Here is a 57,671-nt window from a genome sequence, read left to right on the forward strand (position 1 = left end):
AACGCCGACGACATCACCAGCCGCACGACCTCGGGAATCGCCTGGATGTTGATGACCAGGATGACCAGGGCCATCAGCACGTAGCAGGCGGCCATGGCCGGCACGACCTTCTCGGCAACCCTGGCGATGCGCTGGGTACCGCCGAAGACCACCAGTCCGAGCAGGGTGACCACGACGATTCCGGAAATCCACTGCGGCACGCCGAACGCCGAGTCGAACGCGCTCGCGATCGTCGACGACTGCACTCCGGGGATGAGCAGGGCGTAGCACGAGGCCGCCACGCCAGCGGCGATCATGGCGAACCACTTCAACCCCAGACCCTTCTCCAGGTACCAAGGAATGCCGCCGCGGTACTCGCCTTCGGTCTTGGTCTTGTAGACCTGACCGAGCGTGGCCTCGATGAAGGCGCTGGATCCGGCAAGCACAGCCGTGGCGATCATCCAGAACAAGGCGCCCGGGCCACCGTAGGCGATCGCCGTGGCGACACCGGCGATGTTGCCCACGCCAACGCGTCCGCCCAGAGCCATGGCGAACGCTTGGAAGGATGATGTTCCGGCATCGGATTCACGGCCAGTGAAGAGGCATTTGAGCATGCCGGGAAGATGTCGTACTTGCACGGCCCGTGTGGCAATGGTGTAGACGATCCCCGCGATCAGCGTGATGTGCACCAGCGGATTCCACACGGAATCGTAGATGCTGGTCAGAGTTGCTTCCATGTGATGCTCCCTCTGCGTGATGAGACGTCGTTGTCCTTGAGAGGCGGGTGTTGCATCCCTGGCGGATTGGGCCGCGAACCAGCGCGGGCGGAAGAGCAGGCTAGACCTCGCCGTTTTCCAAAGCGTGCGAAGAATGCGATCAAGCATCCGACGTGCTCGCGCGCCAAGAACGGCGGAATCCCCTCTCAGCGGACGTAATCGGCGCCCGTGATGTCGATCGTGGCTCCGGTCGTATGCCGTGAGCGTCCAGAGGCCAGGAAAACGATCATCTCGGCCACGTCCTGCGGTGGTGTGACTTCCCCGAGCGGGAGATCCGCACCGCTGGTCGACCCGGCAGCCAGCTCCGTCGCCACCCACCCGGGTGCGATCGAATAGGCGAGAACCCCGGACCGTGCGAACCCACGGGCTATGCCTTTGGTGAGCGATTGCAGCCCAGCTTTCGCCGCCCCGTACGCCAGGTGTTCGGCATCGTCCCCGCGGTGCGCGGATCGGCTGGTCACAGAGACGATCACACCTCCGCCTCGCTCCTCGAAGTGCAGCAAGGCGTTGCGACTGAGGTCCGCAGGCCCGGTCAGGTTCAGCGCCAGGTTCTCGGACCAGCCTCGGCGCCAGTCCCCGGCGTCTCGCGGGGAGGAACTCAGCCATGCACCGGCGTTGTTCACCAGGACATCGATACGACCGCGCCAAGCCAGGGCTTCGTGCCACATGTTCTCGGTGGCATCCGGGTCCAGGAGATCTGCTCGGACCAGTCGCCCGCGACCTCCCAGCAACTTCTCGAGATCGGCTGCGGCCCTTTCGTTGTGGGCCCAGTGGGCGATCACGTGCGCGCCTTCTCGGTGAGCTGCGAGGGCGGTCTCACGGCCGATTCCGCCTGACGCACCTGTCACCAGGACTGTCGTTCCGGTGAGCAGCCCGTCGCTCGTTGTTCCGGGTTTCATCCGACGGCCTGCCCTCCCGTGATCTCGACGATGGAGCCGCACATGTACGGCACCTCGTCCGAGGCGAGGAAGGCGACCAGGGAGGCGACTTCTTCCGGCGTCCCGATGCGACCGAACGGGACCTCGGCGTCGAGATCGGCGACAGTGCGCCCCGTGCGCGCGAGTCCTGATTCCAGCATCGGCGTGCGAATTTCGCCGGGACACACGGCGTTGACCCGAACACCATCCATCGCGTGGTCTCGGGCCAGGCTGCGCGTGAACGCGACGACCGCGGCCTTGGTGACGTTGTAGGCGATGTGCGCCCCTGCCGGATTCAGTCCCCACTGGGAGGCCGTGTTCACGATCGCCCCACCGCCGCGGGCAGCCATGCGAGGCAGCACCGCGCGGCACAAGTGGAACAACGGGTGGACGTTGACCGCGAAACTCGCCTCCCAGTCGTCCTCCGAGAGGGACAAGAGGTCGCCTCGACGGTTGACCCCGGCGTTGTTGACCAGCACGTCGATCTGGCCGTAGCGAGCGACGATGTCGCCGACGGCCTTGCGGCAAGCATCACCGTCGGCGAGGTCGAATGGGACGAAGTCGGCCTTCCCGCCCGCTCTTCCAATCGAAGAAGCGACTTCGTTCGCCGCCGTCTCGTCGATGTCGCAGACGACCGTGACGGCCTCTTCGTCGGCCAGACGCCGTGCGATCGCGGACCCGATCCCGCCGGCAGCGCCCGTCACGACTGCGACTTGCCCTGTGAAGCGGCGTTTCAACGCTGCGTCGATCATGGTCTCCGCATCTCCGAGTTCACGCTCCTCCGCAGATCTGGACCGCGCTCCAGCGAACGATGAGCGGAAGGACTGATCACGCACCTCACGGTGCGGAGCGGCGTCAGACACGACATGTCCGGCCCGCTTCCCGGCACCACCGGGCTGCCCGGACGTGCCCGTGCCGAGTTCCCGGACTTCGCAAGCCTGGGAGGAACTTTCGGAACTGATCCACATTGATCGATGTACCTCCTGACAGTGCCGAGCAACACCGCGAACCGGGAGGGCAACCCGACACGAAGTGCAGATTGTCAGACAATCTGCTTGATGTGCTGTGGGACACTAAGGCCGAACAGGTGAGCCAGTCAAGACCAGCCGTGAACATTGCGACAACGGCGGCTTCGCCCAGCACATCGCCGTGTGAGCGGAGAGATCTCGACCGGAAGAGGCGGGAGAGGGGGGCCGTCGTGGTGGGTCGCCAGGGTGACCGCCGCAGCGCCAAGAAATGCCGGTAAGGCAATCGTTGCTCGAGCTACACGTGGCTCCACGTGTTCGTCGTGCCCCTGAGGCTCGTGCGACCCGCGCCTGGTAAGTGACCCGCCGACGCGCCGCAGTCAGCTCGAGCGGTTCGCCTGACGGTGCGCGATGAGGGCGACGTGGGTCGCGGTGCGCTCCTCTGGATCGGTGAGGTCGAGCTGGAGCAGTTGCTCGATCGATCGGATCCGCCCGTACGCGGCTGCGCGGCTGAGGTGGATGTCGCGAGCGAATTCGGCCATGACGCCGTTGTGCCGCAGGTAGGCGTCGAGCACCCGCAGGACCTCCTCGCGCTTGTCCTCGCGGAGCGCGAGCACCGGCCCCAACTTGCTCTCGACGAAGGACAGCAGGCGCGAGTCCTCTCGCAGCTGCCACAGCAGGCTTCGCAGACCGAGGTCCCGGCTGCGGTTGACGGTTGGCCTCGCGCCGGGTGGCACCCCGGGTGCCACGGTGGCGACGTGTTCGGCCTCGGTCAGGACGGCGGCGAGATCGGCCCACCCCGCCGGTTCTGATCCCGCACCGATGGCGGCCGCTGCGTCGTCGCTCAGCGCGTCCGCCAGCTCCTCTGGCAGCTCGAAGGCATCCGACGACGAAGTGCAGTCGAACAGCACCGCGACCATCTGTTCGCGGATGCGCCCCACCAAGGCTGCGCGTTGGACCGACCGAGCTGCCCGCGTCACGGCGGTGACCAGTGCGGCGTCCGCTGTCTGGCCGCGGCCATTACCGCGCACGACGGTGACAGACATGGAGCCCTCGGTGGCGAATCCCAGCGCCAGCGCACGCGCTCGGATGGTGGCGGCGTCGGCGGCGTGTCCGCTGAGCACGTCGCGGATCAGCTTCGTCGCGGCCAGTCCCTCGGTGTCGGTGTCGGCGACCAGACCCGCGACCGTCACGGCCTCGGCGGTCAGCTCGAGGACCAGCTGCACGTCCTCGGCCTCGTCGGCGTCCACCCGGGTCGGGACGACGAGGCGGCCCCAGTGGCGCTTGCGCGGCCCGACCGGCGTGCTCAACCACCGCTCCGGGCCGCTGACGGTGCTGGCTGGCCCCGTCGGGACCTGGCGGGATCGCGATGACCAGTCGCGGAGCACGTCCTGCACCGGAAGTTCACCCGCGGAGGCCATCGCCCGGTGCGCCAAGTCCTCCAGCACGACCGGTCTGCCTGTCAGCTGCGCGCAGCGGTGGAGGATCTCGTCGGTGGGGGCTCCCTCGATCCCGAGCGAACCCAGCAACCGGTGCGCCTCGTAGGAGGCCCGCAGCCGTTCGTACTGGTCGTTGACCACTTGGGCGTGCACGGTCTGCGTGATTTCCACGAAGCGCACCGATTCCTGCAGCTCCACCAGCGGCAGCTCCTGCGCTCGCGCCGCCTGCACGAGCGTGTCGGGCAAACGCTGCACGTGGCGGCCGAGCTCGACCACGAGGCCGGCCGCTCCGCTGGAGCGCAGCGACTCGACGTAGGCACGCAGGTCGGTGTCCGGCTCGGCGAGCACCACGCCGATCGACAACACCAGATCACCGCCGCTGAGGGTGCCCGCGACGTTGGGCAGTTCGCTGACGTGCACCCAGCGCACCGGAGTCTCCAGGCGCCCGGAACCAGCTCTGACCCGCGGCCGCCCGCGGCTGACCGCGGGCAGGTCCAGCACCTCGCGCAACGTCAGAGCCATGGCCCAACCCTAACGCCGCTGACCGACACATCGTTCACCTTCCCAGCCCATTTACGACACATCGTCGGTCGATCAGGCTGCGCCGCTGCCGCAGCATCATCACCACACCCCTCGCCCGAAGGAGCCGTAGATGCTGGTTGGAGTCCCCAGAGAGATCAAGAACCGCGAGTTCCGCGTCGCGCTCACCCCGAGCGGTGTTGCCGAGCTGACCAACGCGGGTCACGACGTGGTCGTCGAGGAATCCGCGGGCGTCGGATCGCACATGCCTGATGCGGACTACATCGCCGCAGGCGCCAAGATCGCAACGACCGCGCAAGAGGTCTGGGACTCCGCCGATCTCGTCCTCAAGGTGAAAGAACCGGTCGCAGCCGAGTACGACCGGATGCGGGAGGGCCAGACGCTGTTCACCTACCTGCACCTGGCCGCCTCGCGGGAGTGCACCGAGGCGCTGCTGCGCCGCAAGATCACTTCGATCGCCTACGAGACCGTGACCGCCCCCGACGGCACCCTGCCGCTGCTGGCGCCGATGAGCGAGGTCGCGGGCCGACTCGCGGCGCAGGTCGGGGCCGAGGCCATGCGCGCGGGCAACGGCGGACGCGGCATGCTGCTGGGTGGCGTGCCCGGGGTGCCTCCGGCACACGTCGTCGTGATCGGTGGCGGAGTTTCCGGAGCGGCCGCAGCCGAGATCGCCCTCGGCATGCGCGCGCAGGTCACCGTCCTCGACCGGAGCCTGCCGCGCCTGCGCGAACTGGACCGGGCGTTCGGCGGCCGAGTGCGCACCGTGGCCTCCAACGCGCTGGAGGTCGAGCGCGCGGTGCTCGACGCCGATGTCGTGATCGGCGCCGTCCTGGTCGCCGGTGCGAAGGCCCCGACGCTGGTCAGCAACGACCTGGTCAGCCGGATGAAGCCGGGCAGCGTCCTGGTCGACATCGCCATCGACCAGGGCGGGTGCTTCGCCGACTCGCGCCCCACCACGCACGACTCGCCGACCTACCCGGTGCACGACTCGGTGTTCTACTGCGTGGCCAACATGCCCGGCGCCGTGCCCAACACCTCGACGCTCGCGCTGACCAACGCGACCCTGCCGCACGTTCTCGCCCTGGCCAAAACCGGCTGGCGCGACGCGCTGCGCCAGGACGCCCACCTCGCGAACGGCCTCAACACCTGGGCCGGGCACATCACCCACGACCCGGTCGCCCAGGCGCACGGCCTGCCCTCCGTGAGCCTCGACGAAGCCCTCAGCTGACGACCCGCCCGACCCGTTCACGGAGGAACGCATGACCACCGCCGACAAAACGCGCACGGCCACCCGCACCGCCGAAACCGCAGCGCGGCACCTGTGGACGCACTTCGACCGCCTCGGGAACGAGAGCCCGGTTCCGGTGATCACCCGAGGCGAAGGCTGCTACATCTACGACGACCGGGACCGCCGCATCCTCGACGGGCTCTCCGGGCTTTTCGTCGTGCAGACCGGGCACGGCCGACGCGAGCTCGCGGAAGTCTCCGCCCGCCAAGCCGAAACACTCGGTTTCTTCCCGGTGTGGGGTTACGCCACTCCCCCGGCCGCAGAACTGGCCGAACGACTCGCCCACCTGGCCCCGGGGGATCTCAACCGGGTCTTCTTCACCACCGGCGGCGGCGAGGCCGTGGAATCGGCGTGGAAGCTGGCCAAGCAGTACTACAAGCTCACCGGCAAACCCGCCAAGCACAAGGTCATCAGCCGCGCCGTCGCCTACCACGGCACACCGCAGGGCGCCCTGGCCATCACCGGCGTGCCGAAGATGAAGAAGGACTTCGAACCGCTGACACCAGGCGGTTTTCGCGCCGCCAACACCAACGCCTACCGCAACCCGCAGTTCGACGGCGACCCCGAGGCCTTCGGGCGCTGGGCCGCGGACCGCATCGAAGAGGCGATCCTGTTCGAGGGCCCGGAGACCGTCGCAGCGGTCTTCCTCGAGCCCGTGCAGAACTCCGGCGGCTGCCTCACCCCGCCACCCGGGTACTTCGAGCGGGTGCGCGAGATCTGCGACCGCCACGACGTGCTGCTGGTCTCCGACGAGGTCATCTGCGCGTTCGGCCGGCACGGAACCACCTTCGCCTGCGACAAGTTCGGTTACGTCCCGGACATCATCACCTGCGCCAAGGGCATGACCTCCGGCTACAGCCCCATCGGAGCCATGATCGCCAGCGACCGGGTCGTCGAACCGTTCCTCGCACCGAAGGTCAGCTTCCCGCACGGCTACACCTTCGGTGGGCACCCCGTGTCGGCTGCGGTCGCGCTGGCCAACCTCGACCTCATGGAACGCGAGCGGCTCAACGAACGAGTCCTGCAGCACGAACGAGCCTTCGGCGACACGCTCCGCAAGCTGCTGGACCTGCCGATCGTCGGCGACGTGCGCGGCGACGGCTACTTCTGGGCGGTGGAGCTGGTCAAGGACAAGCAGACCCGCGGAACGTTCACCGCCGATGAGCGCGAACGCCTGGTGCGCGGCTTCCTGCCCGGCGCGCTGCTGGACAACGGCCTGTACTGCCGCCCGGACGACCGCGGCGACGTCGTCGTGCAGCTCGCTCCTCCGCTGACCTGCGGTCAGGCCGAGTTCGACGAGATCGAGCAAATCCTGCGGCAGACCTTCGTCGAAGCCACCGCCCACATCTGATCAAGACCGCGCGCACCTGAGAAGGACGACATGACCACCACTGAGACGAAGGAACTGACCCACTGGGTCGCCGGCAAGCCGATCGAAGGCACCTCCGGCCGCTTCGCCGACGTCACCGACCCGGCCACCGGCGCGGTCTCCGCCCACCTGCCGCTGGCCTCGGCGGGCGAGGCAGCGGCGGCGATCGACGCCGCCGCGGCCGCGTTCCCGGCCTGGCGCGACACCTCACTCGCCCGCCGCACCCAGATCCTGTTCCGCTTCCGCGAACTGCTCAACGCCCGCTCCGGCGAGCTCGCCGAGCTCATCACCGCCGAGCACGGCAAGGTGCTCTCCGACGCCGCCGGTGAAGTCGCCCGCGGCCAAGAGGTCGTCGAATTCGCTTGCGGGATGCCGCACCTGCTCAAGGGCTCGGCGACCGAGAACGCCTCCACCTCGGTCGACGTGCGATCGATCCGCCAACCGCTCGGCGTCGTCGGCATCATCAGTCCGTTCAACTTCCCCGCCATGGTGCCGATGTGGTTCTTCCCCATCGCCATCGCCGCCGGTAACACCGTCGTGCTCAAGCCCTCGGAGAAGGTCCCCTCCGCCGCGTTGTGGATGGCCGAGCTGTGGAAGGAAGCCGGACTGCCCGACGGGGTGTTCAACGTCCTCAACGGCGACAAGGAGTCCGTGGACGCGCTTTTGAGCAGTCCCGAGGTGAAGTCCATCAGCTTCGTCGGCTCCACCCCGATCGCCCGCCACGTCTACGAGACCGGCACCGCGCACGGCAAGCGCGTGCAGGCCCTCGGCGGAGCCAAGAACCACATGGTGGTGCTGCCCGACGCGGACCTGGACCTCGCCGCCGACCAAGCGATCAACGCCGGCTTCGGCTCCGCCGGCGAACGCTGCATGGCGATCTCCGCACTCGTCGCGGTCGGCGACATCGCCGACACCCTCGTCGACAAGATCGCCCAGCGGTCGAAGAACCTGCGCACCGGCGACGGCCGCCGCTCCTGCGACATGGGCCCGCTGGTGACCCGGGCCGCCCGAGACCGGGTCACCGGCTACATCGACGCCGGCGAAGCCGCCGGCGCCACCGTCGCCGTCGACGGCCGCACCGCGCAGTTCGACGCCGACGGCGACGGGTTCTTCGCCGGCCCCACACTGCTCGACCACGTGACCACCAACATGTCGGTCTACACCGACGAAATCTTCGGCCCAGTGCTGTCCGTGCTGCGGGTGGACACCTACGAAGAAGCCATCGACCTCATCAACTCCAACCCCTACGGCAACGGCACCGCCCTCTTCACCAACGACGGCGGCGCAGCACGCCGCTTCCAGAACGAAGTCGAAGTCGGCATGGTCGGCATCAACGTCCCGGTCCCCGTCCCGATGGCCTACTACAGCTTCGGCGGCTGGAAGAACTCCCTCTTCGGCGACACCCACGCCCACGGCACCGAAGGCGTGCACTTCTTCACCCGAGGCAAGGTCGTCACCACCCGCTGGCTCGACCCCAGCCACGCCGGCCTCAACCTCGGCTTCCCGCAGAACACCTGAGGCCAGACCACGGCCGATCGCGTCGATCCCTGATGCCCCTGCGGTCCTCTCCCTGGTGGACCGCAGGGGCATCAGCGCACGTCCCTCGGCTCTCTCGTAGAGCTCTTGCAGCTCGTGCGGCGCGGCCCTGTTCACGATCCTGCTTTGATCGCATCCTGCAGCCGCCGCAACTTCCGCTCGGCGTCATTCAGCCGACGCTCGACGACCTCCCGTTCGTTCGGCGAAGCACCCTTCCGCTGAGATTGCAGGAATGTGGCCACGGTGCGTTCGCGGTGAGCCGGATCGAACAGACCACCGAGCCAGGTGTTGAGCTGTTCGACCACCGGTGTCTCTTGCCAGTGGACGTTGTTCGGGTGGCGTTCCAGCATCGGCGAACCCGCCACGAGCGTACGAGCCGAGCAGCGGTAGTACGTTCGCGACTGGGTGACCGGATCCGGCATGTGGAAGTTGCTCTGGGGTCCAACGGCCCTGTCGTGGAGTGTCGTGGGAATGCCACTTTGGTCCTGCAGCGAGCTTCTAGACATGCGGGAAATCGCAGGCATGCGGTGGGGGGTTGTGATGACTGGGGCTATGCCTTCGTTCGCCAACGGCGATCCGGAGTTCGGCCGCCGAGTACCCGATGAGCTGGGCGCTCCGACGGGGCGTTACATGGTGGTGCTCGCCGACGAGGTGCAAGGCGACGAAACCGCGACAGCCGAGGCGTTGCGGTCGGTAGCCGGGGTCACCAACGTCGCGCGATCGAGCGACTTCGCGGCCGGCGCGCTGGATGTCGACCAAGCCGAATCCGCCGATGCCATGGTGTTCAGCGAGTTGGGCGTGGCCGTGGTGTCCGCTGACCCGGGCCGGGCGAGTTCGATCATCGCCACGGCAGAGGAGGATTCCCGCGTGATCGCGGTTGAATCCGAGCAGATCCTGCACACGTTGACCCAGCCGCAGGGGCTGACGGCCGGTTACCTGCACGGCTTCCGCGACGCGGCCAGCCTGCTCTGCGATCAGTTGGCCGACACCGATGGTGCCGCGACGCTGGCGGAGCCTGCGGCGACGCAGTTCGTCGACACGCCCGTGATGACCTGGGGTCTGCAGGCCACCGGGGTTGCCACGGCGCAGCCGGCCGGTCAGGGAACCAAGGTGGCGGTACTCGACACCGGGTTCGACCGCGGACACCCGGATTTCGCGGGCCGGAACGTCACCGCCCAATCGTTCGTGTCGGGTCAGACGGTGCAGGACGGGCAGGGCCACGGGACGCATTGCATCGGGACCGCCTGCGGACCGCAACGCCCGCCGACCCCGCCGGGCAGCCGCCGCTACGGTGTGGACCACGGCGCTCACATCCTGGTCGGCAAGGTGCTCAGCAATCAGGGGTCCGGAACCGACACCAACATCCTCGCCGGGATCAACTGGGCCATCGCCAACGGCGCGAAGATCATCTCGATGTCGTTGGGCGCCGACATCCCCGCTGTGTCGCAGCGTTACGAGGCGGTGGGTCGCCGGGCGTTGGATCGCGGTGTGCTGATCGTGGCAGCGGCGGGCAACAACGCAGACCGGTCCAGCGGCAACGTCGGCTTCGTCGGCATCCCGGCCAACAGCCCGTCGATCATGGCCGTGGGAGCCGTGGACTCACAGCTGCACATCGCGGAGTTCTCCGCCCGCAGCAACCCGGTCAGCGGTGGCCAGGTCGACATCGTCGGCCCAGGTGTGCAGGTGTACTCGTCCTGGCCGATGACCAAGCGCTACCACACCATCAACGGCACCAGCATGGCCACGCCGCACGTGGCCGGCATCGCTTCGCTGTGGGCGCAGCAGACCGGAGCCACCGGCGGGGCGCTGTGGTCGGTGCTCACCCGCACCGCGCGACGACTGCCGCTGCCCTCGATCGACGCGGGCGCGGGACTGGCCCAGGCATCGCAGTGACGACGGAGCCCGAGCAGGTCGTGGTGACCGTCCGTGACGATCAGCTGGCGGAGATCGATGAGCTCGCCAAGGAACTGCGCCTGGCCGGCATGCGGGTCGATCAGGTGCTCGGCGAAATCGGCGTGATAACCGGGTCTCTTCCGGCGGATCGTCTGACCAGCGCCCAGCGGCTTCCCGGCGTCACCGCCATCGAACGGGAGACGTCGTTCCAGGTGCCGCCGCCGGATGAAGACGTCCAGTGACCCGGTCGGAATAACGCCCACCCTGATCGTCCGGAGGGATCGCAGATGACCCACGTGCGTATCTCGACGTTCAACGTCGAAAACCTCTTCGCCAGGTGGCGGTTCAGAGAGGGAGTCGACCCATCGCTCGCGAACAAGCGCGGCTGGATCGTCGACGACACGCTGTTCGGCGAGCTCGGCGTCGACGACAAGGCGATCACAGGTGCGGCGGTGCGCAACGAGAAGGCGGACGTCATCGGCTTCCAGGAGGTCGAGAACGTCGACACGCTGAAGAACTTCCGCGCCCGGTCGCTCGGGGGACGCGCCGAATATCCCCACGTCGCCGGCGTGGACGGCAACGATCCGAGGCGGATCGACGTCGCGGTGCTGTCGCGCTCACCGATCACCCGGATCCGCTCGTACCAGCACCTCGCGGACCCGGACACCCCTTCCAGCGCGCTGTTCTCACGAGACTGCCTGGAAGTCGACGTCCAGGTGACGGAACGGACGATGCTGACCCTCTTCGTCAACCACTTCAAGTCGATGATGGGTGGGCGTGCCGAGACGCGGTCGCGCCGCATGCGGCAGGCAGCGGCGGTGCAGCGCATCGTCACCGCCCGGTTCGGCGCGAACCCGGGTGCTCATCCCTTCATCATCATGGGCGATCTCAACGACTACTTGGAGTCGGATGACCAGGGTGACTCCGGGATCACCGAGCTCGTCGAGTGGGACCAGGTCGACAACGTCCTCAACCGGCTGCCCGAGGAGGAGCGCTGGACGCACTTCTGGGCCAAGGGCAAGAAGTACCGCCAACTCGATTACCTGCTGCTATCGCGCTCGCTCGCCGATGCCAACGCCGCGAAGCCCGAGATCCTGCGCAAAGGTCTGCCGTTGCGGGCGACGCGCTACACCGATGAGCGCTTCCCGGGCGTCGGACAGGACCACCCGAAGGCGTCGGACCACTGCCCGGTCACCATGACGCTCGACGTTGCCTGAGCTTGGTCGAGAGACCTCGAAGGGTACCCGCTTCCGGCGCTGTTCAGCGGGATCGGCGAGGTCGATGATCGGTGCCGTGACACCGAAGCAGTTGAGGCGTCCGGCGCCGTGGTCCGCTTGGGCTCGGTACGGCGGACCGCTGCCGAACTGCAGGTTTCCACCCAGAGCCATCCCGTGCGTAGAGCGCACACCCCAACCGGTAGTGCACGCACGCGTCGTCGGGAGGAAGTGTCGCCCAACCCGAGCCGAAAGTCCCTGGCGGAACCCACTCGCCCACGCCTTGGTACCCAACGTTTCAGCATGACGATCAGCTCGCGACCCCCGGTGATCGCCCAACGCCCTGTTTCGTCGTCTTCGGTGCGCAGAAGCACGCTCTGGTCGTGATACCCGACGTCGAAGTGCTCGGCGCCGAGACCGATCAGTGGTAGGGCGCTATCGTGGAAGTGGGGCCGACCGGCTTGCCCAATCGTCTGTTCCGGCGCGACGACGTCACGTCCGGAACGCCAGGTCCGGTGCGAGCATGCACGAACGACACCCCAGGTACCGAGCAGCGGTCAGCATGACCGTCGTCAACCTCGCCACGGTTGCAGTCGTCAGTGCTGCTGCCGTTGCACTGGTGCTCTCGGGCGCGCTGGGGACTGCGGTCAACCAGCTCGTTGCCGACGTGACCGGCGTGTCGGCCGCCGTCGCCGCAGCGGCGACCTTCTGGTGGACCGGGTGGCGCCGGGCAGGTGACGAGCGGCGCTGGCGATGGCTGATGGTCTTGGCACTCGCCTGCTTCGCCACCGCGCATGCGTTGTGGACTTGGTACCGCAGCATCGATCCGATGACCTTCCCGAACACTGCGAACGCGCTCTACCTCGGCCTTCCGCTGTTCTCGTTCTTGGCCCTGCTCGTCCTGACGAAGGAGGACCAGAGGGCCGTTGACGGGCACGAGGTGGCCCCGTCGCGCGTGGTGGTCGTGCTCGACGGGTTGATCATCGCGGGAAGTGTGTTGGCACTGAGCTGGAAGGTCGCTTTCAGCGTCATCCGGCAAGCCGACGCGGTGCGTGCGGGCAGACTTCTCGTGGTGGCTTCCTACACCTTGGCCGACTTGGTCCTGATCACCATCGTGGTCCTGTTCGCGATCGCGTTGTACGGAGCCTTGCGCTTCCCCCTGGTGTGGCTGGTGGCCGGCCTCGTCGCCATCGATGCGTCGGATTCGGCGTACCTCTACGCCATCGCCGAGCATTCGACACCTCCCATCGTGGCGGATGTCGGTTACATGGTGGGCCCGATCCTGCTCCTGTTCGCTGCGCCGGCGCGCAATCAGCCACCTCCACGAGCAGTTCCGCGAACACCCCTCCTGCTCGTTCCGTACGTGCCGTTCGCCGTCGTGTGCGGATGGACGCTCTTCACGACGATCTCCACCGGTGACCCGCACGTCGGCGAGGTGTACGCGCTCATCGGCGTCGTAGCGCTGGTGGTCGTGCGACAGCTCATCACACTCCGCCAGCTCTACTCGGCCCGGTGGCAGTTGAGCTACCAGGCCAATCACGACCCTCTCACCGGGGCGTCAACGCGGAACGTTCTGCTGGCCCGGCTCGACAGAGCTCTGTCCCAGGATCAACAGCCTCGGCGCCTCGGTCTTCTGTACGCCGACGTGGACCACTTCAAAGAAGTCAACGATGTCCTGGGGCACGAGGCAGGGGACACCGTGTTGCGCACGGTCGTAGCTCGCGTTCGCGCCTGCATTCGGCGAACGGACACGCTAGCGCGCATGGGCGGCGATGAATTCGTGATCCTCCTCGACCCCGCCCCTGAGAATCCTCAAGAGTTCAGCACGCGAATTCAGCAGGCCTTCGACGAGCCCGTCCACCTCAAGGACTCCTCCTGCGCGGTCAGCGCGAGTCTGGGATATGTGGAATTGGACGGGGATGACAGTCCGGACGGGGCTCTCGCTCGTGCTGACGAGGCCATGTACCAGGCGAAGGCCACTGGGCGCAATGGAATGAGAATCGATCCCTGAACGCGGTGGCGCTGACTTCGGGCACCTAGCGATGCAACCGAGGCCGACGCGGGTGTTGGCTGTACCGATGGCAATTGCTGGTGGTTCTCGACGAGCGCAGGACTGGTGGAATGCTTGCTACCGAACGGAAGGATGCTGCTTCGGGCCGCTTCCTCAGAAATCGCGCTCATCCCTGTGGCGAAGCCCGCGAGCCGCATCCGTCGCCACGCATCGTCCGGATTCGCGGAGCCGACGTCAAGCCCGCAGCACTTCCCCCAGCCCTCTGATCGACGATTGATATATCAATCTTCGACCCCAAATGATCTACATCTATGCAGGTCACAGCGCTACCTCCCGGTCATCACAGGGCGCCTCTGGCCGCTGGCGCCCTTGACAAGGCCATCGAGCGCGGCAAAGCTGTTGCACTCAACGAGCCATGTTCCCCATTGCGCAACATAAGGAAGTTCGGCGTGAGCCAGCAGCACAACCAGTGCTGACGAGGCGGATGCGTCCGCGGCCGGAAACGAGCTGAGGGCCAACGCGCGAGATCAGCCCCTCAAGGGGCTTTTCTCGGAGTTTTCCACGCCGATTTCGCCTGACCGGCCCCAATGGCCTTTCAGGAACCCATCGTTGAAAGGAGGCGGCACCGCGCCAGGTGCCGAACACCATGTCAGCGGAAGTTCCAACGGAAAATCGCACAACGCATCCAACTTCCACAGTTGTCGCTCCATCGCTGGTCAAGCGCGCGGTCACCGCGGCAGCGGTCGGCAACGTCACCGAGTGGTTCGACTTCGGAGTCTTCGCCTACATGGCGATCACCATCGGCAAGGTCTTCTACCCCGAATCGAGCCCGACCGCGCAGCTGCTGGCGACCTTCGGCACCTTCGCGGCGGCCTTCCTCGTACGGCCGCTGGGCGGGGTGTTCTTCGGGCTGCTGGGCGATCGGATCGGACGAACCCGTGTGCTCTCCACGACGATGATCCTGATGGCGGTCGGCACCTTCTGCATCGGGATCATCCCCAGCTACAGCACGATCGGGATCGCCGCTCCGATGCTGTTGCTGATCGCGCGGCTGGTGCAGGGCTTCTCCACCGGTGGCGAGTACGGCGGAGCGATGACCTTCATCGCCGAGTACGCACCGGACAGACGTCGTGGTTTCCTGGGAAGTTGGCTGGAGTTCGGCACTCTGGTCGGCTACATCCTGGGCGCCGTCGTCGTCATGGTACTCAACGCGACGCTGTCAGAAGCAGATCTGCTGTCGTGGGGATGGCGAATCCCGTTCCTGATCTCCGGACCGCTGGGGATCGTGGGTCTGTACCTGCGCATGAAGTTGGAGGAGACGCCCGCGTTCGCGAGACTCGTCGAAGAAGCCGACCAGAAGGAGCAGCACGCCAAGAAGGCGCTCCGGACGATCTTCGCGCAGCACTGGCCGGCAATGCTGCAGTGCGGCGGGCTGGTGCTCGTCTTCAACGTCACCAACTACATGCTGACCTCGTACATGCCCACCTACCTCTCCGACGTGCTGCCACCGAGCATCGGGGAGACCGAGTCCTACCTGCTGCAGATCGCTGTCATGGGCATCATGCTGATCGTCATCACCTTCATCGGGCGATTTTCGGACCGCGTCGGCCGCAAGCCGGTGGCCCTCAGCGGATGCATCGCCCTGGCGGTGCTGTCGGTTCCGTCCGTGCTGCTCATCCAGCACAACACCACCGGCACCGTCTTCACCGGTCTCCTGATCATGGGGCTCATGCTCGTGGTGTTCAGCGCCACCATGCCATCGACCCTGCCAGCCCTGTTCCCGACCGGTGTCCGCCAGGGTGCGCTGTCCATCTCCTTCAACACATCCGTGTCCCTGTTCGGAGGCACCGTCGCCTCGGTCATGACCGCGCTGATCGCCACCACCGGCGACGTCATGTGGCCCGCCTGGTATCTCATGGGGGCGGGCGCCGTCGGCGCGATCTCGGTCTGGTTCACCAAGGAATCCGCCAACCAACCACTTCCGGGATCCCCCGCCGCAGTCGAAGAGCCGGCCGAGCGATCTGAGAGGTACTAGCGGACCCCGTGTCACGCCGCGACGAGGTGCCTTGCTCCGCGCGAGGCACCTCGTCGTTCGCTCACGTCCAGGCCGGCATCCGGCGGTGCGGGACCGGCGCTCACGCCACGCGCGGGGTGCCTCCCGCGCACGCCTCGGGGCGGATCCGGAGCGCCTGAAATCCAGTGGTGATCAGCACTTTCCCCGTGGCCAAATCGTTGGTGCGACCTCCTGGGTCAGGTCGCTGAGGTCTTCCATCCCGGATGAGGACACTCGCGTGCGACCGCGGATCGACGGAGGATCTCAGCTTTGACGAGCAACTCGCGATGCTCCGCAGCCGCATCCGAGCTCCAGGTGATCCCGCTGCCGGTGCCGTACTGGGCTCGGCCGGCTTCCCGGTCGACAACGGCCGTGCGAATGGCCACGTTGAACCGTGCTCTGACCGAGGCCGACGGCGGTGCGAGCCAGCCGACGGCGCCGCAGTACACCCCACGCGGGTCCGCCTCGAGCTCGCGGATGAGGTGCATCGTGCTGACCTTCGGTGCACCGGTGACCGAACCGCACGGGTAGAGCGCCCGGAACAGCTCGCGCAGACCAACACCGGGACGCAGCCGCGCCGTCACGTCCGAGGTCAGCTGGAGCACGGTGGGATACCGCTCCACCGACAACAACGACGGCACCCTGACCGTGCCCGGCACCGCGACCTGGGCGACGTCGTTGCGCATCAAGTCAACGATCATCACGTTCTCAGCCCGTTCCTTCGCGCTCCCGAGCAGCGCACGTTCCAGGGCCAGGTCCTCCACCTGATCGCGACCACGGGGCGCGGTTCCCTTCATGGGCCGCATCGACACCTCGTCGCCTCGCAGCTCGAAGAACAACTCCGGGCTCGCACTGGCGATCGCGAACCGCCCGAGGTCGAGGTACGCGTTGTACGCTCCGCATTGGGCAGTCGCCAGGTCCCGGTACAAACCAGCCGGGTCACCGGCGAAACTGCCGCGCATCCGCACGGTGAGGTTCGTCTGATACGTCTCCCCCGCAGCGATCCTCTCACGAACCCGATCCACCAGGGCCCGGTGCTCCGCCGGCGACCAGTGCGTCCCCCATCGGACATCGAAGTCACCCACCTCGGCGCTGCTGCTCACCGCTGGGACCGGCGTTGGCGGCCCGGTGATCCCAAACCAGGCCAGCGGCAACCCTTCCTGCGGCGGCGGGTGGACCGCGAGCTCGGGATCAAGTCCTGCCGCGGCCTCGTACGCCAGAAAACCGAAGGCCCACCGACCGTGCGACGTCGCCCTGTGCACCAGGTCGAGAACCGGCCCCACCTCGTCCGGTCGGTGCGCGATCAGCACACCGGACGGTGCCGGGAACCGAATCGCGGTGCCCGCGCGGAGATCGTCGAAACGAGCAGCGCCTCCACGCGCCGTCCCAGCCGCCCCGGCAGTCATGCGCCACCGGTGTTCCGGTCGCTGACCGCTGCCGGTCGGCACGAACCTCTCACCGCGGTCGGTACGTCGTGGTCGCTCATCGCCACCGTGAACCGCCTTCGGTCGAACACGGAGATGGTCCTCGTTCGCGTCCACACCACCGAGGTTTAGTATATCAGTTTACAACAAAAGATACATCAAAGAGGTGATGATGTATGGACCACCACTTGCCCGCCCCTACGATGGCTGTCGTGACCACTGCCCCGCACGAGCTCGAAGCAGCACCCACATCGATGGCCGAGCGCGCCTACGCCGCCATCCAGGACCAGCTGATCATGCTCGACATCCCGCCGATGTCCCCCATCGACGACCTGGCCCTGAGCGACGCCCTCGGCATCGGCCGCACGCCCGTCCGCGAGGCGCTCAAGCGCCTCGAGGTGGACCGGTTGGTGGTCTCCTACCCGCGCCGCGGCACTTTCGCCTCCGGTGTCGACATCACCGACCTCGCCTACATCTCCGACATCCGCGTGCACCTCGAGCCGATGGCCGCCCGCCGTGCCTCCGAGAACGCGCCCGAGGCCATGCGCGTCAAGCTGACCGAGCTGGCCGAGGCGATTCAGGACGACGACGTCATGCTCAAGTCGCGCCACGAGCTGATGCAGTGGGACTTGCGGGTGCACCGCTCGATCTACCGCGCTGCCGGTAATCCCCACCTGGAAGACACCCTGGTGCGCTACAACAACCTCGCCACGCGGATCTTCTGCGTGTTCTTGGACCGGATCACCCATTTCGACCGGCACGTCGACGAGCACGTCGGCCTGTTGCGAGCCGTAGCAGACGGCGAGAGCCGCAAAGCCGAGAAGATCGCCGAAGACCACGTCGACGGATTCGAGAAGGCGATCCGGGCGATCATGTGACCGCCCGGCGCCTCCCACTCATCCCTCGACGGCCTCGAGCACCTTGAGCGCGTCGACCGTGGCCGCCACGTCGTGCACCCTGAGCAGCTTCGCCCCGCGCTGCGCTGCCAGAACGGCGGCGGCAACCGAAGCCGCCTCCCGGTCCCCGACCGGCCGACCGGTGATCTGGCCGAGCATCGACTTGCGGGACAAACCAGCCATCACAGGTGCGTCGAGCTCGGTGAACCAGCTCAGCGACCCCAGCAAGGTCAGGTTGTGCTCGAAGGTCTTGCCGAACCCGAACCCCGGGTCGATCACGATGTGCTCACGCGGGATCCCCGCGCTCACGCACGCATCGATGCGCCCCCGGAGGAACGCGACCACGTCGACGAGCACGTCCTCGTAGCTCGGGTCGTCTTGCATGACGCTCGGGGCGCCGAGCAGGTGCGACAGGCACACGGGCACGCCCAGGTCCGATGCCACCTCGACCGCGCCGGGATTCCGGAGCGCACGCACGTCGTTGATCAACGACGCGCCCGCGGCCACGGCCTCCCGCATCACCTCGGGTCGCGAGGTGTCGATCGACAGCGGAACGTCCGTCTGCGCTGACAGCTGCTCGATGACCCCCACCACGCGGTCGAGCTCCTCAGCGACGCTGGGCGGGCACGCACCCGGCCGAGTGGATTCACCACCGATGTCGAGGATGTCAGCACCCTCGTCGATCAAGCGGAGTCCACGCCACACGGCGGCGCCGCTGTGCCAGTAAGCGCCGCCGTCGGAGAACGAATCCGGTGTGACGTTGAGGATCCCGCACACCAGCGTGCGCGGACCTCGGAGCAGTCGCAGCAACGTGCCGGCAGCAGCTGCGGGTGCCCTCGGTACCACGGCAGTGGGCAGCGGACTCGTCATGCTCGACTCCGGGAAGCCGACTCGATCGTGTGCCGGAGCAGCAGCGCTGTCGTCACCGGCCCCACTCCGCCGGGAACCGGGGTCAACCCGGCCACCGAACCAGCCACTTCCGCCTCGTCGACGTCGCCGGTCAAACCGCCGTCAGCTGTCGGATTGGTTCCCACATCGATCACGACGCTACCGGGGTTGACGTGCTCAGCGCCGATCAACCCGACCCGGCCGACGGCCACCACCAGGATGTCAGCAGGACGGGTGTGCGCGGCGAGATCACGAGTGTGGCGGTGGCACACGGTCACGGTCGCATCGCGCTGCAGGAGCAGCTGGGCTGCTGGTTTGCCGACCACATTGGACCGTCCGACGACCACGGCCCGACGGCCCGCGAGCGGGACCTGGTAGTGATCCAGCAGTTCCAGCACCGCTGCGGCGGTGGCCGGCACGAAAGCGGGTAGTCCGGCGCTGAGTCGCCCCAGCGACACCGGATTGGCACCGTCGACGTCCTTCTCCGGGGCGATCGACGCCGCCAGGTCCTCGACGGACGCTCCGCCGGGCAGCGGGGTCTGCAACATGATCCCGTGCACCGACGTGTCCTCGCTCAGCTCGGTGAGCCGGCTGCGGATCTGCTCGGCCGTCGCGTCTGGGCCGAGATCGACGATGTCGCACTGCATTCCCGTCTTGGACGCGGCCTTCGCGATCGAGCGGACGTACCAGGCGGTGGATTCGTCATCCGTGGCCACGACGACCGCCAAGCGCGGTGGTGCGCCGGCTGCCGCGAGCGCCTCCGCTGCCGCTGTCACCCCCGCACGGATCTCCTTGGCGAGGGCCGCTCCGCTGAGCACTGCCGTGGTCGGCTCATCGGAAACGAGCTGTCCTGTCATCGTCCGATCACCTCCCGCACCGCGGCGGTGACCTCGTCCGCGCGCGCGGTGAGGTCGTCGACTTCGGCGATGGAGGTGAGCAGCTCGCTCCGCTCCTCCGCATCGCTGATCCCGTTGAGGTTGACCTCCACGTTCACGCGCGCGGTGGTCGCTGCGGCGCGGGCGGCTTCCGCAGCAGCGGCGATATCGCTGATGACGTTGCGATTCCCGATCGGGAGCAGCTGTTCGGCCGAGCCGATGACCTGCTCGGCAACGGCGACCACCCTCGCGGGCACCCGGCCGGCCTCGACCAGGGCAGCCGCGATCGCACGCGACCGGACCTCCTTCTGCTCGTCGGTGGAGCGCGGGAGCGCGTAGGCCGCCCCGACCGCACCGAAGGCGGAGGCATCTTCTTCGGCCAAGGTCAGTGCGAGCTCTCGGAGCTGATCGGTGTCGTTGCGCACCGCCGTGATCGTCGCGGCGTGTTCGGAGTACTTCTCGCCGTCGCTGTAGCGGGCGACCATCCCGACCAGCGCGGCGGCCTGAGCAGCGTGCAACCCAGCGCTCGCCCCGCCTCCCGGTGCGGCCACCCGGTCTGAGAGCGAGCCCAGAAAACGTTCGAGGGTTTCCATGCGCATGGCATCGGTCCTTCTTCTCTGCGGACTGGGAATGTGATGGCAGGAATCGGGCGTCGGTCCCGCAGCACTTCGGGACCGACGAGGACTTGGGGTGGGGTGCGCGGCCACCGACCGTTTCAGACCGCGCACCCCGGCTTGGGGGTCAACGCCGGATGCGGGTCATCTCCGGGTCGACGAGCGGCTCGACGGCGACGGTGGCGCGCACCTTCCGGTCGAAGTACTGGATCTCCACCGAAGTCCCCGGCGTGGCCGATGCGGGGAGCCAGGCGTAGGCGATCGGCTTGCCGATCGTGTGGCCGAAGGCCGCCGACGTCACGTAGCCGGCAGGCTCGCCGTCGACGAAGACGGGTTCGCTGCCCAGCACGACGCTGCGGCCATCGTCGATGGTCAGGCACGAGAGGCGACGGGTGATGGTGTCAGCGCTGAGGCCGGCGACCGCGTCGTAGCCCACGTAGTCGGTCTTCTTCTTGCTCAGGGCGAACCCGAGTCCGGCCTCGTAGGGGTTGTGCTCGGTCGTCATGTCACTGCCCCACGACCGGTAGCCCTTCTCGAGGCGGAGGCTGTTGAACGCGGCACGCCCTGCGGCGATGACGCCCAGCGGCTGTCCGGCTCCCCACAGCGCGTCCCAGAGCCGCTGTCCGCACTCGGCGCTGGTGTAGATCTCCCAGCCGAGCTCACCCACGTAGGACAGCCGCATCGCGGTGACCGGGACACCAGCGATGTGCGCGTGCTTGAGGCGGAAGTACTTCAACGCCTCGTGGGAGAAGTCGTCACGGCTCAAGGGCTGCACCAGGTCCCGGGCGAGCGGTCCCCACACACCGATGCAGCACGTACCGCCGGTGATGTCGCGGATCTGGACGCTGCCGTCGTCCGGGGCCTCGCGCAGGAAGTGGTCCACGTCGAGATTGCTGTTGGCACCGACCTGGAACAGCTGCTCATCGAGCCTGGCCACGGTGACGTCGGAGCGAACACCTCCGGCCTCGTCGAGAATCAGGGCATAGGTCACCGAGCCGACCGACTTGTCCATCTTGCCGGTGGTCAGCCGCTGCAGGAACGCCACCGCCCCGGGCCCGCTGACCTCGACGCGCTTGAGCGAGGTCATGTCGTACAGGGCGACCGCCGTGCGGGTCTTCCACGCCTCGGCCGCCGCGATCGGCGAGTGGAACATCGCCGACCACGCATCGCGCGACGGCGGCTGCCACTCGGTCGGCAGCTCCTGCACCAGGCGCGCGTTGGCCTCGTACCAGTGCGGCCGCTCCCAGGCGTGCGACTCCAGGAAGAACGCGCCCAACTCCTTCTGCCGCGCGTGGAACGGACTCACCCGCAGCTCCCGGGGTGAGAACCTCGGCTGCAGCGGGTGCCGGACGTCGTAGATCTCGACGAAGTTCTGCTGCGAGGTCTCGTCGACGTAGGCGTCAGCCGTTTCGATCTCGTCGAAGCGGTTGACGTCGCACCCGTGGAGTTCGGTCTCGCTGCGGCCGTTGACGAGCAGCTGGGCGACGGCGCGGGCGACACCGGCGGAGTGGGTCACCCACACCGCTTCGGCGACCCAGAACCCGGCGACGTCCGGCGACTCGCCGACCAGCGGACCACCGTCGGGCGTGAAGGAGAAGACGCCGTTGAACCCGGACTCGATCTTCGCGTTCCGCAACGACGGCAGCAGCTCCTTGCTGTGCTCCCACGAGGCGGCGAAGTCCTCTTCGGTGAACGGCAGCATCGAGGGCATCGCGGCCTCGCCGACGTCGTCGCCTGCGACCTCGGGCAGCTCCGACAGCTGCGCCGGCATCGGGCGGTGGGCGTAGCTGCCGATGCCGAGGCAGTCGTGGTACTCCCGGAAGTAGAGATCGCGGTCCTGGTGTCGGAGGGCAGGCAGACTCGCCTCGGTCTGCTCGTCGTTGCGCCCGACCAGCTCCGAGATCTGCCCGGTGCGCGCGAACTGGTGGGCCAGCGGGAGCAGCGGCACCTTCATGCCGACCAGCTCACCGACGGCCTTGCCCCAGAAACCGGCGCAGGAGACCACGACGTCCGCAGCGATCTCCTCACCGCCGTCCGTGCGCACTCCGGCGACGCGGCCGTTGTGCTGCAGGACCTCCGTCACGCGGGTCGAACCGCGGAACACCGCTCCGCGCGCCTCAGCCCGGCGGATGAGGGCAGCGACGGCTCGGGGCGACTTGGCCAGCCCGTCCGTGGGCGTGTGGAGACCGCCGAACACGCGCTCGCGGTCGAGCAGCGGGTGCAGTTCCGCGCACCGCTCCGGCCCGACGACCTCGCTGGGGACGCCCCAGGAAGTCGCCCATCCGTGCTTGCGGTGCAGGTCAGCGAGCCGTTCCGGGGTGGTCGCGATTTCGAGTCCGCCGACCTGGTTGAAGCACCGGTCGCCGTCGACCTCGATGCTGTTGAACTTCTCGACCGTGTACGTCGCGAACTCGGTCATGGTCTTGGAGGGGCTGGTCTGGAAGACGACACCGGGCGCGTGCGAGGTCGACCCACCGGTGAGGGGCAGCGGTCCCTGGTCGAGGACGGTGACCTCGGTCCAGCCGCGCTCGGTGAGCTCGTCGGCCAGGTTGGCGCCGACGATCCCGGCGCCGATGATGACGACACGAGGGGTGGTGCTCATGGCGGGGGCGCTCCTTAACTGGACGGTCTGGAGTGACCGCTCGGAGGATGCTTCGGGGTGGGAGGTCGGCCGTGCCCACGGTCACGGCCGACCTCGTGCTACGTGGTGGTGCGCAACTCCTCGGCCGTGTCGAGGAGCCAGTCCGCGAGGTAACCCGCGAACGACGGCCGGACGTAGAGCCGGAAGTCGTCACCGTCACCCAGGGCGAGGATCAGCACCCCGGCCTGCCCGATGCTGGTCTGCGCGCTCGATCCCTTCGGGAACGCAGCGGGTCGCAGGTCGAGCGAGCACCCGAACGACAGCAGTTCGCGCGCCAGCCCGCCGCTCACCCGGATCGAGGTGCGCTGCGCGGACACGTCCACCGCAGCGCCACCATGCGCGGACACGACCTCGACGAGCGAGCGCTCCAGCTCGTGCGGCCGGAAGACCTTGCTCGTCACGAGCCATTCATCCGGCCCCAGCCAGACGATCTGCCCCTCCGGCGTGGAGGTCCAGGTGTTGGGTTTGACCGGGAGCGCCGAGCCCAACGCGCGCTCCACTGCCGCAGCACCTGGACCGTCGGGTTCGATCCGCAGATCCGCAGCGGGCACGAGCTCCTCGGGCTTGACCACCAGACCGTCGATCGACCAGGTCAGCGCCGCCAAGGCGTGCTTCCAGCCTTCCAAGGGGTGCGTAGCGCGAAGCGTTCTAGCCATCTCGGCGTGCTCCTTCCGGGTCCACCAGCACGGTTTCGCCGATCTCCGCCTCGACGAGCGCGCCGTCCACCGGGACGTGCACCAGGTCGCCGACGCGGGCGCGGCCGTTCTTCACCAGCGCCAGCGCGAACGGCCGGCCGAGTTCAGCGCTGTGATAGCTGGAGGTGACGTGACCGAGCATCGGGACCGGTGGCTCGGGAAGAGTCCCGTCTGCCCGCAATTCCACGATCTGCGAGCCCTCGCGCAACCTGGTGCGCCGATCCGTCGGGAGCAGCGAGACGAGTTGCTTCCGCAGCGGGTTCAGGTTCTCGGCACGGGAGAACGAGCGCTTGCCGATGAAGTCTTCCTTCTTCTTCGACACAACCCAGTTCATGCCCAGGTCGTGCGGGGCGACCGTGCCATCGGTGTCCTGCCCGATGATCGGGTAGCCCTTCTCGGCTCGCAGCACGTGCATCGTCTCGGTGCCGTACGGCGTGATGCCGAAGCGCTTCCCCGCCTCCAGCAACCGCTGCCACAGCGAGAGCCCGTACCAGGAATTGACGTTGACCTCGTAAGCCAGCTCGCCGGAGAACGAGATCCGTGCAACTCGGACCGCAACGCCGTCGAGATCGGTGTCCTTCCACGACATGAACGGGAACGCCTCGTTCGACACGTCCAGATCGCGGAACACCTCGCCGACCACCTCGCGCGAACGCGGCCCGACGACCGGGAAGACCGCCCACTGCTCGGTGACCGACGCGAGGTGCACCCGCAGCTCGGGCCATTCCGTCTGGAGCCACTCCTCCATCCAGTCCAGGACCGTCGCCGCGCCGCCGGTCGTCGTGGTGACCAGGAAGCGGTTCTCCTCGATGCGCAGCACCGTGCCGTCGTCGATGATCATGCCGTCGTTGCCGCACATGACGCCGTAGCGCACCCGGCCGACCTTGAGGGTGCTCATCATGTTCGTGTAGATCCGGTCGAGGAAGACCCCGGAATCCGGGCCCTGGACGTCGATCTTGCCCAGCGTGGAGCCGTCGAGGATGCCGACACCGGACCGGGTCGCCGCGCACTCGCGCAGCACAGCGGTGTCCATGTCCTCGCCGGGCTCCGGGTAGTAGCGGGCTCGCTTCCACTGACCCACGTCTTCGAACACCGCACCGGCGTCGAGGTGCCAGGGATGCACCGCGGTGATCCGCTCGGGGTCGAACAGGCTGCCGCGTTCACGCCCGGCCAGAGCTGCGAACGCAACCGGTGTGTACGGCGGGCGGAAGGTCGTGGTGCCCAGGTCCTCGATGGGACGGCCCAGCAGTTCGGCGGTGATGCCGGAGGCGATCACGCCCGAGGTCTTCCCCTGGTCATGAGCAGTGCCGATCGTGGTGTAGCGCTTGACGTGCTCCACCGAGTGCAACCCGGCGCCGACCGCGCGGCGGATGTCGGCCACGGTGGCGTCGCGCTGGATGTCGACGAACTGCTCGGACGGGTCCCCCTCGGTGCACCAGATCACCTCTGTCGGTGTGCGGGACGGCTCCGCATCGACCGCCGGTGCCTCCGCGCCGGCCCCGTCCTGCACGACACCGGCCAGGTCGAGGGTGCCGTTGGCCGAGCCGATCACGGTGATGCCGGGCAGGCTCCCGGACGGCCGGAAGGAACCGAGCGAGGCGTCGTAGGTCAGCGCACCCTTGACGTGGCTGAACAGGTGCACCGCCGGGTTCCAACCACCCGAGACGAGCAGCAGGTCAGCGGGGACTCGGACGTCGCCGCCGCGTTTGCGAGCGACCACCGCGCCGACGTGCTCCTCGCCTTCAGCGCGGAGGACCACTGTGGACGCGGAAACCTCGACGCCTCTCGCCGCAGCACGCTCCGCCCAGTCCGGCGGCAGTTCGTCCCTGGCGTCGAGGACCGTCACGTCCGCGCCGGCGAGGGAGAGGTCGATCGCCGCCGAATAGGCCGTGTCATCGCTGGTGAACACGACGACCTGCTGCCCTGCGAGGACGCCGTAGCGGTGCAGGTAGTCCCGCGCTGCCGAGGCGAGCATGATCCCGGGGAGGTCGTTGTTCTCGAACACGATCGGACGCTCGTGGGCACCGGCTGCGACGACCACCTTCAGCGCGCGGATGCGGTGCACGCGTTGCCGACTGCGGTTCGACGACTCTGTGGCACCGGGGTGGCCGCTGCGGCGCTCCAGGGCGAGCACGAACCCGTCGTCGTACTGGCCGAACGCCGTGGTGCGCTGCAGGTGCAGGACCTCCGGGTTCGCCGCCAGCTCGGCGACGACCTCCGCCACGAACTCCAGCGCCGGGCGTCCCCCGATCCGCTCAGCACCGGTCAGGCTGCCACCTGCGGTGGCACGATCGTCGAGCAGGACGACGCTCTCCCCGGCGCGGGCGGCGCTGCGCGCCGCGAGCAGCCCAGCCGGGCCCGCGCCGATCACGAGGGTGTCGACGTGCGTGTGCTTGCGGTCGTAGCGGGCGGGATCGGGATGCTCGGCGAGACGTCCCTGCCCGTTGACGCCTCGCGCCACGAGTCCGTCGGTCAGCTCGACCGCGGCAGCCTGCAGCATCGGTTCCGGGAACGGCTCCTCGACCTGCACCAGTCCCGTGGCGTCCTCGGTCCACGCTGCGCCGATCCCGCGAGGCCGTCCCAGCTTCACGCTGGTGCCGATGCGGTGAACGTCGTTGGCCAGCAGGGCGGAAGCCAAGGTGTCGCCCGGGTGACCGGTGTAGGTGCGTCCGTCGAAGGTGAAGGTGAGCGTGCGACCGCGGTCGATGCGGCCATACCCGTCGACCCGGCTCATGCCCGCACCTCCGGCTTCGTCGATTCCAAGCCCGGAACGCTGGGCACCGGTTCACCGACTCGGTAGATGGCCAGGAACTCGTAGGTGCGGGTGTCCCGGACTGCGTTGAACCAGCGCCGGCAGCCCGTGCTGTGGCACCACCGCTCCGGGAACGGCCCCTTGTCGTTGTCGCGGTAGAACACGAACTCAGCCCATTCCTGGTCCGACAGCGCAGCAGGGCTCTCCGGGTAGGAGACGTCGGCTTGGCCGCCGTAGTGGAACTCGACCTCCTCGCGGGGGCCGCACCAAGGGCAGTGGATCAATTGCATGGCTAGCAGTCCTCGGTTTCAGTGGGCGACGGCAGCGGCACCGTGCTCGTCGACGAGCGCTCCGGTCGTGAAGCGGTCGAGGCTGAACGGCGCGACGTGCGGATGCGGTTCGCCGTGGGCGATGGTGTGCGCGTAGCACCAGCCGAGCCCCGGCGTGACCTTGAACCCTCCGGTCCCCCAGCCGGAGTTGACGTAGACGTTCTCGAACGGTGTGCGCCCGACGATCGGGCTCGCGTCCGGGGTGACGTCGACGATTCCCGCCCAGCTGCGCAGCAGGTGCGCACGGGCGAAGACCGGGAACAGCTCCACGGCAGCGGCCATCTGCCGCTCGATGATGTGGAACGCGCCGCGCTGCCCGTAACCGTTGTAGGAGTCCACGCCTGCGCCCATCACCAGCTCGCCCTTGTGCGCCTGGGAGACGTACACGTGCACGGCGTTGGACATCACGATGGTCGGGTGCACGGGCTCCAGCAGCTCCGAGACCAGCGCCTGCAACGGGTGAGATTGCAGGGGAGCGCGGACGCCGAGCTCGTCCAGCAGGACGGAGGTGTGCCCGGAGGAGCACAGCGCGACGGTCCCGCAGGCGATGTCACCACGACTGGTGCGCACGCCGGTCACCCGTTCACCGTCCACGGTGAACCCGGTGACCTCGCAGTCCTGGATCAGGTCGATCCCGGCCTCATCCGCACTTCGCGCGAATCCCCAAGCGACGTAATCGTGCTTGGCGATCCCAGCCCGGGGTTGGTAAGTCGCGCCCTGCACCGGGTAGCGGATGTCGTCGGAGACGTTGACGATCGGGCAGACCCCCTTGACCTCTTCGGGGCTCAGCCACTCCGCATCGATGCCGTTGAGCTTGTTGGCCTCGACGCGCCGGATCGAATCTCGGACGTCCTGCTCGGTGTGGGCGAGGTTGAGCACGCCGCGCTGGGAGAACAGGATCGGGTAACCGAGTTCGTCCTCGAGGCCTTCCCACAGCTTCAAGGCGTGCTCGTAGATCGCAGCCGATTCGTCCCACAGGTAGTTGGACCGGATCAGCGTGGTGTTGCGGGCCATGTTCCCGCCCGCGAGCCACCCCTTCTCCAGCACGGCGACGTTGGTGATGCCGTGGTTCTTCGCGAGGTAGTGCGCGGTCGCCAAACCGTGCCCCCCGCCACCGATGATGACCACGTCGTAGGACTTCTTCGGCTCCGGGTTTCGCCAGAGGAAATCCGGGTGATCGGGCAGGTCCGCGCCGGGAGGCGTGGAGTTCGCGTTCATGCCTGCAGCTCCGGGTACAGAGGACGGCTCTGGGCGAGTTTCGCGACGCGCTCGGTGAGGGCGTCGAGGCCGGCTTGCGGCGTCTCGGGGCGCAGCGTCAGCGCGATGATGTCCGCGACCTCGCGGAAGTCCTCGTCGTCGAAGCCGCGCGCAGCAAGCGCGGGAGTGCCGATGCGGACGCCGGAGGAGACCATCGGCGGTCGCGGATCGAACGGGACCGCGTTCCGGTTCACCGTGATGCCGACCTGGTGCAACCGGTCCTCGGCTTGCTTGCCGTCCATCTCGGAATTGCGGAGATCGACCAGCACCAGGTGGACGTCGGTCCCACCGGACACCACGCCGACGTTCTCCTCCAGCAGCAGCCGGTCGGCCAGGATTCTCGCCCCGGCCAGGGTGCGCTCCTGCCGCTCGCGGAAGGCGGCCTCTCCGGCGAGCTTGAACGCCACCGCCTTGCCCGCGATCACGTGCTCGAGCGGACCGCCTTGCAGCCCCGGGAAGACGCTGGAGTTCAGCTTCTTGGCCAAGCTCCCGTCAGCGAGCACGACACCGCCTCGCGGTCCTCCCAACGTCTTGTGGGTGGTCGAGGTGACCACGTGGGCGTGCGGCACGGGCGACGGGTGCAGACCGGCTGCGACAAGTCCTGCGAAGTGGGCCATGTCCACCATCAGGTAGGCACCGACCTCGTCGGCGATCCGGCGGAACTCCGCGAAGTCCAGGTGCCGCGGATAGGCCGACCAACCCGCGATGATCAGCTTGGGCTGCCGTTCCTTCGCCAGCCGCTCCACCTCGTCCATGTCCACGAGGTGGTCGTTCTCGCGCACGTGGTACGCCGCGGCGTCGAAGTACTTCCCCGAGAAGGTCAAGCGCATCCCATGCGTCAGGTGCCCGCCGTGCGCGAGGTCCAGGCCGAGGAAGGTGTCGCCCGGCTCCAGCAGCGCGGCCATGACCGCGGAGTTCGCCTGAGCTCCGGAGTGCGGCTGCACGTTCGCGTAGTCGGCGCCGAAGAGCGCCTTGACCCGGTCGATGGCCAGCTGCTCGATCTCGTCTACGTTCTCGCAACCACCGTAGTAGCGACGCCCCGGATACCCCTCGGCGTACTTGTTGGTCAGCACCGACCCCTGGGCCTGCATCACGCTCAGCGGCGCGAAGTTCTCGCTCGCGATCATCTCCAACGTGTCGCGCTGGCGAGCCAACTCCCGGTTGACGGCCGCATGGACCTCCGGATCCGTCTCCGCCAAGGGAAGACCAAGCGCGTTCTCGGCGCTCTCCGCCCCCTGACGATCAACCGTTGCGGACATGCGGCCACCTCCTGGTGTATCTGTAATCGGTGATTGATATATCAGTTACCTGTCAAAGTAGAGGTCGTCGCGGACTCGGTCAACAGTCCGCCGACGACCTCTCGCGAAGACCCGGCGGTCAGTACCCCCGGGCCCTCCACTCCTCCAGGTGCGGAGCTTCGGCCCCGATGGTGGTGGAGCCTCCGTGCCCTGTGCGGACACTCGTCTCCCCCGGCAGCGCGAGCAGGTCGCGGCTGATCGAGCTGATGATCGTGTCGAAGCTGGAGTAGGACCGCCCGGTGGCCCCGGGCCCGCCCTGGAACAGCGTGTCCCCGGTGAAGATCGTCTCGAGCTCCGGCACGTGGAGGCAGACGGAGCCCGGTGAGTGCCCCGGTGTCGACAGGACGCGCAACTCGATACCGGCCACCGTGATGACCTGGCCGTCCGACAACTCCCGGTCCGGTTGCCGGTCCGGGTGCGCCAGCTTCCACAGCGGAGCTTCGGCCGGGTCGAGCAGGATCGGCGCATCGAAGCTGTCCGACAGGACCGGCGCCTGGTTGACGTGGTCATCGTGGGCGTGGGTGCACACGATCGCCGTCAACCGACGATCGCCGATCCGCTCCGTGACCGCATCGGCGTCGTGCGCGGGGTCGATGACGAGGACCTCGCGCTCGTCACCGATGAGCCAGACGTTGTTGTCGACCTCCCAGGTGCCCCCGTCCAGGGAGAAGGTGCCCGAGGTGACCAGGTGCTCGATCGGGCTCACAAGACCACCACCGAACGCAGCACGTCACCGCGGTGCATCTTCTCGAAGGCGTCCTCGACCGCGTCGAGGGAGATCTCCTCGGTCACGAACTTCTCCAGCGGCAGGCGGCCCTGCAGGTGCAGGTCGACCAGCGCGGGGAAATCACGTGAGGGCAGGCAATCGCCGTACCACGAGGACTTGAGCGCACCACCGCGGCCGAAGTACTCGATCAACGGCAGTTCCGGCGCCATCATGTCCGGCGTCGGCACGCCGACGAGCACGACCGTGCCGGCCAGGTCGCGGGCCTCGAACGCCTGCTTCCAGGTCTCCGGGCGCCCAACGGCGTCGATCACCACGTCGGCGCCGAATCCGCCGGTGTGACTCCGGATGGCCTCGACGACGTCGGCCTCGCGGGCGTCGACGACGTGCGTGGCGCCGAACTCCCTGGCTTGGTCGAGCTTCCGCGGGTCGCGGTCGACCGCCACGATCGTGCTCGCCCCTGCGAGCTCGGCACCCGCGATCGCCGCGTCACCGACGCCTCCGCAGCCGATGACCGCGACCGAATCACCGCGGCCCACGCCTCCGGTGTTGATCGCGGCGCCGATCCCGGCCATCACACCGCATCCGAGCAGCCCCGCCACTTGCGGCTTCACCCGCGGGTTGACCTTGGTGCACTGCCCAGCGGCCACGAGCGTCTTCTCCGCGAAGGCACCGATCCCCAGTGCCGGGCTCAGCTCCTGACCCGAGGCCAGCGTCATCTTCTGCGTCGCGTTGTGCGTGTCGAAGCAGTACTGCGGTTTGCCCTTGCTGCAGGCACGGCACTGCCCGCAGACCGCGCGCCAGTTCAAGATCACGTAATCGCCCGGGGCGACGTTGACGACGCCCTCACCGACCGATTCCACGATGCCTGCGGCCTCGTGCCCGAGCAGGAACGGGAACTCGTCGTTGATCCCGCCCTCCCGGTAGTGCAGGTCGGTGTGGCACACCCCGCACGCTTGCACCTGCACGACCGCCTCACCGGGACCCGGGTCGGGGATCACGATCGTCTCGACCGCGACGGGTTTGCCCTGCGCGAGCGAAACCACTCCGCGGACCTCTTGTGGCATAACGCCTTTCTCCTTCTCAGCGATTGTTCCTCGACCACGGACGCGCCGGCCGACGCAGATCCGTGTTCCGGCTGCGAGGCCGCAGACCGAGCGCCGCAACGCAATTCCGACGCCCACTGTGACATGAGACTGGTATATCAGTCTAGAGCGCAAGCGAACGTTTTCGCGGCGCCTTCCCGGGCCCCGCGATCCTCAACCTGCGACTGCGGAGGCCACCCAGTCCCGGAACTCCCCGATGTGGTGCTCGCTGGGAACCAGCACGCCACCCGAGGCGTAGGCGCGTGAGGACATCGCCGGCTGGCAGCGCTCGCAGGCGTCGAAGTCCTGCTGGTTGACCCGGTGGAACAACTCCACCGACCGGGAGAGGTCGACTCCGCTGTCGATGACCTCCTGCGTGTAGAGCCAGTCGCACTCGACGATCGTCCGGTCCACGGCCACCGGGTACATCCGGTGGAAGATCACGTGGTCCGGGACGAGGTTGATGAACACCTGCGGGTTGATGGTGATCGCGTAGTAGCGCCGGTCGTGGTCCTCGTCGACTCCGGAGAGGGTTCCGAACCCGCCCTGGCCGTCGACGGTGAAACCGGTGACCTCCTCGCCGAACTCCGCCCCGTGTCCCACGAAGTACTGCGCGGCGTACCCGTCAGCGAACTCAGGCAGCACTTCGGTCAGCTCGGGGTGGATCGTGGCGCAGTGGTAGCACTCCATGAAGTTCTCGACGATGAGCTTCCAGTTCGCCTTCACGTCGTAAGTGATCCGCTTGCCGACCACGAGTTCATCGATCCCCCAGCGGTCGATGGCGGAGGGATCACCCATCCTCGCCGTGACCGCCTCCTGCACGGCGTCCTCGAACGAAGGAGGCTCGTCGGCGAGGCAGACCCAGACAGTCCCGAGCCACTCTCTCGAGGTGACGCCGATCAGGCCGTACTCGTCGCGGTTGACGTCGTTCATGGAATTCAGGTTCGGTGCGGCGATGAGCGAACCATCGAGACCGTAGGTCCACGCGTGGTACGGGCACTGCAGGGACTTGCGCACCGACCCGGCTTCCTCGGTGCACAATCGCGCACCGCGGTGACGGCAGACGTTGAGGAAGGCTCTCAGCGCACCGTCGCGACCGCGCACGATCAGAACGCTCTCCCCACCGACGTCGACGTTGCGGAAACTGCCCGGCGACGGCATGTCACTGCTGCGGGCCGCGGCGAACCAGTTGCTCTGGAAGATCCGCGACTTCTCGAGCTCGAAGACCGCGGTGTCGGTGTAGTGCGACCCCGGCAGCGTCGGGATCAGGCTGGACGTGGATTCCGGCTTCTCCTGGCCGGGGGCTTCTACGGAGCTCACGAGTGGGTCCTTTCCTCCTACTGCGACGCGGCTACGAGCAGTAGGCGCGATTTCCGACGGGGTGAGGGCGCGTGGAGCAGGCGAGCCCGCTCCACGCCCGAGAGCCACAGCGCCGGCGGGACGAGGGGGTTGCGCGCGAGTGCGTTCACCGCGCGACCGGCAGATTCCCGACCAGCTGGCGGCGCCACCTCCCGAACGAGCGGGCGCGATCGATCCCGAGAACCCCTTCCGGGTTCCCGTCTTGATCGCGGTAGAGCACGAGGAAGTCGAGCGATTCGAGGCTTCCCTCGATCACTTCGGTCTTGGAGCCCTCGGTGCGGCGGCCGGCGAACTGGATCTTGTGGCCGTACTGGTCCGACCAGAAGTACGGCACCTCGTGATGCGCCGGCGGTACGTAGTTCCGGCCGAGGAGGGCCGACACCGCGACGACGGGCTGCTGCAGAGCATTGGTCCAGTGCTCCATGCGGCGTGGCGCACCGAGGAAGTTCCGGTGGGAGTTGGCGCAGTCCCCCACCGCGACGACGCCGGGGACGTTGGTCAGGCCTCGCGCGTCGGTCACAACACCGTCATCGAGGTCGACGCCGGACCCGCGCAGCCATTCCACGCACGGTTCCGCGCCGATCCCGACCACCACCACGTCGGCGGGCAGTTCGCGACCGTCGGACAAGCGGACGGCCGTCACCTGCTCGCGCCCGACCAGTTCGGCGAGAGTGGCGCCGGTGTGCAGCCGCACTCCCTTCGTGGCGTGCAGACCGGCGCAGACCTCGCCCATCTCCGCCCCGAGCGCCTTCAGCAGCGGCACGGGCGCGGCTTCGACGACATCGACTTCCACGCCCAAGCCCAGCGCCGTCGAGGCGATTTCGGAGCCGATGAACCCCGCCCCGATCACGACCAGGCGAGTCCCGACGACCAGCTCGTCGCGCAGCGCCCGTGCGTCGTCGAGCGTGCGAAGCGTGTGGACGCCCTTCGGCAGGTTCCACGGGAGGTTCTTGGCCCGGGCGCCGGTCGCCAGCACCACGCCGTCGGCCACGATCCGCTCGCCGTCGTCGAGCACAACCGCCCCGTCGCCGGCGTCTAGAGCAGCCGCCGGGTTCCCGAGGCGCCACTCCGCGCGCAGCTCGTCGTCCTCGGGCGTCGCCAGTTCCAGGTCCTCTTCCGACACCGTCCCGGCCAAGAAGTCCTTCGACAGAGGCGGGCGATCGTAAGGCGCGTGGGCCTCGTCGCCGACCACGACGATGCGCCCCTCGAACCCCTGATCGCGCAAGGACCGAGTCGCGGACAACCCGGCGAGGGAAGCCCCGACAACGGCAATGGTCTTCATCAACGAGCCCCTTCGCCAAGCACTCCGGCAACCTCCGCACCGGCGTCCGCGCCCACTTCGATCGTTTCGCGCACGTACACCTGCCCGTCGTCGACGACCACCTCGTGCGTTCGCACGGGTTTCCGCGCGGGCGGCCCGCTGGGCTTCCCAGTGCGGAGGTCGAAGCAGGCGGCGTGCAAGGGGCACTCGACCGCGCAGTCCTCGAGCCAACCGTCCGAAAGCGACGCATCCTGGTGGGTGCACGTGTCGTCGATCGCGTAGAAGGTGCCGTCCGCGTTGAAGACCGCGATTGCCACGCTGCCCTGCACACGTACAGACTCTCCAACCGGGATGTCGGCCGCCGCGCCAACTAAGATCATCGTTGCTCCTGTTGCTGATTGCGGAACACGACGTGTGATTCGCAACAGAGCATCCGACACTGACCGTTTCCCGTCAATTAACCGACCCCAAATCAACCCGCGCTGGTTTCGGAGTTGCAAGATGCACAACAAGAGCGAGGCCGTAGGGACCGCCGAGCCCCGGACCGCCACCCAGGCCGTCGAACGAGCTCTGTCCTTGCTCGTCCTCCTGGGGCAACGCGGCCCCTCCGGCGTCACCGAGCTGGCACGCGAACTGGGCGTGCACAAGTCGACCGCGTCCCGCCTGATGACCACCATGGAGAAGTTCCGGTTCGTCGAACAGGTGGGTTCGCGCGGCAAGTTCCAGCTCGGTTTCGGCATCGTCCGACTCGCCGGCACCACCGCGGCACAGCTGGACATCGCGAGGGAGGGAAAACCGATCTGCACCCGGCTGGCCTCCGAACTGCGCGGGATCGTGAGCATCAGCGTCCTCGACGCCGGAGGTGCCACCACCGTCGCTCAGGAGCCGAGCACGGAGCGGAACTGGATCGGGCTCCGACTACCGCTGCACGCGACTGCGAGCGGGAAGGTGCTGTTGGCGAACTTCGGCTTCGAACAGCTCGAGGAGGCCCTGCGGCAACCGCTGCCCCGCTTCACCGAGCGCACCATCGTTTCGCGCGGGGCCCTGACCGCCGACCTCAACCGGGTGCGCGACCGCGGTTGGGCGACCGCGTGCGGGGAGTTCGAGGCCGAGCTCCACTCCGTCGCGGTCCCGGTGCTGAGGCCCGGCGGGCGCGTGGCCGGAGCGCTGAGCGTCACCGCCGACAGCGAGCACCTCCGCGCGGCCGATTTCCCGGCTTTAGCGCGAGTTCTCGGCGAGGCGGCCGAGGAGATCCTCGAACGCTTGCAGCAGCTCGCGGGCCCGTAGCTGCACCAAGAACCTTGACACCCAAGACATATCTATTATCGTTCAGCGATATATCAGCCGTGCACCCCGAAGGTGATCATGCGTCGACCTCCTCGTAAGTCCCGCTCGGACGTCCTGTTGAACGGACTGGCAGGGTGAACGGCACGCCCGTGCCACCGGGGGCGGGCGGCAAGCCGGCAATCGAGGACGCGCAGACGATTCGTCGCGCGACAACGGCTGCGGCCTTGAGCAACATCGCCACGTGGTACGACTTCGGCACCTATTCCTACATCGCCCTCGCCCTCGATCAGGTCTTCTTCCCCAATGCCGGCGAGTGGGCACCGGTGTTCACCCTGGGCACCTTCGCGGCCGCGTTCGTGGTCCGCCCGCTCGGCGGGATCATCCTCGGACCGCTGGGGGACCGCTTCGGCCGGACCAGAGTCCTGTCCGCCACGATCTTCCTCATGACGCTGGCGACCGCGCTGCTCGGACTCGTTCCCAGCTACGGCGCGATCGGCATCGCAGCGCCGCTGATCGTGCTGTTCATCCGCATGCTGCAGGGCTTTTCGGTGGGTGGCGAGTACATCGGAGCCCTGACCCTCGTAGCCGAGTACGCCCCGGACCGCCGGCGCGGCTCCCTCGGGAGCCTGCTCGAGTTCGGCACGCTCATCGGGTACATGCTCGGCGCTGGTCTCACCTCGATCCTGGTGGCCGCACTGCCGGAAGACGATCTGCTGGCGTGGGGTTGGCGGCTTCCCTTCATGCTCGCCCTCCCGCTGGGCATCATCGGGCTCTACCTCAGGATGGACCTCGAGGAGACCCCGGCGTTCCGGCAGCAGATGGAGCGTTCGCCGGCGATGACCACCATGGCACTGCGACGCGTGTTCCAGATCCTCGCCAAGCACTACCGCTCCGCGGTTCTGATCGCAGGTGGACTGATCGTCGCCTGGAACGTCACCAACTACGTGCTGACGAACTACGTGCCGACCTACCTGACGACCACCCTGCCCGGACACGGCGAGAGCGGAACCAGCGGGGCCATGTCGGCCACGCTGCAGGTCGCCGTCATGCTCGCGATGCTGATCGCCATCGTCTTCGTCGGCAAGCTCAGCGACCGGATAGGCAGGAAACCCATCCTGCTCACCGGCAGCGCGTCGCTCATCCTGTTCGGCCTTCCTTCTGTGTGGCTGCTGCGGACGGGCCTTCCCGGTCAGGTCGCCGGCTTGCTGATCATGGGTTTCGCCCTGCTCTGCTTCGCAGCGGTGACCCCGTCCACCCTGCCGACGCTCTTCCCGACGTTCATCCGCTACGGCAGCCTCGCCATCATCTTCAACGTCTTCGTGTCAGCATTCGCCGGGACGGCACCCACAGTCATCGGAGTCGCGGTCACCACGACGGGCAACCTCGACTGGCCCGGCTACTACCTCATCGGAGCAGGAGCGGTCGGGCTGGCGAGCACCCTCTTCCTCGAAGAACCGGCTGGAAGGCCCCTGACCGGAGCCGCACCACTCACCTCGAGCGCGGACCTGCCCACTCCCCCGCTCTCCGACGACGGCGTGCCCATGGAGAACCCATCGAAGGACCGGCCGGAGTGACCAGACGCCAGCCCCAGCAATCGAGCGAATCCTCGCTCCCCAGGGCATCGGCAGAGGCACTCATTTCGTCACCGTGACAGATCACGTTCCTGCGGGGGGGCTCGCCGAATCGGTCTCGATCGTCCGTGTCGACTCAGGACAGAGGTCGGGGTCGCCCGGAGCGCCGCGCTCTGTGCGGCACTCCGGGCGACGTTCGTGCTCGACCGCGTGACCAGCTCGGGATCGAAGACGATCTCATCGGGATACGCGGCGTTGTCGCGGGCCTGACTCAGTAACAGCGTGACGGTCGTCCGTGCGACGGCACCAATCGGCTGCCGCGCCGTGGTCAACGGTGGATGCACCATCGACATGAACGTCGAATCGTTGAAGCCGACCACGGGCACATCCCGCGGCACATCGATTTCCGAACGCTGAGCACAGCGGATCACGCCCAACGCCATCAAGTCGCTGCCACATGCGATCCCGGGTGACGCCGCGTCCGCGCAGCTGCGCACCGACCATCTGGCCACCTTCCACACTGCACAACTCCGAAGAGCGGAGCATCTCGGGCTACCTGGGTCCCTGGGGGGAATCCTTCAGCAGTGCCTTGATGGCGAAGACATCACTGTAGTTCGAGTGGCTGTCGCGTGTGTCCTTGTACAGCGCGTTGTCCGTGAAGTGACTCATGTTCACCGCACGTCGGTCGTTGACGAGCTCGAACCGATAGGTCCTTCCTGCGGTCAGCTGCGCCTTCGCGTAGGTGGAACCCCTGACATTCGACCAGCTACCGGTGTGCGGCATGGCGATGACGTCCTCGGTGACGAGTTCGCCGGTGGCGTCGTCGTGAACGCGCAACAGCTTCATGCCGCTCGTCACGCCGGTGTTGATGGGTCCACCAACGGCCGCGTCGACCTGCAGTAGGTGCTCGCCGCTGGCCTTGGGTGTGATCCGGGTGGTGAGCTTGTCGCCCGGTTCCGTTCCCCATCCGGCGTAGTACACGCCGTTCTCGTTGCTGGTCCTGGTCCCACCAATGGCTTCGAACTGCTCGCCGGTGGACTCGTTGACGCGGTCGCCGTCCGGTCCCCAGTAGCAGACCGGCTTGGCGTGCTGGGAGCTGTTACCGCTGGAGGTGTAGGTCAACCGCACGCTGTAACAATGCGAGACCGAACCTCCGTCGGAAGTCGGATCGATCCACTCCTGCTCACCGGCGGTGACCGGAACGCCTTCGGCGATCACGGCGCCGTCGCGCATGACGTCCATGGTGACCTTGGCCGGATCCTCGTTCCCGGTGCCGACGGAGAGTTTCAGCTGGCCACCTTCGGGCCGGACAGCGCGCACTTCCGGCGTGGTGGGCCCGTACAAGGCCTCCTTGGACGACAGATCGACCGGTGCCGGCGCCGGGACGCTCGGCTGCGGTTCGCCCAGCTCCACGATGAGCGTGGAGGTGCCGTCGTGCAGCATGTCCTCGGTGATCGCCGTGCCCGCGGGGATCTGCTCGCCGTTGAGCGTCATCGACCGCACCGTGTAGGCCCCGGTCGGCGCCCCTCCCTCCGGGAGCTCCAGAGCCATGTCGATCTTGTGGCCGCGGTAGTCGATTCCCTTGAGCTCGGCGCGGCTTCCGCTGAAGTACTCGTGCCGAACTTGGGCCGGGAGGAACGGTGTGACGTGGAGGCCGTCCTCCTTCGCGTCGATGCCGAAGAGGCTCTGCTGCACCATCGACATCATCCCGGCCACGCTCCACGTCTGGCGGTCCGAGTTGAGGGCCGTTTCGGTGGTGCCGTTGAGCAGGTTGATGTTCTCCTTGTTCGTTCCGAACAGCGCGGCTCCCCTGACCAGCGACCGCGCCTGGGCGTGGGCCACGCCGTCGTTGCCGGTCTGCGCGGCGGCCCGCATCAGGTAGGCGGTCACGAACGGCCAGATGCCGTTGTTGTGATACGGCTCAACTCCCTGCTGCTGCGGCCAGAGCACGGACGGGCCGAACTCGGTCTGCGGATAGTTGCGGACCGCCTGCTCTGCCTGCTCGGGGCTGGCGACCCCGGTGAGCACCGCGAGCGAGGTACCCAGAGCGTCGTAACGGTTCACCGGAGAGGTGTCCAGCTCGGTGGACAGCATCTGGGAGAACTGGCCCTTCTCGGGCAGCCAGAACTTCGCCCGAATCGCTTCCATCAGTTCGTCGGCCCAACTGCGGTACTTGGCGGCCGCGCCCTGGTCGCCGACGCCGGCCGCGAGGCGGGACGCGGCGTCGATGGCCGCCCAGTGGGTGATGTTGGTCGACAACGATCGGGACGTCGCGATGGTCGCCACGTCGTCCTTGGTCCAGTCCGCGTAGCTCTGCTCGCGCCAGTCCAGGAAGGAGTGCTCGCCGAGGTAGAGGCCGTCGACCGGGTCGAAGACCACCTTGCGGTCGTGCTCGACGGTGTTGCGGATGGCGTCGAACGCCCTGGCTGCGAACGCCTCGCGCTCGCCATCGGGCAACCAGTCCAGGATTTCACTGGCTCCCAGCGCCCACACGACCCGGTCGCTGGAGTTCGGGTAGCTGCCGCCGGTGCCGGTGTCCTGGATGATCTGGGTGTCCCCGGAGCCGTCGCGACGGTCGCTCAACTTGAAATCGAGCGTGTTGCGCATGCGCAGAGCATCGGCGGCTGTGAGGCCGAGATCGGCCGAGTACGAGACATCTCGGGTCCAGACGTAGGTCCAGAGCTTGCCGGTGATGAAGCAGCCACCGGGACAAGGGACGGGCTCACCGTTGTTGTACGAGCCATCGGTGATCTGGTCGGCCTCGTTGCGCTCCGCCTCGTGATGAGCCAGGGCGTAGAGCCCGTCGAGCAGGGCCGATCCCGAACGCAACGTCGGCTTTCCCGCAACCTCGCTGAACTCGCGCTCGCCTGCGACCGAGCTGACGAGCCGGTAGGTCCGCAGGCAGTCATCACCGACCGACGTCACCGTGATCGTCGCGGACCCCGTGCGGTCCTGGAAGTGGCCAGGAACCGGCATCGCGCCACAGGCGTCGGCTTCCACCGGAGCCGCTGCGGCTGGCTGCACAGTGGACAACATCGCAACCGTCAATGCCACGGAAGCGGCTGTCCTCAGCGCAATCCCTGCTCGGCGCTGATGTGGTCTCGCCTCTGCACGTCTCAGGGCAGTCACGTACACCTCCGGGGATGTTCGGATCGGGTCGGGCAGCGCTCCAGGAACAGGGCTGTGCTGTTCCGACGCCCGTATCTCAAGCCAGGCACTGCTGCCGACCGGGCGTGATGCGGCAGCAGTGCGCGCGACTGCTCGGTGAGTTACTGGGTCAGGATCTTGTATTCCCAGGGTCGGAGCTCGAAGGTGTGCTCCCGTTCGAGATCGACGCTGGAACCGGCGGAGTGGTCCTGGTATTCGTTTTCGTAGTCACCGACGTCGACCGTTGCCGTGGCGGGGTCGCGGGACAGGTTCGCGACGACGATCACGCGACTCCCATCCTTCTCGCGCACGAAGGACAGCACGTTCTCATCGGAGGACTTGAGGAAGTCGGCTCGTCCGCCCGCAGCGCCGTTCCACAGTGCCGGGTTGTCCTTCTTGAGGGTCACCAGTCCCTCGTAGAAGTCCTGCATGGACAGGTCGTCCCAGGCGATCTGGTCCTTTTCGAAGAACTCCAGCCGCTTGTCCAGTCCGGCTTCCTGTCCCGAGTAGATCAGCGGCATACCTGGCGCGAGGAAGGTCAGCGCGGCCATCGTCTTCTCCGCGTCGCCGAAGAGCTCGCGGGTGGTGCCGTTCCAGGAGTTCTCGTCGTGGTTCGACGTGAACTGCATCGGGTAGGCGTGGTCCGGGTAGGTCCTCTGCACCCATTCCACGTACCCCTGCAGATCACGCGCCTTCTGCTTCCCCTGAGCGATCTGGTGCATGGTGTGGAACATCGTCCACCCGTAGTTCGCCTGGAACTCGTTCCCCAGCAGGTGGGTCTTCTCCTCGTTCTCAGCGAGCAGGTATGTCGGCTTGATCTCGTCGAGCGCCGCCCGCACGTCGGGCCAGAAGTCGTCGGGCACGCCGGTGACGTAGTCCATCCGATATCCGTCGATGTCGGCCTCGCGGACCCAGAAGCGCATCGCGTCGATCAGCGCGGCGCGCATGTCGGGGTTGTTCCAGTTCAACTGGGCGACGTCAGTCCAGTCCGTTCCAGCGGGAGGAGTCAGGTTTCCCCCGTCGTCGCGCACGTACCAGTCCGGCTGCTGCTCGGTCCACGGGTGGTCGTGGGCGGTGTGGTTGGGCACGAAGTCGAGCATCACCTTGAACCCCATGCCGTGCGCCTTCGCGACCAGCGCCTTGAAGTCCTCCATGGTGCCGAACTCGGGGTTGACCGCCTGGTAGTCGCGTACCGAGTAGTAGGAACCGAGCGTTCCCTTGCGGTTCTTCTCGCCGATTGGATGGATCGGCATGAACCACAGGATGTCGACGCCCAAGTCCTTCAGCCGCGGCAGGTGCTCCTCGAAGGCCTTGAAGGTGCCTTCTTCGGTGTACTGCCGGACGTTGACCTCGTAGATGACGGCGTTCTTGGACCATTCCAGGCCATTGCTCGGCGGAGCGGCCGAAGCTGCGGAGGGAAGAGCCAGGGCCAAGAGCACTGCCATGATGAGCGCTCTGACAGGTCGTCGTGTTGATCTGACCATGTCTTGACAACACCATCCTTCACTTCTTCGACGGAACTGCGAGGTTCCAGCGGCGTGGCCCAGACGCGACGAGTCGGCCGCCGTCGCTCCCACGCGCTGGTGGCAGAACGGCAGCGCGCGACGGACACGAGTCATGCGGGAGGTCGTTCGGTGACACCGTCGGTACGCGTGCACGCTGTGACGTTCGCTGGTGGCTTGAGACGACCTGGTGCTCGAAGTAGCTTCCGCGCACCGTCCGCACGAATCACAGGAATTCGGCGCACGAACCCAGCACGACGTGATCGAACACCGCGGTGAGCCGATCAGGTCGCGCGGACTCGGGGTCGTGGGCGGCATAGGTGCTCGCGGCTGTCAAAGTCGCTGCGAAGCAACGAATAGCGCGCGAGACCGGTGCGAGTGGTTCGGGATCGATGCAGAGCTGCGCGCCTGAGCTTCATCCGGTCTCCTTCGATCCGACTTCGCGCGGGCCGGCGTCGTAGCGGCCGCGACGACCCGGGCGGGGTAACGCAGGCCGTGGGCAGTGCCGGGCCGACTGAAACGGTCAGCGCCAGTACGAGGTGGATTGGCCGCGCGGCATCGTGAGCGGTTCGCGCTCCTCCGGATGCCCGCGCTCTCACTCTGATCCTTCATCAATGCAGTGCTCGTGCTGAACTTAAGCGGGTGCACGGTCGAAGTCAAGAGCGATGTCCGCAAACTGTTGCGAACCCATGCAGCATTGCGCGCACCGGAGCCACTGCTCAGCAGGTGTTTTGACGCTTGCGCCAGCTGACTGGACGCACCTTTTGCCGACATCTCGCAAAACTTTGCAACTTGTGCAGATCAAGATCTGCTGTGCCCGGCAGCCTCGAACGACGTCTCAACCGGGCTTGGGCAAGCGTTCGCGCGCTGATGGCGGCGGGGTTTCTGCCTGCCTCGCAGCCTGCTGGATCGCGGTCCGCTCAACGCAACACGGCACCCCGGAGGGGACCCCGCCGTCGTGCGTTCCGGACCCACGATCCAGCCCACACGCTGGCGCGCTGCGCGCGCTGGCCCGCATCACCCCGGAACGCGGCTTCGTGCGGCCACATGTCGGTCACGAGCGTCAGGTGCCACGCGCGGGACGGGTCAGTGGAAACGGCAACGTGTCCCGAATCGGTCGACCGGTGAGCAACATCAGCAGGCGGTCCACTCCCAGCCCGAGTCCGCCGGTGGGCGGCATGGCGAATTCCAACGAGCGCAAGAAGTCCTCGTCCAACTCCATCGCCTCCGGATCACCACCGGCCGCCTGCAACGACTGTTCGGTCAAACGGCGGCGCTGCTCGATGGGATCGACGAGTTCGGAGTACGCGGTTCCGATCTCCACGCCGAAAGCGACCAGGTCCCAACGTTCGGCCAACCTCGGGTCGTGGCGGTGCGGGCGGGTCAGCGGAGAGACATCGACCGGAAAATCGGTGTAGAAGGTCGGGCGCGTCGTGCGGTGCTCGACCAAGCGCTCGTAGAGCTCGACCACGAACGCGCCACGTGGCCAGTCCGGATCGCAGGAGACATGCGTCCGCTCGCACAACGACCGCAAGTGTTCCACCGGGGTCTCCGGGGTGATCTCCTCCCCCAACGCCAAGGACAACGCCTCGTGCACAGTGATCACCGGCCAGCTTCCGGAGAGGTCGATCTCCTCGGCGTGATCGCCGGTACCCTGCCGCCGAGCTACCGGCGCCCCGTGCACAGCAGTGGCCGCAGCCTGGACCAGCTGTTCGCACAGCTGCCGCATCACCGCGTAATCGGCGTGGGCCTGGTATGCCTCCAGCATCGTGAATTCCGGGTTGTGCCGGGCCGAAACCCCCTCGTTGCGGAACGTGCGTCCGAGTTCGAAGACCCGTTCCACCCCGCCCACGCACAGCCGCTTCAGGTAGAGCTCCGGGGCGATGCGCAAGTACAGCGGCATGTCGTAGGCGTTGATGTGAGTCCGGAACGGCTGCGCAGAGGCACCACCGTGCACGGGTTGGAGGATCGGCGTCTCGACTTCCAGGAACCGCTGGCCGGTCAGCGTCGAGCGCAACGCCTGCAAGGCGGCCGAGCGGGCCCGCAACATGTCCCGGGCGTCGGTACCGACGATGAGGTCCACCGAGCGTGCTCGGGATCGGGTCTCGGGATCGGTGAGACCGGCATGCTTGTCCGGCAGGGGACGCAGGCATTTGGAGGCCAAGGTCCAGTCATCGGCCAACACCGTGGTCTCGCCGTGACGAGTGGTGATGACCTCCCCCTGCACCGAGACCTGGTCGCCGATGTCGATCTCGTCCTTCCAAGCTCGCCACCGAGCAGTACCCGTGTCGGAGGTGGTGAACATGGTCTGCAGGTGCCCGGACCAATCGCGCAAGGTGGCGAAGCACAACCGCCCGTGGTCGCGCATCAACACGACTCGGCCGGTGACCGCGGTGCGTTCGCCGGTGCGGGTATCCGGTGGGGTTCCGGCATACCGGTCGGCGATCTCCGCGCAGGAATCGGTGCGCGGGACCTGCGCCGGGTACGGATCGCCCCCGGCTTCCCGGATCTTGGCGACAGTGTCCAGGCGAACCCGCATCTGTTCGGGGACCGATCGCCGACGGGGCTCCTGCTCGTGCGGCTCGGTGACCGGCATCCGGTCCTCACCTGGTGCGGCCGTGGCAGGGGTGGCGGCGCCAGTCGAACCGAGCAGGGGTACGAACCCCTCGGCCGCCGCCGAGGCGAACCCGACGCGGGCCAGATCGCGCCGATCGCCGAAACCGATGAACCGAGGCACCCAGTCGGGCTGGTACTTGGCGTTCGAACGGTACAACGACTCCAACTGCCACCAACGCGAGAAGAACAGCAGGATCCCGCGCCAGGACCGCAGCACCGGACCCGCGCCCAACCGGGCGCCCCCCTCGAACACCTCCCGGAAGACCGCGAAGTTCAGCGAGAGCCGCTGGAGACCCGCAGGCGTCGCACCCCGCACATGCCCTCCCGAGCGCGCCAGGGAGGTGATCATCAACTCCACCAGCCCGTTGTCGCTCCCGGGCGCTCGGCGCATGGCTTCCAAGGAGAGGCCGGTGCGTCCCCACGGCACGAGGGACAGCATCGCGCACACTTCACCGTCGGTGTTCACGGCTTCGACCAGCACGCATCCGCCATCGGCCGGGTCGCCCCACCGGCCCAACGCCATCGAGAAGCCGCGTTCGGTGTCGCTGCCCCGCCACTGAACAGCACGGCGGGCAACCTCGGCCATCTCCTCCGCCGAGATCTCCTCCTGCTTGCGGATCCGCGCCCGGTATCCGGCGCGATGCAACCGGTTGACCGCCTGGCGCACCGGCCGCATCTCGCGGCCTTCCAGGTTGAAGGTGGACAAGTCCAGAACCGCTTCGTCGCCCAACCGAAGGATCTTCAAGCCGGCTCGCGCGTAGGCGCGGGCACCGCGCTCGCCGGCGCCGATCACGGCCGGCCGCCAGGCGTAATCCCGGCACATCCCCAGCCATCGCTCGATCGCCGGTCCCCACGCTTCGGGGTCACCGAGCGGGTCACCGCTGGCCAAGCAGACGCCTGCGACCACGCGATAACTGATGGCGCCCTTGCCGCTGCTCGAGAAGAGCACCGCTTTGTCCCGCCGCGTTGCGAAGTACCCCAACGAGTCGACCTCGCCATGATCGGCCAACAACTCCCTCACGCGGCGCTCGTCGGCAGCAGGCAGAACCGAGGCGGTGCGTTGGGAACGGAAGAGCACCGCCAGCGTGGCGAACAGCGTGGCCATCCCGAACGTGCCGAGCACGAGGTTCACCCAGCCCGGAGCTTCTCCGGTACGGGTGATGTCCAGGGTCACCGCACCTCCCAGGACTCGTTCGACCGTCCAGCTGAACTGGTCAGCGGGGTCGTGCAACGAGCCTGGGAACACGCTGACCAACCCGTAGCCCAGCATGATGAACACCGCGACGAGTCCGGCGAACGTCACCAGCGCCTTGGGCACGCTGGCACGCTGCACCCGTCCGTAGAACTGCCGCGAGGCAAACCCCAGCACCACCATCGCGGTCGTGGTGAGCACCACGTTCGCACCCAGCGACCACCGCAAACTGCTCGGCAGCACCTGCTCGACGAAATCCGACTCCCACGGGAGCGCCAGGACGATCAGCAGCACCAGCCCCGACAGGAGGAGTTGCAAAGCCAGCACCAGCAGCAGGATCCAGTAGGCGATGCGCTTGCGGCGTCCTAACGCCCCTGCCAACACCAGCAGGAAGGCCGCATATCCGAGGTTGGCAGGAGCGGGGAACAGCACCAGGTCGATGAACTCGCGCACCGGCTGCATCCCGCTTCGGAACGCCGCTCCGACAGCAGCCAAGGCGCACAGGGCCGCGATGCACACCAACGTCCCGGCCACGATCCGTGGGACTCGAGCCGTCCAGGCCGGCTCAGCCGCAGGCACCCACTCGCTCGGCGACCGGCCCGCCGATGCTGCCCGACCCATCCGTACCTCCTCCGCTTAAGCTGGCGTGCAGTGGACGATCGATGCTGACCTCCTGACCCTAGGACAGTTCATGCTGGCCGACTCCGATGCCCGGGTTGCGGCCCGGTGGGAGCCACGTGTAATCGCGGGGTGCTGCGTGTGCGCCGCTGTGCTCTACAGCCTGTGGCTGCTGGGACCGTGGATCAATCCGGACCTGGACGCGCTCAACGGCTACGTCAGCGAATTCGCCGCCCGTGACCAGCCGGGAAGCCGGCTCTTCCGCATCGGTGACGGTCTCGCCGGGTTGCTGGCCGCCGCAGCTGCCGTGGCCGGGATCCGGTGCAGCGGCGGCGGGGTCGTGGGGTGGAGCGGTCTGCTGGTCTTCGGCGTCGCCACCGGACTGGACGGAGCGCTGACCCCGATGACGTGCGCGAGCTTCGTGGACTCGGGATGCGCGGTGCGCGAGCTCGTGGGAGCGCTCCCCGCCACCCACACGCTGCACGAGATGACCAGTTCCGTCGCGGCGCTGGGCGTGCTCGTGGCCATGGGCGGACTGGCCAGGGCCGGTATCGGGCCGCCCGCACGCTGGGGCTGGGCGTGGTGTTCGGTGACCGGGCTGGCAACGGTGGTGACGCTGGTAGCACTATGGATGGGCACGGGGGCCGGGGTGACGCAACGAGCGCAGCTCAGCCTTGTCGCGACGTGGCTGATCGCATTGGCCGTCGACCACGCCCAGCGAACGCGACCCGCGGGTGGTTGACGATGCCTGAAGCGCCCACGGTTCTGCTGACCTCGGGAATGGCCGGTGCCGCCTACGACTGGGAACCGGTCCTCACTGCGTTGTCGGCGCTGCATCGCGTGCATCGGCTGGAACGCCCCGGCCTCGACGGGTGCACTCCTCGACCGGGGTTGCCCAGCCTGCATGACGAGGCCGACCGACTCAGCGCCGCCGCGGACCGACACGGCGGTGCGGTGGTGGTCGCACATTCGGTGGCGGCGCTGCACGCCGAGGCGATGGGTCGACGGCATCCAGGCTCGCTGCGCGCGCTCGTGCTGCTGGACCCGAGTTGCGGCAGCGCTTCGCCGCACCCGGAGTGGTCGCTGCTAGCCGCAGAAGCGCTGGGTCGCCGTGCGGCCACCTGCATCGCACCGTTCGGACCAGCCATCTGGACGGTCGGTGCGCGCACACAAACGTCTCGACCGCTGCCACCGGCGGTGCGAGCGGCCGGACGTGCCCGATTCCGCTCACCGGCCGCGATCACCGCAGCATGGCAGGAATACCTCGCCTTCGAGCCGATGCTGCGAGACCTGGCCGTACTCCGGCAACGCACGACGTTTCCTCCCGTACCCGTGTGGATTCTCACCGCCGTCGGGGGGATGCGCGCGAACACGGCCGTGCGGTGGACGAGGTGCCACACCCGTCTGGCACGGCTCTTGGGAGGTCGCCACCGCCTGTTGCCCAACAGCCGGCACCAGTTGGCATGGGAATGTCCGGACGTGGTCGTGGAAACCATCGAGGCCGCGACGGGAAGTTGGAGATGAGGACCGGACTGGCGCTGGCGCTGGCAGTGGTCGCCCTGGTGGTCACCGGCTGCGCAGACCCGGCCAAGGCGATCTCGGCCGCCGGGTACCGCAACGCCGTGTCCCTGGGCGCTCGGGCGGAGCTGGCGCAGCGCGGCGTTCTGCTACGAGATCGCCCGGCTTGCCGCAGCACCGGTGCCGAGAACTCCCGCCTCGGCTCCGGCTTCACCGTCGAGTGCACGGCTTCGACACCGGACAACGCTGCGGTGACCGTGCATGGCGTGGTCACCGCAGCGGGCACCCCGGCCCAACGCGAGGACTACGTCATCCGGCTCGACGACAGGATGTTCCTGCACGTCGACTGCCTGGGCGCTGGCTGCCGGTGACGTCCGCCCGCTCGTTGCGGTCGATCACTTCCGCCGGACAGCGGCGTGCGCGATTCCGCGGCGTAGGCGTGCTCGGCGTCTGCCAGCACGGTCTGCCTCGGAACCACCGACGTGATGGTCTGCCGCGTAGGACAGGAGAATCCCGTTCAAATCCGAGCGCGTGGAGGCCTAGGGGACGGGCCGCAGTCCGCGACGGTCAACTGCGTGTGTCCGAGGTAGCTGCTGCTCACCAGGGTGATCGACTCTCCGACCCACCCCCGGCGCGGTCCGGGTTCCGTCCGCGGTGTCCCCTCAGGCGTTGACCAAGCCACCGTCGACCACCAGGTTCTGGCCCGTGACCGCCCGTGACCACGCAGAGGCGAAGAACAGAGCCGCGTCGGCGAACTCGCCGGGTGTCACGACACGACGCAACGGCGTGTTCGACGCGATCGCGTCGAACACCGCCTCGGGAGTGGCGGCGCTCGCGTCGGTAGTGCGCAGCAGCCCGCCCGAGACCATGTTGACCGTGATGCCATCCGGACCGAGATCGGCAGCGAGGGTGCGGGTCAGCGACAGCAGCGCCGCCTTCGCAGCCGTGTAGTCGTGATAAGGCACGACCGGATTCTGGAACAGATTGGTGCCGACATTGATGATCCGGCCACCACCGAGTTCCCGCATTCCCGGTAGAGCCGCCTGGGCGGTGTGCAGCGCACCGCGGACGCTGCCCTCGAATTGCCCGGCGAACTCACCCCACGTGATCGCGTCGGCGTGCGACCGAGCGTCGCCGTTGAACGCGAAGTCGGCAAGAGCGTTGTTGACCACCGTCGTCACCGGAGTCCCGAAACGCTTACGCGCCGTGGCGAACAGGGCATCGACCTGGGCTCGATCGGTGACGTCGGCCGCGACGGCGATCACCCGGTCGCCGAGCTCGGTGGCCAGCGCTTCCGCCCCCTCACGGCTGCGGCGATAGTCGATCACGACACGCGCACCCTGCCTCGCGAACGCACGCACCAACGCGGCGCCCAGTCCGCGTCCACCTCCGGTCACCACGACAAGCTGATCGGCGAAATCCATACCCCGCACGGTAGTGGTCAGAAGTCAGGCATCGACACGGCGGTACGCGTGGCACGCGAGCACCAGTGAGGGTCTTGCACTCGACTCCAGCCGGCCTGGCGCTGGAGCAACTCCCTGCGGGTGCCTCGTCCCCGGACAGGTGGGAGAGCAGCATCCGCTCGTTCTCCAGATCGGGCCGGGACCATCCGGTTGATGCAGATCGAGACCGGCATCGGGTTGGTGCACCCGACCACTCCCCGGTCCGCCACCGGGTTACCCAGCCGCGGTGACAAGCCGCGCACCGAAAGCACGGCGGGCCCCTCATGGCCACAGCCGGACTGGCATGCCTGCCGGTGTTCGCGGCTCTACCTCCCTTCCAGAGCCAGAACGTCGCGGGCTGGCCGTGTGCAGCGCGCGTGCGTGCACCGGCGACATGCGGCTGTTCCATGAGCGTCTCGTTGATGGAGGTACGGCTGGCACGTGCTGTGCGAGGACGCTCGGAGAGCTCCCCGTGCAGACCGTCACCGATTCGAACGCTCCGTCACATGTCGCGCCAGACGCCCACGCGCGGCGAACGCCTGAGATCACCCTGAGCGATGGGTCGGCACACGTCGTGCCCAGGCCGAACCGCAAGCGTCCCAGTCATTCCGCGGCCTGTGCAATGTTGCATTGCGTGCAACTCCGCGCAGTTGAGTAGGCACGGGCTTGAATGCTGAACAGTTCTCGGTACAGGCCGTTGGCTTGCATCAGTTCTTCGTGGGTGCCGGTCTCGGCGACGCGTCCTGAATCCATGACGACGATGCGGTGAGCGCGCCGGATGTTGGCCAGCCGGTGGGTGACGAGGACCGTTGTGCGATGCGCGTCGTCAAGGGATCCCTTGGTCGCGCGTTGCAAGCCGGCGAAGACTCGGGATTCGGCCTTCGCGTCGAGCGCGGCGGTCGGTTCGTCGGCGATCAACACCGCCGCGTGTTCGCGGAAGATCCCTCGCCCCACGCTGAGCCGTTGCCACGACCCGCCGGAGAGCTCGTGGCCTCCTCGGAACTGCCGCGACAGGATCGTGCCCGGACCTCGGGGGAGCTTGGCGAGGACTTCGTCGGCGCCGGACTCGCGCAACGAAGTCTCCCATGTGGCGCCGTAGGGCTCCGGCGCCGCGAGGTTTCCGATGCGGATGTTGGTGTCGGCGGTCATCGGCCACCGCGCAGGGTCCTGGTCGATCAGTGCGACCTGCTCGTACACGCTGCGGGCATCCGCGGTGGCCAGATCCACCTCGTCCCACAGCACTCTGCCCTCGGTTGGTGGATACAGTCCCGTGATGAGCTTTCCCAGCGTGGTCTTGCCGGATCCGTTCTCCCCGACCAGCGCCACGACCTCGCCGCGGTGGAAGGTCAGGTCAACCTCGACCAACGCCGGTTCGTCGGCGTCGGGATAGGTGAACGACACGTTCTCCAGCCGAATGGTCTCCGGGTTGCGGGGAGCGGGCACACCGGTCGCGGGCCTACGACGCCGCGCCGACTCGGCGAGCAGTTCGGTGTAGAACCGCAGGTAGAACGAGTGCTCGTAGAGGCGATTGACCGACACCATCGTGGTCGACAGCGAACTCGCCGCAGCCCGCATCGCGATGACGGCGGCTCCAGCGATGGCCAGTGGCATCGCCCCGGTGTAGAGGAGCACGCCGAGCACGCAGTAGGCCAGACCCGTGCCCGTGCCGGCCAAGGTGCGTCCGATCAACCGCGTCCAGGTCTGCCGGTGTTCGGCGCGGATCGCCTCCTCGGTAACCTGATCGGCGATGCGGCGGTGTTCGGCCAGCAACGGCTCCTGCAGGTTCAGCGCCGTGCGTTCCGTTCCCACATCGCGTGCGACCAGCAGGTTCTCCACGACGTGCAGCCGCAATCGGCGGGTCACCAGGCTCAGGAAGTTCACGTACCCCTGCTTCGCCGCACGCATCGACGCCCACGCCTCGGCCACCGTGGGCACCAGGAGCGCCGGCAACAACCACGGGTCGAGCAGCGCTGCCGTGATCAGCGCCGCCGCCAGCGACACCAGCGCCGAGGAGATCGAAGCGATGCTGCGCACGCTCGACTCCACGGCCTGAACACCTTGATAACCCCCCTGCCGGGCCAATTCCTGGAAGTCGGAATCCTCCCAAGCCAACAACTCCACCTCGGCGACCGCCGAGTTGAGCCGATCCTGAGCCGCGCGCCGCACCAACGGCATCAACACCCCTTGCACCGCCGACACAGCGCTGTCCAACAACCCGCGCAAGGCGAAAGCCGCCACCACAGCCGCTATCGCCGGCAGCGACGCCACCACCCGCTCCGGCGTGGGCCCTGCCGTCAGCAGTTGCGTCAACACCCCGGCCGTGGCGAACAGGCCGAACGCCGACGCACAGCCCGAAGCCAGCTGAACCACACCCGCCAGCACCGTCCGACCGGGCGAAGCCCGAAACGACAGCCCGACCACCAGCCTCGCCGCCATCGGCAGCTCGCGGACCGTCTCCCACACACCCGCGCCAGCGACCTTCTGATCCACCTCCGCCCACCGCGGCGGTTCCAGATCCTCAACACCGATCAGCGCCCCGTCCGCCGACGTGGCTGCGCGTCGGTGCCCGTTCCCGTTCCCGTTCCCCAGCATGCAACTCCATTCCCGGACTGCTCATCGGACTCGGAACACTGCCACTCCCTTTGCGGCAGAGCCGATCGACGCACGAGCGGCACTCGCTCCGACCCCAAGCGGCCGAAAGCTCCCGGTAGGGGCGTGGTGATCGACGGGACGAATTCCCATGCCCGTGCACCTCGTGATCGGCGCCTGCGGCCACAGTGCCGGACGACACCGACAATCGACCGTTCCGCCACAGAACCCTGACGAGAACGGGACACTTCCTCGCTGACTGACCACCGGCGCGTCTCCGTGGTGCTGGAAGTGCAGCGATGCCGGCCTGGTCGGATGCTGCGATCTCCAGTACCAGCTCGGCGAACGTCCTGGCACGAAGCCATCATCGCCGCTTAGGCAGCGTCCGCGAGGGTTTTCGGCACGGTAGACCGAAAGGTCCTCGATTCGCGCCGCGTGCCGGTTCCGTCGTCCGAGCCCTCATGCGGCGAGCACGGCGGTGAGCTCGAGCTCCTGCTCAGTGGTGAGGCACGTGGTGCCTGTTTTCGCCGTGGATGGACGTTTCCGCCTGTCATGTCCGATCAGCGGCCAGCCTCGGATACAGCCACGAGACCTGATGTTCCCCCGCCGCACCGAGCCAACGACACACCCGCATCGCATTTTCCACCAGAATCGCGTAAGGGTGCGGCTGAACGGTTGAGGTGATACCAGGCGGGCGGCGCCCGGAACTCTCGGTGGATCTGAACCGGTGTCACTGCCGATGTTCCAAGCGGTGGTCAGCCGCGGAGAACGCCGACGCCGCCGAGCACGTTGCCTCGAGCTGCTTCTTCGTCACTGACCGGCGCGTCTGGACGCCAGTGGGCTGCGGGCACCACACCCGGGTCGACCAGCGTGTAGCCCGGGAACAGTTCTGCAACCTCGTCGGCTGTGCGGATGTGCAGGTGGGGGGTCGATGTTCCTGCCAGCAGGGAACGCAGCGCAGCTACCTCGGTGTCGGTGCGCGACATCTGCGCGTTGTTCGAAACGGCCAGTGCGCTGCCCGGAACGCACGCGTCGCGGTAACGCTTGACCAGCGCTGCCCCGTCGGGGCTGGGCACGAGGTCGAGGATCCCGAACGCCAGGACCGCGACCGGCTTGGAGAAGTCCAGCAGCCCGGCCACGCCCGGGGATTGCAGCACCTCTTCGGCGTCGCAGACGTCGAGCTCGGTGACCGAGATCTGCGGATCCTCGCGCAGGAGGTGGCGAGCGTGGTGGCAGGCGATCGCCTCCCAATCGACGTAGGCCACCTTCGCCTGCGGGCAGTGCGCGCGGGCGATCTCGTGCACGTTGCCGACGGTGGGAACCCCGGATCCCAGGTCGAGGAACTGGTCGATACCGGCCTCGGTCGCCAGGTAGCGCACCGCGCGGCCGAGGAAGGCGCGGTTGGTGTAGCTGTAGTCCCGTTCGGTCGGTACGAGTTCGAGCGCTTGGTGGGCCGCCGCGCGGTCCACCTCGAAGTTGGCGGACCCGCCGAGGATGTAGTCGTACATGCGCGCGATGTTCGGCCTGGTGAGGTCCGCGTGCGAAACCTCTGCCGCCAACTCGACTTCCCTGGCCTCGTCGTTCATGGCGCCACCGTATCCGAACCCAGGGCGGATGATCACCCACTCAGCGTGATGGGCCGCGGCGGCGGCAACCACGCCTGCAAGCACGCGCGAGCACAGATCGATTGCGTGGCCGGGGCGCTGGGGAGATCGGTTGGGAGGACTACGTCGATCGTTGATCAGCCACGCGGTTCTCGGCGTGCCTGCCCTTCGCGAGGGATCCGGTCTGCTCGCCCCAGGCTTCGGCCATTCCCGGTACCCGAGCCGACTGCGTCCGGGACTCTTCGAGCCTTCCCGGTTCCGTCTTCCGGTGATGGTGAGCCGTCGGGGCTGCAGGCCCTCCCTCCGGGACGCCGGAAGCACTCCCCCACATGTTCTTCGAGCGCTGTGACTCCTCGGTATTGGCGGATCCCCTGGGTCGAGCGGCTGCTGGGCCGGTGGGTGCGGCGCCCGGCTGCCGCGAGCGCGGCGGAGCGGCGCGGCGAGCCCTGTGCTGATGTCGCGGTCGCCTGCGCTCCGCTCGGTGTTGTCCCCGATACCTACGGGGTGGGTAGATGCGTTCCACGTCCGCACGCTGCGCAACGCGCACAACATCGATTGGCCAAACTAAGGTCAATGACATGAGGGGTGTTGAAAACCTGCGGTCGCCGATGCAAAATAGGTCGCGTAGCTGGTGGTGAGGCGTGAAGCTGCGGAAGGAGGTGAGCCGGCAACTCCCCTCTTGTTCTTCCTGGTTGCGACGGTGGTGAGGCGGGCGGCTGGGTTCTCGTCATCGCCCGCCAGCCGCTTGACACCGTCCTGCTAACTCGTTCGCCACGCTGGAGAGGAGTGTTCGGAATGACCGCGGCATTCGATCCGCTGTTTCGTGATCTCAACCGGCTGGCCACCGAGGTGCTGGGCTCCAGTCGGGTGCCACAGGCGATGCCGATGGATGCGTACCGCGCCGGCGACCGCTACTTGGTCGAATTCGACCTTCCCGGTATCGACCCGGAGTCGCTGGAGGTCAGCGCGGAGAACAGCACGTTGACCGTGCGCGCCGAGCGCGTGGGCCGCTCGGGTGAGCAGGGCGGGAACGAGGTCAGCTATGTGGCCTCCGAACGCCCGCGGGGGACGTTCTCCCGGCAGCTCTCCCTCGGAGATGGGTTCGACCTGGAGAACATCAGCGCTGACTACACCGATGGGGTGCTCACCGTGACCTTGCCGGTGGCCGAGAAGGCCAAGCCCCGCCAGATCAAGGTCGGGCACGGAGGTAGCCGCAAGGTCATCGAGAGCTCCTCAGGGAGCTGAGCCCTCTTCGTCCCGTGCGCCCGGGCGTGGTGGCCACGTCCGGGCGCACTACACCGCGACAGGGTCCCCATGACCTTCGGAGGTCTCGACGACGCTGTTGGAGTGCGAGGAGTAGTGCACGCCTCGCCGCGTCCATGGCCGGGGCGGAGTTCCGGCACTGCTGGCCGGCGCCCGGCGGGACGCGACGGCGTTCTAGCTCCGGCTGTCCGGACTTCGTCGGTCGGTGTACTCGGCCAGCTGGTCCTCGAGGGTGATGATCCGGCAGGCTGCCGTCACCGGAGTGCCTTGATCGACCAACTCGCGTGCGCGAGCGGCACGCCGCAGCTGGCGGCGAGAATAGCGGCGGTGCCCGCCTTTCGAACGCTGCGGCGTGATGAGATCAGCCTCCTCAAGGGACCGCAGGAACGGCTGGGTCACCTCGAGCATCTCCGCCGCGCGCCCCATGGTGTACGCGGGGTAGTCCTCGTCGTCGAACTTCTCCTCGGCCCCAGGTCGCTTCTGACTCACCACCGCTCCCTCACCCTCGACATCCCCGGTGCACGGGGCGGCAAGAGGGATCACCACATCTTCGGTCGGTACCCTATAGGTTCGAAGTCAGCATGTCTACAGTAGCGACCGCAGGTTTGACTCGGTGAACGTTGGCGACACCCCCACCCACGGGCCGAGTGGATCGCTGGGTGCTTCCTGGATCATCCGGCGACGCCGATGAAGGTCTACCCGTGGGAGTGGTCGAGTTCGGTGCTGACGACCCTGTCCGTCTCGGCCGTGCGAACTGGATGGCCGTGCTCTTCGAAGAGCCCACGGCCAACGCTTCCCGCACGGGCGGACCGACTGGACGGCCTGCGGATTTCCTGGGGTCGCACCGGTGCTGTTCGAACGCTGGTCGAGCCGATGTCGACGACGGCGCGGCACTGCCGACCTGGCTCCACTCCTAGAGGTCACCCACCGACCCCACTCCCGCGATCCGAGGCACACCACCAGTCACCCGGCGGAGACCGACTCCCCGAACATCACAACTCGTCCCTCAGCGGCGCAACGGTTCGCTCGCCAAGCTCGCGAGCACGCCTACCGCCGACGGGAGCCGACGAGGCGGACGGGACCGCGCGTGACCACGTTTCGCGTTGGTACTGCTCGCAGGAACTACGCGTGCTCCCGGTTGGCCACCGTCATCATTGCGATCAGCAACGCCAGCACGCCTAGCACCAAGCCACCGAGGAACAACCCCGCGACGAGGCAGAGACCCGCGCAGACGGTGAGCACCATGCTCGTCGCGACTGCGAACTCGACTCGATACCGTCGTACCGCAGGAACTCCCTCGTTGAAATCGTCGAACTTCCGTGCCAGTCCGGGGTCCTCGTCGTAGAGCCCAGACTCGATCGCGCGTAGCCTCCGACGTTCCTCGCTCCGCATGCGGCTCCTCCCGGCGAATGTTGGTCATCGTCCACCACAATTCGACGCTGCGCTCGGAGAACGGCGCGACGTCCGGATGTGTCGTCATCTGCAGCCGTACTCGGCGGACCTCTCAAGCCGAGCAACAAGCCCTGCGGTCACGCTCCTGGCGTAGTCGACCGGACCGCTGGCCGCGGAGCACCTCGTCCATCGTGTGCCTCTTCACCTCAGTCAACCAGCTGTCCCTCACCGGGTATCCACCAGCGCCTCCAACCCAACCTCCTGGACCCCGCCAGTTCGTAGGGTGATCGGCGGCTACCACGTGAACGTCCGCGAGAAGGCGCTGTGATGGGTGAGCATGTCGGCAGGACACACGGGGGCAGCGCTCCGGGCCGGTCGAGGAGTGAGCCGCCCACCGCATGCCTGAGGACCTGGCATGGCACCGGGCGTGGTCCCGGAACGGTGAATCCCCGTTTGATCCAGCGTGCTTCGGGTAGCCGGGGAACATGCGACTGCCACGGGGTCTGGTGGACGAGACGGTACCTGCGCTGCTCGAGGGGTACGCGTGGTTGCCGGGTTTGCGCGCCCGTTCGGGAACGGGGGTGGCGCGCACTCGGCTGCTCGGGCAGCGCGCGGTGGGTCTGTGCGGACCGGACGCCGCGCGGTTCTTCTACGACGAGGACCACGTGCAACGGCGCTCGGCGATCCCGATGCCCGTGCAGAAGACGCTGTTCGGGCAAGGCGCGGTGCACACCCTCGACGGGCCGGAACACCGTGGCCGCAAGAAGTTCTTCCTGTCCGTGCTCACGCACCAGGCTGCCGCCGAGGTCGCAGATGCGGTGGGCGCGACTTGGGACGAGGCTGTCGCCAGTTGGCGGAGGGGCCAGGAAGTCGTGCTGTTCGACGAGGCGAGTCGAGTCATCACCCGCGGTGTCTGCGAAACAGCCGGGATACCTCTGGCCGACTCCGAGGTCACCGAGGTGGCGCGGGACCTGGTTGCGATGGTCGACGGGTTCGCCACGCCCGGGCCCCGGCATTGGCAGGCTCGTCGTGCGCGCCGTCGTCGCGAGGCCTGGCTCACGGGGTTGGTCACCGCGGTCCGCGCCGGCCGGTTCGAAGCCGCACCAGGCTCCGCGCTCGAGGCGGTCTCTCATCATCGCGATGCCGATGGCCTGGAACTGACGCCTCAGCTCGCCGCCGTGGAACTGCTGAACGTGATCCGTCCGGCGGCAGCGGTGTGCTGGTTCGTCACCCACGCCGCACACGCGCTCCACCTCTGGCCGCGACATCGCAAGCTGCTGGCCGCCGGCGATGAGGAGTTCGCTGAGGCCTTCGCACACGAGGTGCGCCGGTTCTACCCGTTCGCTCCCTTCATCGCTGGCCTCGCGGTGCGGGACCTGTCCTGGCGCGGCGAACCGATCCCGAAGGGCACGATGGTCCTCCTCGACCTCTGGGGACAGGACCACGACCCGGAGCTGTGGGATGAACCGTACTCGTTCTGGCCCGACCGGTTCGTCGGCCGCGACATCGGGCCATACGAACTCGTCCCGCAGGGCGCGGGCGATCCTGTGGAGAACCACAGGTGCCCGGGTGAACCGACCGCGGTGGCGATCCTGGCGACCCTGGCCGTGCGTCTCGCGCGACTGGACTTCCAGGTGCCGGACCAGGACCTGACGATTTCACTGCGCACGATCCCCGCTCGCCCGAGGAGCGGCTTCGTCCTCAAGCCGTAGCGGTCGCGTGCTCGGAGGGTCCGACCACGTCGGCTGGGCGAGGGACCAGCGCGAACCGGTCGTCATGCTCGACGGCGCGGTGTCGGTCAGTCTCTGGGTGTGGCGGTCGAGGACGACGACTCGGGGCAGGACGGGCGGGT

At 67.6% G+C, this 57,671-nt stretch carries 46 protein-coding genes (2 of these 46 running past the window's edge); 17 read left to right on the forward strand and 29 right to left on the reverse strand.

Translation table 11 applies throughout. The features are described 5' to 3' along the window. The 4 genes from E1161_RS04515 to E1161_RS04530 all read right to left on the reverse strand — a co-directional run. On the reverse strand, positions 1 to 863 hold the 5' portion of the coding sequence (locus tag E1161_RS04515) for an alanine/glycine:cation symporter family protein (protein WP_235874779.1). The gene continues 730 nt to the left of window position 1, outside the view; 863 of the gene's 1,593 nt are visible here — the first part of the coding sequence; its start codon is at positions 861 to 863; its stop codon lies beyond the left edge, outside the window. Between the two features lie 38 nt (positions 864 to 901). Continuing rightward, complete coding sequence (locus E1161_RS04520; protein ID WP_132619872.1) at positions 902 to 1,654, reverse strand: SDR family NAD(P)-dependent oxidoreductase; 753 nt, start codon at positions 1,652 to 1,654, stop codon at positions 902 to 904. After that, entirely contained in the window at positions 1,651 to 2,640 is a 990-nt protein-coding gene (locus E1161_RS04525; protein WP_328591212.1) for an SDR family NAD(P)-dependent oxidoreductase, read from the reverse strand. The genes E1161_RS04520 and E1161_RS04525 overlap by 4 nt, the downstream gene beginning before the upstream one ends. Before the next feature lie 377 nt (positions 2,641 to 3,017). Continuing rightward, positions 3,018 to 4,598 (reverse strand): PucR family transcriptional regulator, encoded by a 1,581-nt coding sequence (locus E1161_RS04530; RefSeq protein ID WP_132619876.1) that lies wholly within the window; start codon positions 4,596 to 4,598, stop codon positions 3,018 to 3,020. 130 nt (positions 4,599 to 4,728) lie between these two features. On the opposite strand from E1161_RS04530, the gene ald reads away from it, so the two are divergent. The 3 genes from ald to E1161_RS04545 are packed head-to-tail and all read left to right on the forward strand — an operon-like array spanning position 4,729 to position 8,791. Next, positions 4,729 to 5,844 carry an alanine dehydrogenase gene (ald, locus tag E1161_RS04535; RefSeq protein WP_132619878.1) on the forward strand — a complete coding sequence of 372 codons (1,116 nt, stop codon included), beginning with the start codon at positions 4,729 to 4,731 and terminating at the stop codon, positions 5,842 to 5,844. Between the two features lie 31 nt (positions 5,845 to 5,875). After that, entirely contained in the window at positions 5,876 to 7,255 is a 1,380-nt protein-coding gene (locus E1161_RS04540) for an aspartate aminotransferase family protein (protein ID WP_132619880.1), read from the forward strand. Positions 7,256 to 7,285: 30 nt separating this feature from the next. After that, the gene (locus E1161_RS04545) at positions 7,286 to 8,791 is read left to right on the forward strand and encodes a CoA-acylating methylmalonate-semialdehyde dehydrogenase (protein ID WP_132619882.1); all 1,506 of its coding nucleotides are present in this window, start codon (positions 7,286 to 7,288) and stop codon (positions 8,789 to 8,791) included. A gap of 131 nt (positions 8,792 to 8,922) precedes the next feature. Here the strand turns inward: E1161_RS04545 and E1161_RS04550 are convergent, their stop codons facing one another. Further along, positions 8,923 to 9,231: a hypothetical protein gene (locus E1161_RS04550; protein WP_132619884.1), complete on the reverse strand. Its 309-nt coding sequence runs from the start codon at positions 9,229 to 9,231 to the stop codon at positions 8,923 to 8,925. A gap of 130 nt (positions 9,232 to 9,361) precedes the next feature. Here E1161_RS04550 and E1161_RS04555 point away from each other — a divergent pair, with 130 nt between their 5' ends. The 5 genes from E1161_RS04555 (at position 9,362) to E1161_RS04575 (ending at position 15,962) form a co-directional block, all read left to right on the forward strand. Further along, positions 9,362 to 10,702 (forward strand): S8 family serine peptidase, encoded by a 1,341-nt coding sequence (locus E1161_RS04555; RefSeq protein ID WP_207920097.1) that lies wholly within the window; start codon positions 9,362 to 9,364, stop codon positions 10,700 to 10,702. Between the two features lie 23 nt (positions 10,703 to 10,725). Further along, positions 10,726 to 10,944 (forward strand): hypothetical protein, encoded by a 219-nt coding sequence (locus tag E1161_RS04560; RefSeq protein WP_132619888.1) that lies wholly within the window; start codon positions 10,726 to 10,728, stop codon positions 10,942 to 10,944. A gap of 45 nt (positions 10,945 to 10,989) precedes the next feature. Continuing rightward, complete coding sequence (locus E1161_RS04565; protein WP_132619890.1) at positions 10,990 to 11,919, forward strand: endonuclease/exonuclease/phosphatase family protein; 930 nt, start codon at positions 10,990 to 10,992, stop codon at positions 11,917 to 11,919. Positions 11,920 to 12,478: 559 nt separating this feature from the next. Next, positions 12,479 to 13,927 (forward strand): GGDEF domain-containing protein, encoded by a 1,449-nt coding sequence (locus E1161_RS04570; RefSeq protein WP_132619892.1) that lies wholly within the window; start codon positions 12,479 to 12,481, stop codon positions 13,925 to 13,927. Between the two features lie 646 nt (positions 13,928 to 14,573). Further along, positions 14,574 to 15,962, forward strand: coding sequence for an MFS transporter (locus tag E1161_RS04575; RefSeq protein ID WP_132619894.1), 1,389 nt, complete (start codon positions 14,574 to 14,576; stop codon positions 15,960 to 15,962). A 215-nt stretch (positions 15,963 to 16,177) separates the two neighbouring features. On the opposite strand, the gene pabB is transcribed toward E1161_RS04575, so the two are convergent. Continuing rightward, positions 16,178 to 17,386: an aminodeoxychorismate synthase component I gene (gene pabB / locus E1161_RS04580; RefSeq protein ID WP_132619896.1), complete on the reverse strand. Its 1,209-nt coding sequence runs from the start codon at positions 17,384 to 17,386 to the stop codon at positions 16,178 to 16,180. 221 nt (positions 17,387 to 17,607) lie between these two features. Between pabB and E1161_RS04585 the strand changes: the two genes are divergently transcribed. Further along, positions 17,608 to 18,282 carry a GntR family transcriptional regulator gene (locus tag E1161_RS04585; protein ID WP_132619898.1) on the forward strand — a complete coding sequence of 225 codons (675 nt, stop codon included), beginning with the start codon at positions 17,608 to 17,610 and terminating at the stop codon, positions 18,280 to 18,282. An 18-nt stretch (positions 18,283 to 18,300) separates the two neighbouring features. Here the strand turns inward: E1161_RS04585 and folP are convergent, their stop codons facing one another. The 14 genes from folP to E1161_RS04655 form a co-directional block, all read right to left on the reverse strand. After that, a complete protein-coding gene (gene folP, locus E1161_RS04590) occupies positions 18,301 to 19,170 on the reverse strand; it encodes a dihydropteroate synthase (RefSeq protein ID WP_132619900.1) in 870 nt (289 codons plus the stop codon). Beyond that, on the reverse strand, positions 19,167 to 20,045 hold the full coding sequence (locus tag E1161_RS04595) for a bifunctional 5,10-methylenetetrahydrofolate dehydrogenase/5,10-methenyltetrahydrofolate cyclohydrolase (RefSeq protein ID WP_132619902.1): 879 nt from the start codon (positions 20,043 to 20,045) through the stop codon (positions 19,167 to 19,169). The genes folP and E1161_RS04595 overlap by 4 nt, the downstream gene beginning before the upstream one ends. Further along, positions 20,042 to 20,662 (reverse strand): cyclodeaminase/cyclohydrolase family protein, encoded by a 621-nt coding sequence (locus E1161_RS04600; RefSeq protein ID WP_132619904.1) that lies wholly within the window; start codon positions 20,660 to 20,662, stop codon positions 20,042 to 20,044. The genes E1161_RS04595 and E1161_RS04600 overlap by 4 nt, the downstream gene beginning before the upstream one ends. 142 nt (positions 20,663 to 20,804) lie before the next feature. Continuing rightward, the gene (locus E1161_RS04605; RefSeq protein WP_132619906.1) at positions 20,805 to 23,279 is read right to left on the reverse strand and encodes a GcvT family protein; all 2,475 of its coding nucleotides are present in this window, start codon (positions 23,277 to 23,279) and stop codon (positions 20,805 to 20,807) included. A gap of 98 nt (positions 23,280 to 23,377) precedes the next feature. After that, positions 23,378 to 23,974 (reverse strand): sarcosine oxidase subunit gamma, encoded by a 597-nt coding sequence (locus E1161_RS04610; RefSeq protein WP_132619908.1) that lies wholly within the window; start codon positions 23,972 to 23,974, stop codon positions 23,378 to 23,380. Beyond that, entirely contained in the window at positions 23,967 to 26,747 is a 2,781-nt protein-coding gene (locus E1161_RS04615) for a 2Fe-2S iron-sulfur cluster-binding protein (RefSeq protein ID WP_132619910.1), read from the reverse strand. Before E1161_RS04615 ends, E1161_RS04610 begins: the two co-directional genes overlap by 8 nt. Then, positions 26,744 to 27,055, reverse strand: coding sequence for a sarcosine oxidase subunit delta (locus E1161_RS04620; RefSeq protein WP_132619912.1), 312 nt, complete (start codon positions 27,053 to 27,055; stop codon positions 26,744 to 26,746). Before E1161_RS04620 ends, E1161_RS04615 begins: the two co-directional genes overlap by 4 nt. 18 nt (positions 27,056 to 27,073) lie before the next feature. Next, the gene (locus tag E1161_RS04625) at positions 27,074 to 28,312 is read right to left on the reverse strand and encodes a sarcosine oxidase subunit beta family protein (RefSeq protein ID WP_132619914.1); all 1,239 of its coding nucleotides are present in this window, start codon (positions 28,310 to 28,312) and stop codon (positions 27,074 to 27,076) included. After that, positions 28,309 to 29,610: a serine hydroxymethyltransferase gene (glyA, locus tag E1161_RS04630; RefSeq protein ID WP_207920098.1), complete on the reverse strand. Its 1,302-nt coding sequence runs from the start codon at positions 29,608 to 29,610 to the stop codon at positions 28,309 to 28,311. The genes E1161_RS04625 and glyA overlap by 4 nt, the downstream gene beginning before the upstream one ends. A 118-nt stretch (positions 29,611 to 29,728) precedes the next feature. Then, a complete protein-coding gene (locus tag E1161_RS04635) occupies positions 29,729 to 30,355 on the reverse strand; it encodes an MBL fold metallo-hydrolase (protein ID WP_132619916.1) in 627 nt (208 codons plus the stop codon). Further along, positions 30,352 to 31,440: an S-(hydroxymethyl)mycothiol dehydrogenase gene (locus E1161_RS04640; protein ID WP_132619918.1), complete on the reverse strand. Its 1,089-nt coding sequence runs from the start codon at positions 31,438 to 31,440 to the stop codon at positions 30,352 to 30,354. The genes E1161_RS04635 and E1161_RS04640 overlap by 4 nt, the downstream gene beginning before the upstream one ends. Positions 31,441 to 31,632: 192 nt before the next feature. Next, entirely contained in the window at positions 31,633 to 32,778 is a 1,146-nt protein-coding gene (locus tag E1161_RS04645) for an aromatic ring-hydroxylating oxygenase subunit alpha (protein WP_132619920.1), read from the reverse strand. Positions 32,779 to 32,923: 145 nt separating this feature from the next. Beyond that, on the reverse strand, positions 32,924 to 34,099 hold the full coding sequence (locus E1161_RS04650; protein ID WP_132619922.1) for an NAD(P)/FAD-dependent oxidoreductase: 1,176 nt from the start codon (positions 34,097 to 34,099) through the stop codon (positions 32,924 to 32,926). Beyond that, positions 34,099 to 34,458, reverse strand: a complete 360-nt coding sequence (locus tag E1161_RS04655; protein WP_132620063.1) for a bifunctional 3-phenylpropionate/cinnamic acid dioxygenase ferredoxin subunit — start codon at positions 34,456 to 34,458, stop codon at positions 34,099 to 34,101. Before E1161_RS04655 ends, E1161_RS04650 begins: the two co-directional genes overlap by 1 nt. Positions 34,459 to 34,579: 121 nt before the next feature. Here E1161_RS04655 and E1161_RS04660 point away from each other — a divergent pair, with 121 nt between their 5' ends. Beyond that, a complete protein-coding gene (locus E1161_RS04660; RefSeq protein WP_132619924.1) occupies positions 34,580 to 35,365 on the forward strand; it encodes an IclR family transcriptional regulator in 786 nt (261 codons plus the stop codon). A 134-nt stretch (positions 35,366 to 35,499) separates the two neighbouring features. Next, positions 35,500 to 36,939, forward strand: coding sequence for an MFS transporter (locus E1161_RS04665; protein WP_132619926.1), 1,440 nt, complete (start codon positions 35,500 to 35,502; stop codon positions 36,937 to 36,939). 68 nt (positions 36,940 to 37,007) lie between these two features. Here the strand turns inward: E1161_RS04665 and E1161_RS04670 are convergent, their stop codons facing one another. The 4 genes from E1161_RS04670 to lysX form a co-directional block, all read right to left on the reverse strand. Further along, a complete protein-coding gene (locus E1161_RS04670) occupies positions 37,008 to 37,457 on the reverse strand; it encodes a substrate-binding domain-containing protein (RefSeq protein WP_165939686.1) in 450 nt (149 codons plus the stop codon). A gap of 31 nt (positions 37,458 to 37,488) precedes the next feature. Continuing rightward, the gene (locus E1161_RS04675) at positions 37,489 to 39,990 is read right to left on the reverse strand and encodes an MGH1-like glycoside hydrolase domain-containing protein (protein WP_132619930.1); all 2,502 of its coding nucleotides are present in this window, start codon (positions 39,988 to 39,990) and stop codon (positions 37,489 to 37,491) included. A gap of 215 nt (positions 39,991 to 40,205) precedes the next feature. Continuing rightward, positions 40,206 to 41,528: an alpha-amylase family glycosyl hydrolase gene (locus tag E1161_RS04680; RefSeq protein WP_207920099.1), complete on the reverse strand. Its 1,323-nt coding sequence runs from the start codon at positions 41,526 to 41,528 to the stop codon at positions 40,206 to 40,208. A gap of 1,120 nt (positions 41,529 to 42,648) precedes the next feature. Continuing rightward, positions 42,649 to 46,014, reverse strand: coding sequence for a bifunctional lysylphosphatidylglycerol synthetase/lysine--tRNA ligase LysX (gene lysX / locus E1161_RS04685; RefSeq protein ID WP_132619934.1), 3,366 nt, complete (start codon positions 46,012 to 46,014; stop codon positions 42,649 to 42,651). Positions 46,015 to 46,150: 136 nt separating this feature from the next. Here lysX and E1161_RS04690 point away from each other — a divergent pair, with 136 nt between their 5' ends. The 3 genes from E1161_RS04690 to E1161_RS04700 are packed head-to-tail and all read left to right on the forward strand — an operon-like array spanning position 46,151 to position 47,900. Then, positions 46,151 to 46,753, forward strand: coding sequence for a DUF998 domain-containing protein (locus E1161_RS04690; RefSeq protein ID WP_165939687.1), 603 nt, complete (start codon positions 46,151 to 46,153; stop codon positions 46,751 to 46,753). Between the two features lie 2 nt (positions 46,754 to 46,755). Further along, on the forward strand, positions 46,756 to 47,535 hold the full coding sequence (locus tag E1161_RS04695; RefSeq protein ID WP_132619938.1) for an alpha/beta fold hydrolase: 780 nt from the start codon (positions 46,756 to 46,758) through the stop codon (positions 47,533 to 47,535). Beyond that, positions 47,532 to 47,900 (forward strand): hypothetical protein, encoded by a 369-nt coding sequence (locus E1161_RS04700; RefSeq protein ID WP_132619940.1) that lies wholly within the window; start codon positions 47,532 to 47,534, stop codon positions 47,898 to 47,900. The genes E1161_RS04695 and E1161_RS04700 overlap by 4 nt, the downstream gene beginning before the upstream one ends. A gap of 291 nt (positions 47,901 to 48,191) precedes the next feature. Here the strand turns inward: E1161_RS04700 and E1161_RS04705 are convergent, their stop codons facing one another. From E1161_RS04705 to E1161_RS04715, 3 genes are all read right to left on the reverse strand, one after another. Beyond that, on the reverse strand, positions 48,192 to 48,953 hold the full coding sequence (locus tag E1161_RS04705) for a 3-oxoacyl-ACP reductase (protein WP_132619942.1): 762 nt from the start codon (positions 48,951 to 48,953) through the stop codon (positions 48,192 to 48,194). Positions 48,954 to 49,574: 621 nt separating this feature from the next. Continuing rightward, positions 49,575 to 51,461: an ABC transporter ATP-binding protein gene (locus E1161_RS04710; protein ID WP_235874781.1), complete on the reverse strand. Its 1,887-nt coding sequence runs from the start codon at positions 51,459 to 51,461 to the stop codon at positions 49,575 to 49,577. An 854-nt stretch (positions 51,462 to 52,315) separates the two neighbouring features. Continuing rightward, positions 52,316 to 53,146, reverse strand: a complete 831-nt coding sequence (locus E1161_RS04715) for an SAM-dependent methyltransferase (protein WP_132619946.1) — start codon at positions 53,144 to 53,146, stop codon at positions 52,316 to 52,318. Positions 53,147 to 53,959: 813 nt separating this feature from the next. Here E1161_RS04715 and E1161_RS04720 point away from each other — a divergent pair. Beyond that, positions 53,960 to 54,409, forward strand: coding sequence for an Hsp20/alpha crystallin family protein (locus tag E1161_RS04720; protein WP_132619948.1), 450 nt, complete (start codon positions 53,960 to 53,962; stop codon positions 54,407 to 54,409). 192 nt (positions 54,410 to 54,601) lie between these two features. On the opposite strand, the gene E1161_RS04725 is transcribed toward E1161_RS04720, so the two are convergent. After that, on the reverse strand, positions 54,602 to 54,916 hold the full coding sequence (locus E1161_RS04725) for a MerR family transcriptional regulator (protein ID WP_235874782.1): 315 nt from the start codon (positions 54,914 to 54,916) through the stop codon (positions 54,602 to 54,604). Between the two features lie 633 nt (positions 54,917 to 55,549). Next, positions 55,550 to 55,819, reverse strand: coding sequence for a DUF3040 domain-containing protein (locus tag E1161_RS04730; protein ID WP_132619950.1), 270 nt, complete (start codon positions 55,817 to 55,819; stop codon positions 55,550 to 55,552). A 485-nt stretch (positions 55,820 to 56,304) separates the two neighbouring features. On the opposite strand from E1161_RS04730, the gene E1161_RS04735 reads away from it, so the two are divergent. Continuing rightward, positions 56,305 to 57,531 (forward strand): cytochrome P450, encoded by a 1,227-nt coding sequence (locus E1161_RS04735; RefSeq protein WP_132619952.1) that lies wholly within the window; start codon positions 56,305 to 56,307, stop codon positions 57,529 to 57,531. A 99-nt stretch (positions 57,532 to 57,630) separates the two neighbouring features. Beyond that, positions 57,631 to 57,671 carry the beginning of a TMEM175 family protein gene (locus E1161_RS04740; protein WP_132619954.1) on the forward strand. It continues 580 nt past the right edge of the window, so only the first 41 of its 621 coding nucleotides appear in the window; the start codon lies at positions 57,631 to 57,633; its stop codon lies off the right edge, out of view.

This window comes from Saccharopolyspora aridisoli, from assembly GCF_004348445.1.
In the GTDB taxonomy this organism is placed as follows: Bacteria; Actinomycetota; Actinomycetes; order Mycobacteriales; family Pseudonocardiaceae; genus Saccharopolyspora; species Saccharopolyspora aridisoli.

What these genes read in the sequence shown, in the direction of transcription:
- E1161_RS04570 (WP_132619892.1), top strand. Translation starts at nt 12,479, where the DNA reads ATGACCGTCGTCAACCTCGCCACGGTTGCAGTCGTCAGTGCTGCTGCC.
- glyA (WP_207920098.1), bottom strand. Translation starts at nt 29,610, where the DNA reads ATGTCCGCAACGGTTGATCGTCAGGGGGCGGAGAGCGCCGAGAACGCG.
- E1161_RS04600 (WP_132619904.1), bottom strand. Translation starts at nt 20,662, where the DNA reads ATGCGCATGGAAACCCTCGAACGTTTTCTGGGCTCGCTCTCAGACCGG.
- E1161_RS04705 (WP_132619942.1), bottom strand. Translation starts at nt 48,953, where the DNA reads ATGGATTTCGCCGATCAGCTTGTCGTGGTGACCGGAGGTGGACGCGGA.
- E1161_RS04530 (WP_132619876.1), bottom strand. Translation starts at nt 4,598, where the DNA reads ATGGCTCTGACGTTGCGCGAGGTGCTGGACCTGCCCGCGGTCAGCCGC.
- E1161_RS04525 (WP_328591212.1), bottom strand. Translation starts at nt 2,640, where the DNA reads ATGTGGATCAGTTCCGAAAGTTCCTCCCAGGCTTGCGAAGTCCGGGAA.
- E1161_RS04695 (WP_132619938.1), top strand. Translation starts at nt 46,756, where the DNA reads ATGCCTGAAGCGCCCACGGTTCTGCTGACCTCGGGAATGGCCGGTGCC.
- E1161_RS04660 (WP_132619924.1), top strand. Translation starts at nt 34,580, where the DNA reads ATGCACAACAAGAGCGAGGCCGTAGGGACCGCCGAGCCCCGGACCGCC.
- E1161_RS04655 (WP_132620063.1), bottom strand. Translation starts at nt 34,458, where the DNA reads ATGATCTTAGTTGGCGCGGCGGCCGACATCCCGGTTGGAGAGTCTGTA.
- E1161_RS04615 (WP_132619910.1), bottom strand. Translation starts at nt 26,747, where the DNA reads ATGAGCCGGGTCGACGGGTATGGCCGCATCGACCGCGGTCGCACGCTC.
- E1161_RS04595 (WP_132619902.1), bottom strand. Translation starts at nt 20,045, where the DNA reads ATGACAGGACAGCTCGTTTCCGATGAGCCGACCACGGCAGTGCTCAGC.
- pabB (WP_132619896.1), bottom strand. Translation starts at nt 17,386, where the DNA reads ATGACTGCCGGGGCGGCTGGGACGGCGCGTGGAGGCGCTGCTCGTTTC.
- E1161_RS04730 (WP_132619950.1), bottom strand. Translation starts at nt 55,819, where the DNA reads ATGCGGAGCGAGGAACGTCGGAGGCTACGCGCGATCGAGTCTGGGCTC.
- E1161_RS04555 (WP_207920097.1), top strand. Translation starts at nt 9,362, where the DNA reads ATGCCTTCGTTCGCCAACGGCGATCCGGAGTTCGGCCGCCGAGTACCC.
- E1161_RS04550 (WP_132619884.1), bottom strand. Translation starts at nt 9,231, where the DNA reads ATGCCGGATCCGGTCACCCAGTCGCGAACGTACTACCGCTGCTCGGCT.
- E1161_RS04605 (WP_132619906.1), bottom strand. Translation starts at nt 23,279, where the DNA reads ATGAGCACCACCCCTCGTGTCGTCATCATCGGCGCCGGGATCGTCGGC.
- E1161_RS04575 (WP_132619894.1), top strand. Translation starts at nt 14,574, where the DNA reads ATGTCAGCGGAAGTTCCAACGGAAAATCGCACAACGCATCCAACTTCC.
- E1161_RS04545 (WP_132619882.1), top strand. Translation starts at nt 7,286, where the DNA reads ATGACCACCACTGAGACGAAGGAACTGACCCACTGGGTCGCCGGCAAG.
- E1161_RS04720 (WP_132619948.1), top strand. Translation starts at nt 53,960, where the DNA reads ATGACCGCGGCATTCGATCCGCTGTTTCGTGATCTCAACCGGCTGGCC.
- E1161_RS04520 (WP_132619872.1), bottom strand. Translation starts at nt 1,654, where the DNA reads ATGAAACCCGGAACAACGAGCGACGGGCTGCTCACCGGAACGACAGTC.
- E1161_RS04640 (WP_132619918.1), bottom strand. Translation starts at nt 31,440, where the DNA reads ATGCCACAAGAGGTCCGCGGAGTGGTTTCGCTCGCGCAGGGCAAACCC.
- E1161_RS04585 (WP_132619898.1), top strand. Translation starts at nt 17,608, where the DNA reads ATGGCTGTCGTGACCACTGCCCCGCACGAGCTCGAAGCAGCACCCACA.
- lysX (WP_132619934.1), bottom strand. Translation starts at nt 46,014, where the DNA reads ATGGGTCGGGCAGCATCGGCGGGCCGGTCGCCGAGCGAGTGGGTGCCT.
- E1161_RS04625 (WP_132619914.1), bottom strand. Translation starts at nt 28,312, where the DNA reads ATGAACGCGAACTCCACGCCTCCCGGCGCGGACCTGCCCGATCACCCG.
- E1161_RS04610 (WP_132619908.1), bottom strand. Translation starts at nt 23,974, where the DNA reads ATGGCTAGAACGCTTCGCGCTACGCACCCCTTGGAAGGCTGGAAGCAC.
- E1161_RS04565 (WP_132619890.1), top strand. Translation starts at nt 10,990, where the DNA reads ATGACCCACGTGCGTATCTCGACGTTCAACGTCGAAAACCTCTTCGCC.
- E1161_RS04700 (WP_132619940.1), top strand. Translation starts at nt 47,532, where the DNA reads ATGAGGACCGGACTGGCGCTGGCGCTGGCAGTGGTCGCCCTGGTGGTC.
- E1161_RS04650 (WP_132619922.1), bottom strand. Translation starts at nt 34,099, where the DNA reads ATGAAGACCATTGCCGTTGTCGGGGCTTCCCTCGCCGGGTTGTCCGCG.
- folP (WP_132619900.1), bottom strand. Translation starts at nt 19,170, where the DNA reads ATGACGAGTCCGCTGCCCACTGCCGTGGTACCGAGGGCACCCGCAGCT.
- E1161_RS04735 (WP_132619952.1), top strand. Translation starts at nt 56,305, where the DNA reads ATGCGACTGCCACGGGGTCTGGTGGACGAGACGGTACCTGCGCTGCTC.
- E1161_RS04680 (WP_207920099.1), bottom strand. Translation starts at nt 41,528, where the DNA reads ATGGCAGTGCTCTTGGCCCTGGCTCTTCCCTCCGCAGCTTCGGCCGCT.
- ald (WP_132619878.1), top strand. Translation starts at nt 4,729, where the DNA reads ATGCTGGTTGGAGTCCCCAGAGAGATCAAGAACCGCGAGTTCCGCGTC.
- E1161_RS04715 (WP_132619946.1), bottom strand. Translation starts at nt 53,146, where the DNA reads ATGAACGACGAGGCCAGGGAAGTCGAGTTGGCGGCAGAGGTTTCGCAC.
- E1161_RS04620 (WP_132619912.1), bottom strand. Translation starts at nt 27,055, where the DNA reads ATGCAATTGATCCACTGCCCTTGGTGCGGCCCCCGCGAGGAGGTCGAG.
- E1161_RS04540 (WP_132619880.1), top strand. Translation starts at nt 5,876, where the DNA reads ATGACCACCGCCGACAAAACGCGCACGGCCACCCGCACCGCCGAAACC.